Raw genomic sequence first — 56,168 nt, 5'->3', positions numbered from 1 at the left:
GGCGCTGTAGGCGGAGGTGTCGGCCTTCGAGGAGGCGGCGATAAGGCTCGGGTCGGCCTTCAGGTAGATCTCCTCGGCCTGGGGTGTGCCCAGGAAATCGAGGAGTTTGACAGAACCGGCGTGGTTCTTGGGCTTCTTGCTCAGCATGATGCCGTCGGTCGGCGCCTCCACGGTGTCCTGGCCGTACGCCGGGTCGATCTCGGGGAAGGCGAAGAAGTCGAGGTCGTCCAGGTCCGCCTTGTTGGTGAACTGCTGCGCCACGAACATGCCGAGCATATACATGCCCGCCTTCTTCGACACCAGCGTCTGGGCGGCGTCCTGCCAGGTACGACCGACCGCGCCCTCCTGATGGTAGGGAAGGGTCTCGGCCCAGGTGTCGAAGACCTTGCGGACCTTCGCGTCGGTCCACGAAGCCTTGCCCGCCATCAACTCGACGTGGAAGTCGTAGCCGTTGACGCGGAAGTTGATCTGGTCGAAGGACCCCATCGCCGGCCAGGCGTCCTTGTCGCCGTACGCGATCGGGACGAGGCCGTCCTTCTTCATCTGCCTGCACAGGGCGACGTACGCGTCCCACGTGGTGGGGACCTCGTAGCCGTACTTCTGGAAGACGCTCTTGCGGTAGAAGACCGCCCACGGGGACGTGGTCAGCGGCACCAGGTAGTACTTGCCGTCCTGACCCTTGCTCAGGTCGTGCATGGCACTGGGGAAGTTGCCACCGATCGTCTTCCACACGTCGTCGATGGGGGTGGCCAGGCCCTTGGCCGCGAAGAACTGCATCCGGTAGCCGGCGAACCACTGGAACACGTCGTCCGGCGTGCCTTGCAGGTAGGAGTTGATCTGCTCCTGGAAGGTGTTGTGGTCCTTGGTGTTGAGGGCGACCTTGATCCCGGACTGCTTCGTGAAGGCCGCGTAGACGTCGCCGTACGCCTTCTTCGGGACGGCGTCGGACGCGTTGGAGCCGACGGTGACGGTCTTGGTGTCCGACGAGGCGGAACTGCCGGCGCAGGCACTCAGCAGGGGGATACCGGCACCCAGTGCCGCGGCTCCGCCGAGTCCGCGGAGCACGGTGCGGCGGCTGGTGCCAGGCATGGGCTGACCGAGGGAGGAACGGTGCATTTCGGCTCCTACGGGGCTGGTGGTGCCCAGGGATGGCACGTCAGCCGAACGGGGGTATGACGGAGAGCGGGTCGTCGAGGGACCATGCGAAGGTCAGTCGAGAGCCAGAATCCAACACGATCGAACAAAGGCGATCGCCGGACGCCAGGAAGCGTGAACGCTCTGTGGATGCGCTGTCAAGCCCTCCGTGCGGGTAATTCATGATGGGCCAGGTCCGGCCAGAAGCCCCACGTGTCGGCAGCCGGACCCGACGGACAGGGCTGACGCGGCTGGCCATCGAACCGTCCCGGGCTGAGTACTTGCCGCTTGAGCTGCGGGAACGCATGCCGGTCACGCCTGTCTCGGAAGTCCTCGGCACCTCGCTCCGCTGGGCCACGGGCCTCGGCGCCGGTCATGTCGTAGGCAAATGCGTTGAGAGAACTCTTGACGTGCGCTCGGCGGGTGCGTACACATTGACCGCGCGGTCAGACCGCGCGGTCATGTCACTGACCTCGTTCGATGGAGAAAACACGGCTGGGGAGACTTCATGACAACTGGGCTGGAGCACGGTGCCGGCTCCTCAGTGCCGCGCAGCGAGGACGTGGCCAGGCTGGCCGGCGTCTCACGCAAGACGGTCTCCCGGGTCCTCAACAACGAGCCGTACGTCTCCGACGAGTCCCGCCGACGCGTCCTGGCGGCCGCCGAGGAGCTCGGTTACCGGCTGAACCACGCGGCCAGGGCACTGGCCTCTGGCCGTACCCGGTCCATCGGTGTGGTCGCTCTGGGAACAGCCGGGTACGGAACCGCCTCCCTGCTCGTGGGCATCGAACAAGCCGTACGGGACGCCGGTTACGCGCTTCGCGTGGTCAACACACCGGACGGCGATCCGCAAGGCATCGCCGGCGCGCTGGAATCACTCCTGGAGCAGGGCGTCGACGGCATCGTCGTCTCCGAACCCATTGTCGAGGGTGAAGTCCCGCTCGGCGTCGACGTGCCGGTGCTCTTCCTCGGAGCCCCACCCGCCTTCACCGCCGCCCGGACGCTGACCGTCGGCGTGGGCGCCCATCAGCTGGCGCGCGCGGCCACGGATCACCTCCTGGACCTGGGGCATCGGACTGTCCATCACCTCGCCGGGCCACGGCGGTGGTACGCCACCAAGGACCGCATCGAGGGATGGCGGGCGGCGCTGGCGGCCCGGGACGCACATGAACCGCCCGTGCTGAACGGCGACTGGTCGGCGGCCTCCGGGTATGCCGCGGGTCGTGAGCTGGCCTCGGACAGCTCGGTGACCGCGGTGTTCGTCGCGGGCGACGAGATGGCCATCGGTCTGATCCACGGCCTGCGGGAGGCCGGGCGCCAGGTGCCGGAGGACGTCAGCGTCGTCGGTTTCGACGGAAACCCGGTCTTCGCCTACGTCTCCCCGCCTCTGACCACCGTCCGTCAGCCTTTCGAGGCCGCGTCGAGCGAAGGAATCAGGCTTCTCCTCCATGCCATCGAGAAGCCGGACACTGAACTGCCGCCGGCGAACGACCCACCCGTCGAACTGATCGTCCGCGGTTCCACCGCGTCTCCGCCCTCCCTCTGAACCACCCCACCCCCGTGCCGCTGCTCCGGCGCACCCACGCGCCGGGGCGCCCCCCACCTCCGCCATTCCGCGCTTGTCGCGCCGCGCTCCTGCGAGCCGCGTCCAACGAACTCCGCTGCACGCTCTGGGCGTTCCAGGGCAGCGGACACCGAAACACACCTTCCTCTGGGAGCCGCAATGTCCCCTGCGCAGACAGACGCCAGACCCGGCGCCGCTCCGCGTTCCCGTCCCGTCTCCTTCTTGTCCCTGGCCTTCATCCTGCTCGTCGCGATGATGACCATGGTCCTGCCCGCCGGCCGGGCGGACGCCCTGGCCCGTCCCTCGCAGACGATGTACACGCCGCCGTCGGATGCGCCCTCGCCCGGATCGCTCTATCCGCGAGCGCTGACTCTTCAGCACAACGGCTCGGCCAACGGCACGATTCTGTCGACGTTCGAGCAGTACACATCCGGCACGCCGGTCTTCCCGATCTACCGCAGCACCGACAACGGCAACTCCTGGACGAAGATCTCGGACATCGCCGACTCCCAGAACGGCTGGGGCATGCGCTGGGAGCCCGAACTGTTCGAACTGCCCACGGCGATGGGCGACTTCCCGGCCGGCACCATCCTGGCCGCCGGTGACTCCGTGCCCGGCGACCGGTCCGCAACCAAGATCGACCTGTACGCCAGTACCGACCGTGGACAGACCTGGAGCTTCGTCACCAACATCGCCACCGGTGGACGGGCGATATCCAGCAACGGCTACACCCCAGTCTGGGAGCCGTTCTTCCTCTACGCCAACGGCAAGCTGATCGTCTACTACTCGGACCAGCGCGACACCGCGCACGGGCAGAAGATCGTGCACCAGGTGTCCACCGACATCCGCACCTGGGGGTCGGTCGTGGACGACGTGGCCATGCCGAAATACGCGGACCGTCCCGGCATGCCGGTGGTCACCCGGCTGCCCAACGGCAACTACGTCATGACCCACGAGTACTGCGGCGCGCCCGAGGGCGGCTGCTCCGTGTACTACCACATCTCCGCCGACCCCGAGGCGTTCCTCTCCGCCCCTGGCCAGGTGCTCAGGGCGACCGACGGCACCATCCCCAGCGGGGCGCCGTACATCACCTGGCTGCCCACCGGAGGCGTCAACGGCACGCTCGTCGTCAGCAGCGACAACCAGAACGACCTGTTCGTCAACACGGCGAACGGCGCGGCCAACGCCTGGACCCACATCCGCTCCAACGTCGCCAGCGGTTACAGCCGGGGCATGCTCCCGCTGCCCGACGGCCACAGCCTGTTGGTGCTGAGCGGAGGGCGTGGACGCAGCACCGGCCTCAACCCGGTCACCTACAGCACCATCGACCTCGGCGGCGGCATCTCGGACGGCGCCACCTACACGGTGTCCAACGCGGGCAGTGGTCTGAAACTCGCCATCGCGGGCGGCTCCACCGCCAACGGCACGTCCGCCACCCAGCAGAACACGGACAACGCCACCGACCAGCAGTGGAAGTTCGTCCAGCAGACCTCCGGGTTCTTCAAGATCTTCAACGTCGCCTCGGGCAAGGTCCTCGGCGTGGAGAACCAGTCCCCTTCCGACGGCGCCAAGATCGTGCAGTGGGACGACAACGGCACCCTCGACCACGAGTGGGCCGTCGCCCCGAGCCCGGCCGGCGGCTACACGCTCACCAGCCGCGTCACCGGCAAGTACCTCGAGATCCCCGGCGCCTCCACCGCCACCGGCACCACCGCCGGTCAGTGGAGCGGCACCGGCTGCGCCTGCCAGCGCTGGAACTTCGTCCAGACGGCCCTGCCGCCGCTGGGCACCGGACAGTACGTCCTCGTCAACAAGAACAGCGGCAAGTACATCGACATCCCCGCCGCCTCCACTGCCACGGGTACGGCCGTCCAGCAGTACCAGAACTCCGCCTGCTTCTGTCAGCTGTTCACCTTCCAGTCGGCGGCCGGCGGAGCCTGGACCATCAACAACGTCAACAGCAACCTCAACCTCGACATCAGCGGCAGCTCCACCACCGCGGGAGCCAAGGTCGTCCAGAACACACCCTCCAGCGCGGACTCGCAGAAGTGGACCCTCACGGATGCGGGCAACGGCTACTACCGGCTCAAGAACCTGGGCAGCAACCTCAGCGTCGGTGTCGCCCAATCCTCCACCAGCAACGGCGCAGCCGTCATCCAGTGGAACGACCTGAACTTCGACGACCAGCTCTGGCAGATCGTTCGCATCAACTGAGCGGCTGAGCCCGGCGATCAGCGACTGGAGCGGGCGTGTACCTGCGCCCGCTCTCCGCTCATCCCGGCGACCGGCGCGGTCGGCTGGCGCGCCTGGTGGGCCGAGCGGACCGGCAAGAACACTGCCCAGCCGCAACGGGACGGGGCGGGCGAACAAGATCCCCCACACGTAGGCAGAGACAAGGAATGATCATGTCCGCCACGCCTGCGAACCTGCCGCTCGCCTTCGTCGTCGGCGCCTCCAACGGCGCTGCGGCGTCCGTCCCACGACAGCCGGAACGCCTCAGATGGTGAGGTACTCCTCGACGGTGGTCGGCCGGATCAAGGGGGTGGCGGTCGTTCGCCGGCGCATCGAGCCTGCCTTCGCCCGCCAGGTTCGCCCGGAGGTACGTCAGCTTGAGGAAGTCGAGGAAGTGAGGCCGCGACGAAACCGTGGAAGCCGATTCGGTCACCGGCCACCGGGATGACTCGGCCGATCGGATGTCGTCGACGGCCGCCGCGGCGGTGTATCGCGCGGTGTCGTCCCAGGTGGTGTAGTCGACCGGCTGTTCGCCGTCGCCCCGGACGTACGCCGTCTGCTCCGCGGGGTCGATGATGCGGTGGAAGTCGAACAGCACGTCGCGGGCGAGGAAGTGGCCGTTGAGCACGTGAACCACGTCGACCTCGCCACGCTCTACAGCGCCGCACACCCCACGCGACCGTGTGACGAAGCGCCGGTGACAGCCGGTCTCAGCGGCGCGTGCTGCCGCCGTCCGCGACGATGATCTGCCCCGTGATGAACGCGGCGTCGTCGGAGGCGAGGAACGCCACGACGCCCGACACGTCGGCCGGCATCTGCACGCGCTTGATGTTCTGGATCTGCACGGCCTGCTCGAAGAAGGCCTCGTTCGTGTTCTCCACGGACGCGGCAGTCCGTACCAGACCCGCCGCGACGCCGTTGACGGTGATGTCGTGAGCGGCGAGGTTGGCGGCCAGGACAGAGGTGAATCCGTTCAGCGCGCCCTTGGCGGAGACATAGGAGACGAACGGAGGCGGCGCGGTCCAGTAGCTCGACGAGGTGATGTTGACGATCCGTCCCGACCCGGACGCCTTGAGATCCGGGAGGAACGCCTTGGAAGCCAGGAAGGCGCCGTCCACGTTGACGGCGAAGGTGCGACGCCACTGGTCGAGGGTCACGTGCTCGATGTCGGCCAGGAGAACGACGGCCGCGTTGTTCACCAGGATGTCGGTGGCGCCGAGTTCGCTCCGGACGCGCGCGGCGAATCCGTGGATCGCGTCCTCATCCGAGATGTCGACCTTGTCGCTGAAGAATCGCCGGCCGGTTTCCGCCACAAGTTCCCTGGTCTCGTTGGCCGGACCGACGTCCGCGACCGCGATGTCAGCTCCCTCAGACGCGAGCCTGCGAGCGATCTCCTGCCCGATGCCGGTGCTGCCCCCCGTCACGACGGCCGTCTTGCCGGTCAGTCTTCCAGTCATGACTCGTTTCTCCTGTCGGCGCTCGAACGGAACCGGGGCGGTGCGCGGCTTCATGCGGCGACCTGCCCCGCTGAGTCGGTCACTCATGAATGGTGCGCACTGAAGCCGCCGCCGACTGGTGGTCTGTTCGTCTGATGAACATGTCCATTGAGCGTGACGGGGGTCACTTCCTACCTTGTCGCTGCTCGGCGGGTCGGTCAGCAGGCCGAGCGTCCTGCATCAGGTTGGTCGAAGAGCCACGCGGAGGCGGTCCGCGAAGGCCCCCGGGGCGGTTCGGCAGCGGTGTCGCCGCATGGCCGGACAGAAGCACCCCCAGCAAGGTCCGGCGGTGAACGTCGGTTCCGACAGCAGCGCGCTCCGCGCGCGAGGAGTCATCCATGGTCCAGATCGATTCACCCACCGAGGCAAACGGAGAGAGTGCCAGATACACCCTGAGGCCGGGCACGCTGGCCGCGGTGGTTCTCGCCGTGTGCCTTTCTCAGATGGCCCTTTCCGTGCCCTCGCTCATCACCGGGCTGATCCAGCAGGATCTCGCACCGTCCTCGGCGCAGCTGACATGGATCGTCGACGCCTTCTTCATTCCCGTCGCCGCGCTGGAGCTGGGCTTCGGCGTGTTCGGTGACCTGTTCGGCCGCAAACGCCTGCTCGTCGGGGGCGCCGCGCTCATCGTCGTGGGCTCGGCTGTCGCGGTCCTGGTGCCGGGTGAGGGATCCTCGACCGACACACGGGTGACCTTGCTGATCGTTGCCCAAATCCTCAGCGGCATCGGGGCCGCTGCCATCTTCCCGACGAGCCTCGCCATGGTGGCGGCCGGCACACACACCACCGCCACCCGCGCGCGTGGCGTGGCGGTCTGGGCCGCCGCGCTCTCGATCGGTGGGTTCCTCGGACCGCTGCTGGCGGGCGTCGCCGCCAAGATCCACAGCGGCTGGGACGGGAACGGGAACTGGCGGTGGGCCTACGTCGGTGTTCTGGTCATCGCCGCGGTGAGCGTGCTCCTGTCGCTGGCCTTCGCCCAGAACTCCGCCTCGCCCGAGGGCCGGTCCCTCGACTGGCCGGGGCAGATCACGGCCGCGCTCGGTCTGTTCGCTCTGCTGTACGCCGTGATCCAGGGCCCCGAGAGTGGCTGGGGGAGCCCACAGATCGTCATCGCGTTCATCGCCGCCGGTGTCTTCCTCGTGCTGTTCGTCGTCGCGGAGGGCCGCGTCGCCCAGCCGCTGCTCCTCCTGAGCGCGTTCAGGAACCGGGCGTTCGCCGTGAACTCGGTGGTCACCCTGATCGGTATGTTCGGCTTCCTCGCGATCATGTACTCCACCAGCATCCGCCTCACCACCATCCAGGGATTCAGCCCACTGAAGAGCTCCGTCGCCTACCTCTTCTTCGGAGGCATCGGCTTCGTGCTGTTGCCCCTCACCTCCAAGCTGCTGGAGCACTACAACCCCCGGTGGGTTCTCTTCGCGGGCCTGGGTCTCATCGGCGTCGCGGGACTGTGGTTCGCCGGCGTTCCGGCGAGCGACCGGGCGCTGGGCCCCATCGTCGGGCCGCTGATCCTCGCCGGTGTCGGCTCGGGGCTCGCCTTCGCCGCCATGAGCGCGGTCGCGGTCAACTCGCTGCCCAACCACCTCGCCGGGATGGCAAGCGGTGCCACGAGCACGTTCAGGGACCTCGGGTTCGCCTTCGGCCCGGCGATCGCGGGCGCCGTCGCGCTGGGCCAGGCCGCCAAGGAGATGGCCCGCGAGGTGGCCGGAAATCCTGCCCTGAGCAAGGCGTACGAGGCTTTCCAGGCCGCTCCGGCCCATGCTCCCGCGGACCAGAAACCTCAGCTGGAGGCGGCGGTTCACGCCGTGGCCTCGGGCCCGCTCGGCGCCAACTCGGTGCCGGCCACCATCACGTCGCCGGACGGTCAGGTCATCCCCTTCAACCCCCTCAAGGACGTCGCCTTCGACGCCCTCAGCAACAGTTACTCCCACGCGTACGTCCTCGGCGGCGTGGCCGCTCTCGTGGCGGCGGCACTCACCCTCGTGGGCGGGCGCGGTGGCCCTGGCGAGACCCATCTCGACGACGACCCGCACACCCTCGACGACTGACCGCCCGACGAACCTGCGGGCGCCGGACACGGGCAGCAGGCCGGACAGAACAGCCGCAGCGCCCGCCGCGACTCCTCATCGGGAGCAGCCACCGCGGCGGGCCACGGCGTACACCGCACATCGATCACGTGACCCACTCGGACAGGAGTCGGACCATGACCAGCACACAGTCGGCACCGAACAGTAGGGACGACCTCCGCATGCCGGACACGGTCCGCCAGGCGGAGGCGGCGTGGCTCGTCGCGATCACGAAGGGAGACGAGGAGCAGCGCGCACTCATGCTCCCCGACTGCGTGATCGTCCACGGCCCGGTCGGGAACGTCCATGACCGCGAGCGCTTCCTCGGTTACAACGCGTCGATGGGAGCCACCCTCGAAGCCGAGACCAGCGAGGTGACGTGCGGGGAGCGAGGGGGGCGGGCCATCGTGACGTGCTTTCAGAAGATGCGCATCCGGCGCGTGCCCGACCTGCCGCCGTTCCTGGTTCAGGCAGTGGCCACCCGGGTGTGGTTCTCGACCGACGAGGGATGGCGGCTCGGGCACATGCAGCTCTCCCGGCGGCAACCGCCCGTATGACGCGCCGGTCTCCGCGCCCGGGGAAAGGTCACGACGTGCGAATGGGGATGCCCGGCCGCCAGCCGAGACTCCTCGACAGGCCCAGTCCGCTCGCGACCAGCGAGGGAACGGCCGCCTGCAGTTTGATCGAGCCCGCGGCCACCACGACGGACAGGGCCGCGACGACCTTGCCGCGGCCGTCGACGATGCGCGTCGCGACCGACTCGGCCCCCTCGCTCAGCTCCTCCTTGACGACCACCGTTCCGGTCGAGCGGCAGGACGCCAGTTCGCGGCGGAGTTCGGCCGGGTCCACGATCGTCTTGGGAGTGAAGCTCCGCAGCCTTCCCGCCAGCACCTCGTCGATGAACTCCGGACTGCTGTGGCTCAGCAGCACCTTGCCGACACCGGAGCAGTGCAGGGGCAGGTGGCCGCCCACCTGCGACGTCAGACCGACGGCGTTGACCGCCGAGAGACGTTCGATGATCACGGCCTGGTCGCCCTGGAGGACGGCCAGCTGCACATGCTGGCGAAGAGCCGTGTACAGGTCCTCCACGAACGGCTGGGCGGCGCTGCGCAGCGTCTCGGCGCGCGGTGCGAGCGTGCCGAGACGCCACAGCCGCAAGCCGATCGCGAACCGGTTGTCGCTGGTGCGCTCCAGCGCGCCGGCCTCCACGAGTTCGAGGGTGAGGCGCCGCGCGGTGGCGTGCGGCATGCCGGTTCGCCGGACCAGATCGGCGAGGCTCAGCTCGGTGTGGTCGGGGTCAAAGGCAAACAGCAGATCCCACAGCCGAGAACTGACGGTCCGTCCGGGCTCGTTGGCGCGAGGCATGGGCCTCTCCTTCATCGTTCGTGGCCCCAGTCACTCTACCTTTCCTGTTCGTTGGATGGATAAAGGCGTTCTAACAACGCGCAATCTGCCGGACTCTTGCAGACAGCCAGTCACCACCTCGCTCGAGGTCCACGGGAGTGAAAGAGCATGAGTACTGAGAACGGCCCCAAGATCGCGATCCTCGGTGGCGGCATCGGGGGCCTCGCCGCCGCGGCGTTCCTGCGGGACAAGGGCTTCGGCAGCGACGTCTACGAGCAGGCGCCTGCCCTGACCGAGGTCGGTGCCGGCCTGGTGATCGCGCCCAACGCCGCCCGCCTCCTACGACGTCTCGGCGTCCTGGACCGGTTCATCAAGCGCGCGGTCCGGATGGAGATCGGCTGGGAGTTCCGGCGCTGGGAGAACGGCGCGGTCCTCTCCGCGGAGAACCTGGCGGAGGGGTGCATACGCCTGTACGGCGAGCACACCTACACCGCCCACCGCGCCGACCTGCTGGACGCCTTGAGGTCGGCCGTCCCCGAGCACTCGATCCACCTCGGCAGGCGCTGCGTCTCGGTCGAGTTCGAAGGCGACCAGGCCGTTCTCCGGTTCGAGGACGGCGAGACGGTCCGCCCTGACATCCTCATCGGCGCCGACGGAGTCCACTCACGTGTGCGCGGCGCCATGGTCGGCCCGACTCAAGCGAGGGAGTCGGGAATCTGCGCCTTCCGGGCCCTCGTACCGGCGCGGCACGCACCCGACTTCGCCAAACGGCGCGCCCAGACCCTCTGGATCGGCCCCGACCACCACCTCGTGCACTACCCGGTCTCCGGCGAGGACTACGTCAACCTCGTCGCCTTCGCGCCTGCCGGCGCCAACAGCGTGGAGTCGTGGACGGCCACCGCGACGGTCGAGGACCTGCTCGACGAGTTCGCCGGCTGGGATCCACGCCTGGTGGAATTGATCAAGGCGGCCGACACGCCGGGGCGCTGGGCGTTGCTCGACCGCGAGCCCCTCGACCGCTGGAGCCGCGGCAACGCGACCCTGCTGGGCGACGCGGCCCACCCGATGTTCCCGTTCTTCGCCCAGGGCGCCGCCCAGGCCATCGAGGACGGCGCCGTCCTGTCCCTGTGCCTCGCGGCGGACCCGGACAACCCGATCGCGGCACTGAGCCGCTACGAAGAGCTGCGTCGACACCGCACGGCACGCCTGCAGGCGGTGTCGCACGGAAGGTCGCACATCAACCACCTGCCGGACGGTCCCGAGCAGCAGGCACGTGACCTGCAGTACTCGCAGGCCGACCCGCTCAGGGAGAACGGCTGGATCTACGAGTACGACCCGGAGGTCGCCGTCTCATGAAGATCACTGCGGTGGTGTCGCGCGAGGGCCGGACCGTCCCCGAGCTTGAGCAGGTCGACCTCGAGGATCCGAGGCCGGACGAGGTCCTGGTGCGCGTCGTGGCGACCGGCATCTGCCACACCGACATCAATGCGCACAACGGCCATGGGGTTCCCGTACCGCGCCCGATCGTGCTCGGGCACGAGGGCGCGGGCGTCGTGGAGGCGGTCGGTGCCGGAGTGACGCGCCTCGTGCCCGGTGACCACGTGGTGCTCTCGGGCAACTCCTGCGGTGTATGTCCCCGCTGCCTCGACGCGCGGCCCACCTACTGCCGGGAGGCGATGCGTGTGGCCTTCGGTGGCGCGCGACTCGACGGCAGCTCGCCGATCACTCAGGCCGGTGACCGGGTCGCGGCGATGTTCTTCGGGCAGTCCTCCTTCGCGACGTACGCGCTGGCGCCCGCACGGAGCGCGGTCCTCCTGCCGAAGGACGTCCCGCTGCACCTGATGGGACCGCTCGGCTGCGGCGTCATCACGGGGGCGGGCTCGGTCCTGGAGTCGTTCCGGCTTCGCCCCGGACAGTCGATCGCGGTGTTCGGGACCGGAGGCGTGGGACTCGCGGCCGTCATGGCAGCCCGTCTCGCGGGTGCCCGGCACATCGTCGCCGTCGACATCAACCGGCCCCGGCTCGACCTCGCCAGGGAGCTGGGAGCGACCGACACCGTGCTGGGTGGCGCCGGTGCCGAACAGGCGCTGCGAGACATCGAGCCCGACGGCTTCGACTTCGCTTACGTCACCGCTGACGTACCCTCCGTCTACGCGACCGCGACGACGTGCCTGGGTGTCGAAGGAACTCTTGGCTACGTGGTGGCTCCCGCGGGCGAATGGATCCCGGACACCGGATTCCTGCTCGCCGGCGGTCGCAGACTTCAGGGGATCATCGGAGGCTCGGCCAACCCGCACGTGCTGATCCCCCAACTCGTCGACTACTGGCGGGCGGGCCGGTTCCCGTTCGACCGAATGATCGAGGAGTTTCCTTTCACTGACTTCGCCCGGGCGTGGGCGGAGACCAGTTCCGGGCGTGTGATCAAGGCCGTGCTCAGGATGCCGGAAACCTGACATCGCCTGACGTCGCTTCCGCGAACAGCCCGGTTCGGCGGGGCCCCGACCGTTCGCTGTCGATCAAGGCGTTGGCCGTCCAACGAACACAGCCATTGTCGTACCCCAAGGCCCCACCGAGACTGCGGTACGGGCGGCCCGAGACGCGGCCCGGTCACAGCGACCCTTGTCGAAACCCTGAGTACGTCCAGAGAGGCGGACCATCGAATGGCAACCGCAACCGGTAGTGGGCTCGTCGTGCGAACGCTGCGGCGAGCCGGGGTCGACGTGGCCTTCGGCCTGCCCGGAGCGCACATCGACGGCATCCTCCAGGAGGCTTTCGATGCCAAGCTGCGGGTCGTCGACGTACGGCACGAAATGAACGCCGGCCACGCGGCCGAGGGATACGCACGGGTCACCGGGGAGCTGGGCGTCGCCGTCGTCACGGCGGGCGGCGGGTTCACCAATGTCCTGACCTCGGTCGCCAACGCCTACCTGGACCGGACCCCCGTCCTCTACGTCGCGGGCTCCGGCCCGCTGGAGACGGACCAGGTCAACGACCAGCAGGCCGGGTTCGACCAGGTGGCGATGGCGACCCCGGTGACCAAGTTCGCGCACCGCGTCACCCGTACCGAGCTGATCCCGCGGCTGGTCGCCCAGGCGATCCGCATCGCCCAGTCGGAGCCCAAGGGGCCGGTGCTCCTCGACATTCCCTGGGACGTCCTGCGCCAGTCGGTCGACGTCGACGAGGTCGAGGACTACCGCGTCGAGATCGACGGCACCGGCACCGCCCCCGCAAGCGGCGTGGACCGGATCATCGAGGCGCTCGGCACCGCCCAGCGGCCCATCGCACTGGTCGGGAAGTCCTTCGTCACCGTCGAAGCACGGGCCCAGCTGCACGAGTTCGCCGCCCGTACCGGAGTCCCCCTCTTCTCCGACTGGGAGGGTCTCGGCGCGATCGCCGGCTCCGAACAGCACGTCGGCCTCCTCCAGACCCTGGCCACCGTCCTAGAGGACGAGCGGCCCGACCTGGTCCTGCTGCTCGGCCTGCGCTTCGGAATGGCCACCCAGTTCGGCACGGGCCGACTGCTCCCGAAGAGCGCACGAATCGTCCAGGTCGACCCCGACGGCCGTGAACTCGGCCGTCTGCAGGATGTCGAACTCGGCATCCAGGCCGACCCGGTCGGCACGGTCGGACTGCTGAACGAGCGCCTGGGCGACAACCCCGTCCCCGCAGGACGCGACGACTGGCTGAGGACCCTGCGGGACATCTCCGCCACCCGACGGTCCGCGCTCGCCACCGAAACCGAACAGCACGAGGGGGCTATCCACCCCTACCTCGCGGTCCGCACGATCGCCGAGAGCGTTCCCGACCAGGCCATCGTCGTCGTCGACGGCGCCCTGACCGAGTTGTGGCTCTCCGAGACGATCGCGCTCGCCCCGCTGTCCCACTACCTCGGCCACGGCTACCTCAGCTCGATGGGCAGCAACTTCGGAGTGGCCCTGGGAGCGCAGTACGCGGACCCCGACAAGGCGACGATCCTCGTCACCGGCGACGGCGCCGTCGGCTACAGCCTCGCCGAGTTCGACTCCCTCGTCCGGGCAGGGCTCCCCGTTGTCGTGATCGTCCTCAACAACCGAGCCTGGGGCGCCACCCTGCACACCCAGCAGTTCTTCTTCGGAGAGGACCGGGTCACCAACAACCGTCTGGAGAACGGCTCCTACAGCGGCGTGGCGCGAGCGCTCGGCGCGGACGGCGTCGACGTCACCGAGCTGGACCAACTGCGCCCGGCGATCGAAGCGGCCCTCGCGGCCCGCCGGCCGACCTGCATCGACGTACGAGTGAGCCTCGCGCCCATTCCTCCGGAGGAGCGCGTCCTGAACGGCGGAGCTCCGTTCGGCGGCGTCGAGATCGAGGCATGAGCCACCGCTCGGAGCGACCAGAAGGAGCGTCATGAACGACACGACCGACGTGGGACGTCCCGACCCGGCCGTCGAGGACCGGCGGCAGCGCTTCCTAGGGAAGACCTGCCTCGTCACCGGCGGCAGCAGAGGACTGGGCCTGGCAGCCGCACAGGCGTTCGCGCGTGAGGGCGCACGCGTGGTCATCATCGCGCGGGACCCGGACCAGCTGAAGGTCGCGAGCGGTCTCATCGGCGACGGCACGATCACCGTCGCGGCCGACCTCTCCTCGGTGGCCGGCATCAAGGCCGCGATCGCCGAGGTCGCCGTAGAGGTCGACCGTCTGGACGCCGCCTACATCAACGCCGGGCATGCCGGCATCAAGCGCCTCGACGACATGGACGAAGCCACGTGGGACAGGGTGTTCGACACCAACGTCAAGGGCTCGTTCTTCCTCATGCAGGGGCTCAGGCCCCTGCTCGCACCCGGCGGGGCCGTCGTCTTCTGCGGCTCGGCGGCCGGTCGCAGGGCCAGCGCGGGAACCGCCGCGTACGGAGCCAGCAAGGCCGCACTCGAGCACCTGACGCGCATCCTCGCCGCCGAGGTCATCGCCGACGGTATCCGCGTCAACATCGTCATTCCGGCAGGCATGAACACTGATATCGCCTCCCGCACGACGGGCCTTCCGTCCGGGGGAGCCGACGCCTTCCGAGAGCGGATCAGGCTCAGCACGCCCATGCTCCGGGAGGGAGAGCCGGAGGAACTCGCCGACGCCGTGCTCTTCCTGGCCTCGTCCGAAGCCGGCTACATCACCGGTACGGCCCTCTTGGTGGACGGCGGCCTCACCGGTTTCATCCGCCCGCCGGTCTAGAGAGGACGACCGTGGAGTTTCCCTTCGGCCAGCCCACCGACGCCGTCATCCAGTTCGCGTACGCGGTCCCCGACCTCACCGCCGGAATGCGCTGGTGGACCGACCAGCTCGGCGTCGGCCCCTGGTTCGTCAACCAGAGGATCGGCGGCGAGGGCTCCACCTACCGCGGTGAGCCGGGGAAGGCCGAGTTCACCCTCGCACTCGCCTTCTCCGGGCACATGATGATCGAACTCGTCCAGACCCTCGACGACGAGCCCTCCATCTACAGGGACGCCTACGAACGCCACGGTTACGGCTTCCACCACGTCGCCAAGGTCGTGCCGAACGTCAGGGAAGAGGTCGAACGCCGCGAGGCGGCCGGCGCGGTGGTGTGTTTTCACGACGTGGCCCCAGGGGGCGAGGTCTTCTTCCTGGACGGCGGCGAAGACGCCCCGGGGATGATCGAACTCGTCCAGGACAACGAGATCACGCGACACATCTTCACAGCCGTCTGGCGGGCATCGGCCGACTGGGACTCGTCGCGACCTGTGCGCGACTTCACGGAGTTGCTGCCGGCCTGACCCTTGGGTCCTGACCATGCGAGGGGAGACCGGATCGCGCCGCTGATGCCGGCCGATCCGGTCCGTGGACGGCGGCGGGCCGACCACCGCCGCACCCTCTGGCTCCGTCACAGAACGGTCGCACGCGGATGGTCGTGATGGCCTGGGGAGTGGGATCAACACCGCCCTGGTAGCCGACGACGGACAGCACGATGCCGACCAGGAGGATCGCGACCGCCGCCAGGTCGCTCTGGGCGAAGGCTCCAAGTCCGTAGACGGCGAAGGCTCCAAGTCCATAGACGGCGTCTTCGCGGCGGGTGCCGCCGGTGCACAACTGGTCGGCGGCCGTGAGGTCGGCCCGCATCGCCCATCCGGCGACGGCCACGCTCCCGGCCGCGTTGATCAGGATCAGGACCCAGGGCAGGACCAGGTCGACGGCGTCGACAAGGAGGCGCCCGGGTAGGCGGGCTGCTCGGAGGGCCGCTGGGTGAGAGGGCTGCCCTCGACCGGAGCGCGGCGCACGACCTCACCCGGCCCGTCCGGATCATGAAGAGATCGGGAGCAAGCTCGCGGATCTCCGTCACTCGATCACCCATGCTCTGTCTCCTCCTTGTCCCAGGGCCTCATACGCCCGCGGGGGCGAGGACGATGTCGAAGCGGACCCGGCTCCATGTGCCGTCGAGGATGCGGCCGTCGGGCGTCGGTGTTCCGGCGGGCTGGCGCTCGAACCGCTTGACCAGGGAGTCCTTCACGCCGAAGACGGTGTCCTTGCGGCCGATCGGGTCGCCCTCGGGGAAGATGTGGGTCACCAGCGTGCGTGCCCCCTCGTGGGACACCATGAAGTGCAGGTGGGCGGCGCGCAGCGGGGAGCGGCCGACCGCGTCGAGCATCTTGCCGACGGGCCCGTCATTGGGGATGGGGTACGGCGTCGGCGTGAGGCCCCAGAAGCGGTACCCGCCGTCGGCCGCGGAGAACAGGTGCGCCCGGCCGGCGCGCTTGCCGGCGTCGTACTGCACGTCGTACAGCCCGTCCTCGTCGGCCTCCCAGACCTCGATCCGAGCGCCGGCGAGCGGGCGGCCGTCGGTGTCGGTCACGCTGCCTTCGACCCAGCAGGGCTCGCCCGGGGCGCCGAAGGCCATGTCCTCGCCGAGTTCGATCGCGGGGGCGTCCTCGACGAAGAACGGACCGAAGACGGTGGCCTCCGTGGCGCCCTTGTACGCCTGGTTGTTGACGTTGATGGTCTGCATGCTCGCGCCGAGGGTGTCGGACAGCAGGATGAACTCCTGCCGGACGTCGTCGGTGATGTGGCCGGCCCTGGTGAGGAAGGCGATCGCCGTACCCCACTCCTCCTCGGTCAGCCGGACCTCGCGGATGAAGGAGTGCAGGTGCTTGACCAGACCGACCATGAGCTCCTTCAGCCGTGCGTCGTCGCAGGCGTCGAAGGAGGCGATGACGTTGTCGACCAGCCGCTGCTCGACTTCCTGCTGGCCCGGCGACACCTCGCGGTGGATCGTGCCGGAGACGTCGGCCCGGGCCGAGTCGGGGTTGACGTAGGTAGCCATGGCGGGCCTCTTTCAGCTGATCGGTTCGCCGGCCCACGCCGACTTCAGCAGCGCGGTCAGGTTCTCTTCGGTGACGGGCGTGGGATTGCTGGCTGGGATCGCCTTCGTGATCGGGCCCAGCGTTTTGGCGATGCCGTCCTCGGGCATGCCGTAGTCGCGCAGTGCCCGCGGGGCGCCCAGGGTCTGGCGCAGGGCGGCCAGGCCGGTGTTCGCCGTGCGGGTGCGGAAGAACGTGCCGAGGGCCTGGGCGATCCGCGCCTCCGCCTCGGGGGCGTGCGGGGCGTTGAAGGCGAGCACGTACGGCAGTACGACCGCGTGCGTCTGGGCGTGCGGGAGGTTGAACATGCCGCCGAGGACATGGCAGATCTTGTGATGCATACCGGAGCCGGCCGAAGCGAACGCGACAGCGGCGAGGTAGGCGCCGTACAGCGTCTGCTCGATGCCCGCGACGCTCGTCGAGTCCTCGGCCACCGTCGGCAGGCCTGTCGCCAGGGCGCGGATGCCCTCCTGGGCCAGCGCCCGGTCGATCGGGTCGGTGCGCGGCCCCCACATCGAGTCCACGCAGTGCGCCATCGCGTTCAGGCCGCTGGCCACGGTCATCTCGCCGGGGAGCGTGGTCAGCAGACAGGCGTCGTAGACGACCGACGCGGGCAGCACCTTGCTGTCCACACCGGTGGTCTTGGTCTCGCCGTCGGTCAGGCCCCACACGTTGGTCGCCTCGGAGCCGGCGTACGTGGTGGGCACGGCGACGATCGGCAGGCCGGTGGTCAACGCAACCGCCTTGGCGAGGCCCGTGGTCGAGCCGCCGCCGACGCTGACCAGGACGTCGGCGCCCGCGTCGGCCGCCGCCCGACGGGCTCGCTCCGCGACCTCGACGGGTACGTGCATCACGACCTCCTCGTGACGCAGTACGACCGGGATGTCCTTGGCGATCGGGTCGGCCAGCTCCTTCTCGCGGTCCGACGCGATCAGCATGACCTTGCTACCGCCGAGTGCCTCGACCTCCGCCGCCACGGCGACGGGTGACTCCCCGGCCGCGAACACCACCCGTTGGGGGAGGGTCTGGTGGGTGAACCTCATCAAGCTCCCGCCAGCCATTGTGTGCCTTCCGAACAGAGCTGCTCGACTGCTGTGCCGGTCAGGCCGGGAAGCCCGTCCTTCACCGTGAAACCCGCCTTGGTCTGCAGATAGGCCAGGTACCGGTAGCCGCTCGGGAACCGCTTCAGGAGTTCGGGGTCCAACGCCAGTGAGGCAGCGGGGTCGACGACGTCCAGCCGGTCCTTCTCGTAGATCGGCTGCCGGCGTACGAGGGTCCAGCGTCCCTGGTGGCGGGAGAGGAAGTCGTAGAAGCGGCCGGTGCAGACGACATCGACCTCGATGCCGTCGATGCTCGCGCGCTGGCTGATCGTCATCTTCGTCTGGGCGATGGCCCGGTCGCCAGTGATGTCCACGGTGTGGCCACCCAGGAAGTGGAGGATGCTGACGCCGTTCTCGAAACCCTCACGGCTGGCTTTGATGAAGTCTGCGGCGCTGCCCTGGAACCAGGTGGCGTTCATCCAGCCGTCGTGGGGATGCCAGACCGTGGCGAAGCGGTCCCAGTCCCCGGCGTCGCGCCACAGCGCCCAGTTCTCGACGAGCTGCCGGATCTCGTGCCGGTCGTTGTCCGCCTGCGACATTGTTGACTCCTTGGAACGGGAGATCCCTGGTGACGGGATCTCGTCAGACGGACCGGAGGAACTCCTCCAGCTCTCGGTCGAGTTGCTGCGAGGACTCTTTCTCACGGGCATCCGTCAGCCATGCGCCTGCCACCGCCGGGCTGAAGACCGCGGCGAGGCACCACAGCCAGGGCAACAGGGGCCGGGGGCTTGGCGCACGCCCTGTCACGTGCGCCGTGCGGCCTCTTGGCATCGTCAGATGGGGTAGTGGCGGGATCCGGACTGGATGGTGATCCAGCGCAGCTCGGTGAACTCCTCCAGCGCGGCGCGGGAGCCGAACCGCCCCCAGCCGCTGGCGCCGACGCCGCCGAAGGGCATCTGCGGCTCGTCGTGCACGGTGGCACCGTTGATGTGGCAGATGCCGGACCTGATCCGGCGGGCCACGTCCAGTGCGGCGGCCGCGTCCCTGCCGAAGACCGCGGCGGAGAGACCGTACTCGGTGTCGTTGGCGACGGCGACGGCCTCGTCGGTCGAATCCACCTCGATGATCGAGACGACCGGTCCGAAGGACTCCTCGCGGTAGATGCGCATGTCGGGTGTCACACCGCGCAGCACGGTGGGCTTGACGAACAGGCCGTCGGCCGTGCCGCCGGTCAGGACCTGCGCCCCCTTGTCACGGGCGTCCTCGATCAGCGCGATCACGTGGTCCCGGGCGGCGGAGTGGACCATGGGACCGATCTGTGAGCCGGGGTCGTTCGGGGGGCCGACCACCAGCTTGGCGGCACGCTCGGCCAGCCGGGTGGACAGCTCGTCGGCGACTGCTCTGTCGACGATGACCCGCTCGGTCGACATACAGATCTCGCCCTGGTTCATGAAGGCACCGAAGCTCGCCGCTGCGGCGGCCTCCTCCAGATCCGCGTCGGGAAGCACCAGGAACGGTGCCTTGCCGCCGAGTTCGAGGACCACACGGGTGAGGTGGCGGCCGCCGAGTTCGCCGATGACGCGGCCGACCCGGCTGGATCCCGTGAAGTTCACACGGGTCACGGCGGGGTGGGCGATCAGCGCCTCGACGACGCCGGGACCGTCCTCGGGCGCGTTGCTGATGAGGTTGACGGCCCCGGCGGGCACGCCGGCGTCGTGCAGCACCTGGACGATGGCGGCCTGGGTGAGCGGTGTCTGCTCGGAGGACTTCAGCACCACGGTGTTGCCCCACACCAGGGGCCACACGATGGCGCGCACACCGAGGATCAGCGGGGCGTTCCACGGTGCGATGCCGACGACGACGCCGACCGGCTGACGTACGCCGAGGGCGGTGAGGCCGGGCACGTCCGACGGGATGACCTCGCCCACAGCCGCGTAGGCCTGGGCCGCAGCCTCGACGAGCATGCCCTTCGCGACGTGCACGTTGAAGCCACACCAAGGAAGGGTGGCACCCATCTCGCGGCTCATCGTGGCGACTATCTCGTCGGCGCGCTCGCCGAGCAGGACGGCCGCACGCTCCAGAACCGACCGCCGTGCGGCCGGCGGAAGGCCCGACCACTCCTCGAGGGCGGCCGCCGCGGCGTCCACCGCGAGGTTGACGTCCTCGACGGAGGCCGCGGCGACCCGCGCGATGGGCTCGCCGGTCAGGGCCTCGGTCGTCTCGAAACAGCGGCCGTCCCTGGCCGCGACGCGCTCGCCCGCGATGAGGAGGTCGCTGGTCCGGACCGCGCCGGACGTGGGTGCCTCGGTCTCAGTGGCTGACATGTGTTGCCTCATCTCCACGACAGCGGCGCACCGCCGCACGAACCCTGCATGTCGAACTCTCTTCGGCCGACCGCCTGCTCTGAAGCCCCTTGTCCGTTCATCGAACAGCGAGTGCCGGACGGTGACAGGGCGAGGCGGTCGGCTCTTCGGGGGCGTCAGACCGGCGGCATGCGCTTGGCCTGGTGCAGGTGGGCCAGGCGCCAGCCCTCCCCGGTCTCCTCCCACACGCGGGTCACCGTCTCCTGGACCGGGAACGGCGGGAGGTTCTCGTCGAAGACGATGTGCATCTCCTGGAGGCATGTAGTGATCGCGGTTTTGCCGCGCACCGTGATGCCGAGCCCCTCGGCCTTCGCGAAGACGTGACGGCGGCGGGTCCAGGTGAAGTGGGCGAACGTCTCCCGGTCGTCGATCTTCCCGACCGGGCCGTGGATGGCCTGGCTGTCCTCGAGCATGAGGGCGGTCATGGCTTCCTCACCCTCGGTGAGCGCCGCGAGCCAGGCGGCCTCCGCCTGCTCGATCGCCTGGACGGTGGTGGATGTGGGGGATGTCGTGGTCATAGGTCCAGCTCCAGAATCGGTGAGAGTGCGCGCGACGAGCACGTGGTGAACATGCCCTCGGCGCGCTCACGGTCGGTCAGGATGTCGTCGCGGTGGTCGGGCTCTCCGGCGAGTACGCGCACGATGCACTCGCCGCAGATCCCCTGCCGGCAGGAGTAGGGGGCGTCGACGCCGCTCGCGAGCAGGACGTCGAGGACGCTCTCGCCTTCCTCGATCTCGTACTCGCCGCCGGTCTTGGCGAGCCGCACCGTGAAGTTCCCGCCCGCCTTGTGCGCCTCGGCGCTCTCCACCGGCGCGAAGCGTTCCTTGTGGATGGCTTCGGCGAGCCAGCCCGCGCCGAGGGCCGAGGAGATCACGTAGTCCATGAAGCCCCCGGGCCCGCAGACGTATAGCGCCGTGTCGGGGTCGGGCGGGCCGAGGTCGGCGGCGATGCTCAGTCGCTGGTCGTCCGGGCCGTCGTCGAAGTGGAGCCGGACGCGGGGGTCGCGTTCCAGCTCGTCCAGGAACGCCGCGTCCGCGCGGCTTCGGGCGCAGTAGTGCAACTCGTACTCGGCGCCCGTGACGTGGAGCGCGTGCGCCATGGCGAGCAGGGGAGTGACGCCGATACCGCCGGCCACCAGCAGATGGCGACGAGCCCGGTCCGAGACTCCGAACCTGTTGCGCGGACGGGAGATCCGCAGCCTGTCACCCGCGCGGAGTCGGTGCATCCCGAGTGAGCCGCCACGCGACGCCGTCTCGGCCAGCACGGCCAGCCGGTACCGGGTGCGATCGTACGGCGGCCCGCACAGGGAGTACTGGCGGACCAGCCCGGCGGCGCTGTCCACGAGTACGTCGACATGGGCGCCCGCGGCGAACTCCGGGAGGTGGGCGCCCTCGGGACTGATCAGGTCGACCACCATGATCCGGGCCGTCGCGTCGTACCGGGCGACCACGATGGTGTCGAGCCACTCGTTGCTCATGCTGCTCGCTCAGATTCCCGCGGTGGCAGAGACGTCGGCGGTCTCGCCCGCCGGGCGTTTGCCGATGGTGAACAGGCCGGACTGGGTGTGGTGGACCTCCGACGCGTCACGGATGATGTTGATCGGGTCGCGCCCGGCCTCGACGTCGTCGGCCATCGTCAGAAGCATCCGACGCAGCATGACGACGCCGCGGTCTCCGGTGGCCAGGGTCTCCTCGGAGTCCAGGGTGATCGCTCCCTGCGAGCCCTGGGCCTCCGTGTCGCCGGGGAACCGGTGACGTTCCTCGTCGGTCAGCTCGTGGTTCTGCTTGCCGTTCTGCGTGATGCCGATGACGAAGCGGACCATGCGCTCGGGATCGTTGGTGCGGATGGAGAAGAAGAGCCGGTGGCTGGTGTCGTCGGAGGGCACGACCCACAGCAACTGGTCCGGCCGCGCGTCGGGGGTCACCTTCACGTAGTCGGGCAGGCCGAAGACGTTGGGAAGCTGCTGCTCGACCGCGAAGCCGTACTCCGTGACCTCGCCGTCCTCACCCTCGATCTCGAACCGTTGGGTGTACATCACGCCGTGGTCGGTGCGCTCGTACGTCAGGCGCTCGGCGATGGTGGCCGGGTCGAAGAAGTTCTCGGGGTAGCCGAAGGTGCCGGTGCCCAGCATCTGGTAGCCGCTGTGCGTGGAGTGCAGCCAGGTGACGTGGGTCGGGTCGGCGGAGTTCTCGTAGATGTTGAGCCAGCTGAAGTCGGCCGGCATGCCGAGGACCGCGGCGTGGGGAACCGGCCAGCTCGCGAAGTACTTCTCATCCTCCGCGGGGTCCTCCAGCGCGTCGTAGCGGGGGAGTTCGGGCTTGAGCTCGGGCGGGCCCATGTAGACGAAGACCAGGCCGTAGCGCTCCGCCACGGGATACCAGGGCTGACGGGCGGCGTCGCGCCTGCGGCCCAGGGCCGGCTCGCAGGCCTGCTCGATGCAGCGGCCCCGCACGTCGAACTTCCAGCCGTGGTAGCAGCAGCGGATGCCGTCGTCCTCGACGCGGCCGTAGAAGAGGCTGGCGCCGCGGTGGGTGCAGCGCTCGATCACGACACCGGGGTTGCCCTGCCCGTCCCGGAACACGACCAGGTCCTCGCCCAGCACACGGGTCTTCTGCGGCAGGGCACCGGCGACGAGCGCTTCCGAGCTGGCGATCGGGTGCCAGTAGCGGCGCAGCGCCTCGCCCATGGGCGTGCCGGGCCCGACCTCGCGCAGGCGGGCGTTGTACGAGGGCTTCGGGCGGCCGTAGCCCGTGCCGGTGTCGGTCTCTGAAGTGGTGGTCATCGTTCTGTCTCCCGTGCGGCTCGGGCGCACAGCCGGTGTCCCGTGCAGGGCTGTGGGGGATCCCCTGCGAGGGCACCGTGATGTGCGCCCCTCGAATAGGATTGTGGATTCACATTCGCATTTGGCTGCGGGTGCGTCAAGGGTCACGGTCAGGTGCCGCTCGATCGGGGGGCGGTCAGTCGGTACGCCGTCCCGGCCGGCAGTCGGTCGAGCATGGTGTCGACGGCATGCGCCGGTCGCGGGTCGGCCTTGGTCGCGCCGTTGTTCACGGCCCGGCGGCGCCAGTTGCGACTTCCGGAGCGGATGCCGGCTCCGTATACGCTGGGGCGGATGACTACCGAACCGTCGCTCGATCTGCCGCCGGCGCAGCAGGCGCGCAGCCGGCTCACCCAGCAGCGGATCCTGGAAGCGGGCACGGCCCTTCTCGAAGAGGGCGGCACCGAGGCGCTCACTGTCGCGGCCGTCGCCTCTCGGGCGGGCGTCTCCGTGGGGAGCGTCTATCGGCGGTTCGGCGACAAGGACCGACTGACCGCGGCGCTGCAGCACGCCATGATCGACCAGTTTCGCGCCGACATCATCCGCCGTTTCGCTCCGCTGCGCGCGGATCCGGCCGCGATGGTCGCCTCGGCGGTCGCCGGGCTCACGGAGACGTTTGAAACGCACGCGCGCCTGATGCGCGTCTTCATCACCGCGGGCACCACGGATCCCGCGGTGGCCCGAGTGGGGTCCGAGGCCAGCATCGACGCCGGCCGGGTCTTCCGGCAGTTTCTGGAGCCGGTCCTGCCGGCGATGGCCGGTGCGCCGGAGCCGGAGCTGCGCCTGGATGTCGTCTTCCGCTTGGTCTACGGGGCGTGCATGAACCGTGTGCTGCACGGTGAACTCTTCGAGTCCGAGCGGCCGCTGACGTGGCGTCAACTCACCGAGGAGCTGGTGAACATCGCCTGCCCGTACCTCCTCGGTGTGCCGGGGCAGTGAGCTCCTGACCCCGGAATGTGAATGTGATCCCCCCTTCACATTCATGCCGGGGCGGCGACATACTGAGCGGACTCCACGAAAGACGGCCGGTAGGTCGTTCGGTCGACAAGGGAAGGATCCGCTCCATGCGAGAGCCGCTCAGCTACGAGATCGCACACGGCGCCGCACTCGCCGCTCTGGAAGCAGGAAGGGCCGAGGGGCACAAGGTGTGCGCTGTCGTGGTCAACCGCAGTGGCGTGACCAAGGTCCTTCTCAGTGACGACGGCGTCGGCCTTCTCGGTGTGGAGACCGCGCGGCGCAAGGCGTACACCTCGGCCGTGAGCGGTGTCCCGACGGCCAGGTTCGCGGTCTTCGCCGCGTCCTCCCAGATGCAGGTGGCGCCTCCCCACCTGGTCGATTCCAACCTGCTGCCGGTCGCCGGCGGCGTTCCGATCGTGACGGCCGACGGAGAGGTCATCGGCGCCATCGGGGTGGGCGGGGCGGACGACACCAGCGACGACCGCATCGCCCGACGGGCTCGCGATTCCGTCGCGAAGATTGTTGCGTAGGCCCCCTTCCTGGTAAGTCACGTGGCGGCGTGGGGCGTTGCTGGAGTACCACCGCCCCTGGTTCTCAGATCGCCGCCCGGATGAGCCCCACGGTGCGTGCCAGATGTGGCTCGGAGCGGTCGGCGCGGTGGGCGACGGCCAGTTCCACACGTGCGTCGACCCCGGTCAGCGGCAGGTAGGCGACGCCGTCGAGTGTGAGAGCGGTCACCGGTTCCGGTACGACCGCGACGCCGAGGCCGCCGGCCACCAGCGTGACCAGCGTCGAGGTCTCGCCGACCTCGTGGCGGATGCGCGGCTCGATGCCGGCGTCGTGCAGAAGGCCCAGGACGACGCCGTACATCACCGAGCGGCGGTCGGCGGAGTGCACGATCAGGTCGGCGCCGGCGAGGTCCGCGGCGCGGAGCCGTTTCCGGCGGGCGAGGGAGTGGTCGGCCGGTACGGCGACGACGAGCTTGTCTCGGCGCAGGGTGCGCACGGTGAGGGAGAGGTCGGCCGCCACAGGGCGCAGCAGTGCGACGTCGATCGCGCCGGTGCGCAGCGCCTCGACCTGGTCGGGCGCGAGCATCTCGCCGCGGAAGGAGAAGTCGATGCCGGGGAGTTCCTCCGACAGTCGCCGCGACAGGGCGGGCAGGAGGCTGTACGTCGCTGAGCCCACGCACCCGATCGCGAGGTGTCCCACCGTGCCGGCGGCGACGCGCCGTGTGTGGTGGGCGGCCTCGTCGACGTCGGCGAGGATCGCGCGCGCCCGCTCCAGGTAGGCCCGCCCGGCCTCGGTGAGGTCGACGCGACGTGTGGTGCGGTGGAGCAGCTCGACGCCGAGCTCGGCCTCCAGCTGGCGGATCTGCGTGGACAGCGGCGGCTGGGCCATGTGGAGCCGCTCGGCGGCGCGACCGAAATGGCGTTCCTCGGCCACCGCCACGAAGTATCGGAGGTGACGCAGATCCATATGTCGTCCATATCAATCAGTTCGTATATGAGTACTTCAGGATATCGTGGCCTGGGCTTAGCGTCGCTGCCATGAGTGCTTTCCTCTACGCCGCGACGCGCACGCCGTTCGGACGCTTCGACGGCGCGCTGGCGGGCGTCCGCCCCGACGACCTCGCCGCCGCCGCGATCGCCTCGACGCTCACCAGGGTGCCGGGCCTCGACCCCGCCGCGATAGACGACGTGGTGTGGGGCAACGCCAACGGCGCCGGCGAGGAGAACCGCAACGTCGGCCGTATGGTGGCGCTGCTCGCCGGGCTTCCGGTGAGCGTGCCCGGCACCACGGTCAATCGGCTGTGCGGCTCGAGCCTCGACGCGGCGATGATCGCCAGCCGGACCATCGAGTCCGGCGATGCCGAGGTCGTGCTGACCGGTGGCGTCGAGTCGATGACCCGGGCGCCGTGGGTGCTGCCCAAGCCGGCGAAACCGTTCCCGGCCGGCGACGTCACCGCGGTCTCGACCACGCTCGGCTGGCGGCTGGTCAACCCGCGGATGCCGAGGGAGTGGACGGTCAGCCTCGGCGAGGCCAACGAGCAGCTCCAGGAACGGTTCGGAATCTCCCGCGAGCGTCAGGACCAGTTCGCCGCCCGCTCCCACCAACTCGCCCACGCAGCTTGGGAGTCGGGCTTCTACGACGACCTGGTGGCGCCGGTGGAAGGCGTCGAGCTGACCCGCGACGAGGGCATCCGGGCCGGATCCACCCCGGAGGTACTGGCGGGGCTGCGGCCGGTCTTCCGCACACCGGAGCAGGGCGGCACCATCACCGCGGGCAACGCCAGCCCGCTCAACGACGGTGCCTCCGCGGTGCTGCTGGGCAGCGAGAAGGCCACGGACACGATCGGGGCCGACCCGATCGCCCGCATCGCCGGCCGCGGCGTGATGGCGCTGGAGCCGCAGGCCTTCGGCTACGCCCCGGTCGAGGCCGCGAACCGTGCGCTGGCCCGGGCCGGGATCGGCTGGGACCAGGTGGGCGCGGTCGAGCTCAACGAGGCCTTCGCCGTGCAGTCGCTCGCCTGCCTGGACTCGTGGAAGGTCGATCCCGCCATCGTCAACCAGAAGGGCGGCGCCATCGCGATCGGCCACCCACTGGGTGCCTCGGGCGGTCGCGTCCTCGCCACGCTGGCCAAGGTGCTGCGCGAGACGGGGCAGCGCTACGGCGTCGCCGCGATCTGCATCGGCGTCGGTCAGGGCCTGGCAGTCGTACTCGAGAACTGCGACGTCACGGAGCCGGTCCGATGAGCCGGGCGGAGATCGTCGAGAGCGCCGACGCCGCTGTCGTCGGGATCGAGGACGGGTCCACTGTCCTCATCGGCGGCTTCGGGTTGGCCGGGATGCCGTTCGACCTGATCGACGCGCTCATCCGGCAGGGTGCGAAGGACCTCACGATCGTGTCCAACAACGCCGGCAACGGCGACGTCGGACTGGCCGCGCTGCTGGCCGCCGGCCGGGTGCGCAAGGTGCTCTGCTCCTTCCCCCGTCAGGCCGACTCCTGGGTCTTCGACGGCCTCTACCGCGCGGGGAAGATCGAGCTGGAGGTCGTGCCGCAGGGCAACCTCGCCGAGCGGATGCGCGCGGCCGGTGCCGGCATCGGCGCCTTCTACTGCCCGACCGCGGTCGGCACGCCGCTGGCCGAGGGCAAGGAGGAGCGGGAGATCGACGGCCGGACGTACCTGCTGGAGTACCCGATCAAGGGCGACTACGCGCTGATCGCCGCGCATGCCGCGGACACGCTGGGCAACCTCGTCTACCGCAAGACGGCCCGCAACTTCGGACCGGTCATGGCCACGGCCGCGACGACGACCATCGTCCAGGTCGGCCAGGTCGTCGAACCAGGGATGCTCGACCCCGAGGCCGTTGTCACCCCGTCCGTCTACGTCGACCGGGTCGTCCAGGTGAAGACCCGTCACTACACCGTTCAGGGGGCACGATGACCACGACCTGCTCCGGGGCACCGACGGGCGCCGACCACCGGCTCTCGATGGACGAACTGGCCGCCGTCATCGCACGCGACATCCCGGCCGGCGCCTTCGTCAACCTCGGGATCGGGCAGCCCACCAGGATCGCCGACCATCTGCCGGCCGGCTCCGGGGTGGTGCTGCACACCGAGAACGGCATGCTCAACATGGGTCCGAAGGCCGAGGGCGACGCGGTCGACCCCGACCTGACCAACGCCGGCAAGGTCCCGGTGACCGAGTTGCCGGGCGCGGCGTACTTCCACCACGCCGACTCCTTCGCGATGATGCGTGGCGGGCACCTCGATGTCTGCGTTCTCGGGGCGTACCAGGCCGCTTTCAACGGTGATCTCGCCAACTGGCACACCGGTAGGCCCAACGACATCCCCGCCGTGGGCGGCGCCATGGACCTCGCCATCGGCGCCAAGGAGGTCTACGTGATGATGACGCTCTTCACCCGCTCCGGCGAGCCGAAGCTCGTACCGCAGTGCACCTACCCCCTCACCGGCATCGGCTGCGTCAGCCGCGTCTACACGGACTGCGGCGTGTTCGACGTCGGCCCCGACGGCGTACGGATCCGGGAGACGTACGGCGTCAGCGCCCACGAGCTCGCGGAGCGACTCGGCATCACGCTGTCTTAACACTGCAACGGTGCTTGCCGTGACTGCCGTCCAGCTCGGTTGGTGGAGTGATTATGGGTGTCGAGTGGGACGCCGACGAGGTCACGGACGACGTCCGCGCCCATGTGGTGGAACACCTCGGCGACCGGGATGCCGTGCTGACCGTCGATGACACCGGCTTATTGAATAAGGGTGCCCGGTCGTCCTGGACGGACGACCGGGAACGCTGCCGACGGGCGAACATCGGGCTGCCGAAGTGCTGAAGGTTGGCCTGACCGTGCGCCAGGTGACGTTCCGGCTCGGCGACTCCCTCATGCCGCCGGCCGGGTCATCAGCCCCGAACTCGCCGACAACCAGGCCCTCGGGGCCATGATCGGATGCACCGGCCAGGCACTCCTCGAGCACACGGTCAACGACCACCGCGACGGCCGGATCGTCAACGCCAATCTCGCCGACTACCTCGTGCCGGTCAACGCCGACATTCCCGCGGACCTGAAGGCGATCTTCATCGACGGGGAGGACTACGAGGCCGACCCGATCGGCGTCAAGGGGCTCGGTGAGATCGTCATCGTCGGAGTGGCGCCCGCCATCGCCAACGCGGTCTTCAACGCCACCGGCCGCCGGATCCGGGAACTGCCCATCACCCCCGAAGCCCTGCTCTGAACGCTCGGGTGGGTCGGTCCACCCGCTCGAGCAATCCGTCTCCTGGTGTGAACGCCGGCGCGGCACGCCGGGGCGCGGCTGCGCGCGCAGGGCACGCCGCCCCGGCTCGTGCGGCTGTGGCCTCACCAGGGCAGCGTGCCGGCGGTGTCGAAGTAGCCGCCGGTCGGGCCGTCGGGGCCCACCTGCGCCATGCGCACGATGATCTCGGCGGCTTCCTCGACGGACTGCATGCCCGTGTGGCCGTTGAGGTCCGTCTTCGCGAAACCGGGTGCCACGGCGTTGATCCGCATGGCCGGGAACGCCTTCGCGTAGTGCGCGGTGAGCATGTTGACCGTGGCCTTGGAGGCCGCGTAGGTCATACCCGGGTAGTGGTGGGCCGGGTGCTCCGGGTTGGAGACGTAGCCGATCGAGCCGAGGCCGCTGCTGAGGTTGACCACGACCGGCGCGGCGGAGCGTCGCAACAGCGGGAGGAAGGCGTGGGTGACGCGGACGACGCCCAGGACGTTCGTGTCGAAGACGGCCCGCACCTGGTCGGCGGTGACGTCCGCGGCGCCGGGCACGCTGTTGTCCTCGCCCCGGACCTCGATGCCGGCGTTGTTGACCAGCACGTCGAGCCCGCCGTCGGCCTCGACGGTCTTCGCGGCGGCCTGGACGGAGGCGTCGTCGGTGACGTCGATCTGGACGAACCGGGCGCCCAGCTCGTCGGCGGCGCGGCGGCCGCGCTCCGCGTCCCGGGCTCCGACGTAGACGGTGTGGCCTGCGGCGATGAGACGGCGGGCGGTCTCGAAGCCCAGTCCCTTGTTGGCTCCGGTGATCAGTGTTCTTGTCATGCGTCCACACTGCTGCCCGGGCGGGCGGACAGCCAGGAGACCCTTCTTCCTGGGACTGCCAGTACCAGGTACGCACCCGGCCGACGGTGTTCACTGGGGGCATGACCGCGACGGAACTCGGGCAGGCACTGCGGCGCTGGCGGGACAGGATCTCCCACGACACGGTCGGGCTGCCGGTCGGCGGACAGCGGCGTGCGGCGGGGCTGCGGCGCGAGGAACTGGCCCTGCTGGCCGGGATCTCGGTCGACTACGTCACCCGCCTCGAACAGGGCCGGGCGGCCAACCCCTCCGGTCAGGTCGTCGAGGCCCTGGCGCGGGCGCTGCGGCTCACGGGAGACGAGCGGGCGTATCTGTTCGGGCTGGCCGGGCTGGTGCTCCCGGGGCCCGAGGTGGTGCCGTCGTACATCCCGCCCGGCGTCCTGCGGCTGCTGGACCGGCTGGTGGACACCCCGGTCGCGGTCACCGACGCCGCCTTGACGCTGCTGATGGCCAACCCGATGTACCAGGCGCTGATGGGCGACATGTCCGGCGCCCGCGGCTTTGAGCGCAACGGGGCGTGGGGCGTATTCATGGGGTCGCCCACCCGGGCCCGGCACACGCAGGAGGGGCAGCGCGCCTTGGAGATCGGTATGGTCTCCGAACTGCGTGCCGCCGCCGCCAAGTATCCCGCCGACCGTCAACTACGGCTGCTGATCGCCGAGTTGCGCGCAGGCAGCAAGCGGTTCGCCGAGCTGTGGGAGGCGGGTGTCGTGGGCAGCCTGGAGCTCGCGGGCAAGACGGTCGAGCACCCGCAGGTGGGCCTGCTGACGCTGGACTGCAACGTGCTCCGGGTGGACGGCAGCGGCCTGCGCATCCTCGGCTACTCGGCCGAGCCGGGCACCGAGTCCGCCGAGAAGCTGAAGTTGCTGTCGGTGATCGGCATGCAGAGCCTGGCGGAGTAGGGCCTTCTGAGCTTGGCGTTCATCTCGTCGAGCTGCGCCAGGATCGGACAGCCGCTGATGGTCGGCCCTGGTCCCGCTGGGTGGCCCGCACCACTCGCACGGGCCGCCGATCACCTCGACGGCGGCATTCGAGCGGTGCTCTCCGCGGCGGACCGACGGCCCCGATGCCTCAGCTCTCCAGGACGAAGATCGGCTTGTGGCCGGCCCGGTCGGAGGTCAGCACGCCGGGGATCTCGTCCCAGCCGTAGATTCCGCTGGTGACCAGCTCGGGGTGGAGCGTGCCCGCCGCCACCGCGTCCAGGGTCGGCGTCATGTTCGGCCGCGCGTGCCCCTTGCCGTTGTGGAAGTGGACTCCGCGCTGGTAGAGCGCGAGCAGGGGGAGCTGGACCTCGTCGAAGTAGATGCCGACGCTGTTGACGTGTCCCTCGGGCACGACCGACAGCAGCGCCTTGCGCAGCCGCTCGGGGTTGCAGCTGGCGTCCACGGCCAGGTGGAAGTCCTTCTCCCGCTTGCCGTTGACGTCGTGGACCTCGGCGCCGAGTTGCTGGGCGACCTTCATCCTGACCGGGTCGTCGTCGTAGTAGACGGTGCGGGCGCCGGCGCAGTGGACCGCGACGTCGACGCAGTACAGGCCGATGGAGCCGGTTCCGCCGAAGACCGCGATCTTCGGGTCGGAGATCCCGGCGACGGTCGGCATCACCGTCTCCCAGCCGAGCGCGAGATTGTCGCCGATCGAGGCCAGGTGCACGGGGTCGACCCCGGCGGGCAGCTTGGCGAGGTTGAAGTCCGCATAGGGAACGCGGATGAGTTCGTCGAAGGTCCCGCCCCAGGCCCCGTTCACCGGAAGGCCGTACTGGGCGTCGCCGTGGACGAGACATCGAGCGGTGTGCCCGAGCTCGCACTGCGCGCAGGTGCCGCACGCGATGTGCCACGCGACCCCGACGACGTCGCCGACCGCGACGTCCGTGCAGTCGGGGCCGACCTCGACCACGGTGCCCACGCACTCGTGGCCGAGCGGGAACGGGCCGAATCCGGAGAACGGGGTCTTGCCGCCGATGACATGGTGGTCGAGATCGCAGGTCGTGGCCGCGAGCGGGCGCACGAGCGCGTCCGTGCCCTCGACGATCCTGGGGGCGTCGACCTCGTCGAAGCGCAGCTGTCCGGGCGCGACGAACATCAGGCTCTTCATGGGAAAGCTCCTCGGTTTCGTGGGGTCCCGGGCCGGGCCGACCGGTGTCGCCCGTCGGCCCGGCCCCGTGGTCTGTCAGACGGCGCCGGCGTCCGGGTCGCCGGCGGGGACGGCGTCCAGGAAGACCATGTCCGGCGGTCCGGCCAGTGCCTGTGCCAGGGCGGCGCCGACCTCCCGCATCGCGGCACCCTTCATGTGCGCGCCCAGTGCGTCCTGCGAGGCCCACTTCTCGATCATGACGAACTCGCCGGTGGTTCCCGCCTTGCGGTGCAGCGCGTAGCGCAGGCATCCGGATTCGGCGTGCACCGCGGGCAGCGCCGCCGTCAACGTCTTCTCGACCAGCTCTTCCTGGCCCGGCTTGGCGACCATCGTCGCCACCAGGACCACCGGCTCGGGCCCGGCCGTCACCGTCGGCAACAGCCCGTGCTCGGAGTCCAGATCAGCGGGCGAAACGCCGAACTCGGACAACAGCGCCGCCCCGTCGCCACCAAGGTCGTCGATCAGACGATCGATGCCGCGGATCGCAGCAGCCCGGATCTCCATCTGCATACGTCAACCATCCTCGTCGGCGACACGGCGCGGTCTCCACGAATCCAGCCCGGTCGCGCCTCTCTGTCACGCTTCTTCCGGCAGGCCGGGAAACAGTGCGCGGACGCGGTCGGGGTCGGGCGCGATGAAGACACCGTCCGCCGTGACCAGGTCTGTCGAAGGGGCCGCCTCGGTGGTGATCGCTCCGGTCACGAAGATCTTGCGGTTGTCCGTGCCGGTGACGCGTCCGAGGATGCGCAGTGGTGTCTCCAGCGGGATGGGCTGGTGGTAGCGCATCTGGAGGGAGACGGTGAGGCCGGGAGTTCCAGCGGCGGTGCAGGCTTGGCCCATGAGTTCGTCCAGGAGCATGGCGCTCATGCCGCCGTGGCCGTAGCCGGGCGGGCCTTCGTGGGCGATGCCCAGCGTGCAGTGACCGATCAGGCCGTCGTCGGTGGGCGTGATGCTCACGGGCGGGGCCAGCGGGCTGCCCGCCCCGACGACAGGGCTGTACATCCGCGGACCCCCGGGGAAGCCGTCCACTTCGGGGATCTCCGTTCGTGCGCGCTGTCGCCCGGTCAGTTGGCCGGTGACATGACGGACGCCGTCCGCCACGCGGTGCAGAGTGTCGGGCGAGGCGACGGTGCGGACCGTGGCTTCCACCAGGGCGCGCAGTTCGTGCCCCAGGCGAGTGATGGCCGCCCTCTGGCGCTCCAGGTGCTCGGGTCCCGCTGCTGGGGGCGGCTCGGTCAGGGGGGTGTGCATAGAGTTTCTCCGTGTGGGGGGGGGCGAGGTCCGGGTGGCGCGGTCAGCCATCGGCCCGGACGAAGCCGGGCTTGAGACGCTCTTCGTTCGGTTTCGGCGGCGCAGCAGGCCTATGACAGTCGCCACAGAAGACGATGACGGTAGACTATGACAGTTGTTATAGTCCAGGGATCGGAAGGGGGTCGCGGGTGACCAAGTCCAGTCCGTCAGCGCGTGAGCGGATCGTGGCCGGTGCGGCCGACATGATCAGTCGGCGTGGCCTGAACGCGACGAGCATCCGCGAGACGGCCAAGCACGCCAGGGCTCCGCTCGGGTCGACGTACCACTACTTCCCCGAGGGCAAGCAGCAGTTGGTCACCGAGGCAGTGCGCTACACGGGCGAGTGGACCGCGCGCAGCCTGCGCAAGGAATTGCAGGCGGGTCCGGTCGCCGGTCTGCAAGCCTTCCTTGCTCTGTGGCGCAAGATCGTCGTCGACAGTGACTTCCGGGCCGGCTGCCCCGTCCTCGCGGTCTCCATCGAGGAACCGGCCGCCGGCGAGACGTCCGCCGTGCTGGCAGCGGCTGCCGATGTCTTCGCCACATGGGAGGGACTGCTCGCCGACTCCTTGCGTGAGCACGGCGCCGAGCCTGAGCGGGCGGCGGACCTCGCCACGCTCATCGTCGCGGCCGTCGAGGGAACCGTGGCCATGTGCCGTGCCAAGCGCAGCACCCAGCCCCTCGATCGCACCGCCGAGCAGTTGCGGGCGCTCATCCTTGCCGCGGTCGAGGACTGAGTCCGGATCGCGCTCGGCAACTCGGGCTTCAGGTGCCCAGCGCGGCACGGACCGCCTTGACCCGCTCCTCCGTGAACACTCCGCTCTGAAGCAGTGGCAGGATCGACAGTACGCCGCCGGACGAACCCCAGCTGCCCTCGTCGATCACACGGAAGTTGACCCACCAGGCCGGCGCCGGCTTCTCCAGCCCGCAGGCCGCCGCCAGTGCGGCCAGTACGCGTTCGATCACCTCGGCCCGCACCTCCGGCTGCCAGGCGGCGTCCATGACCGCGAGGTCGATCACCATCACGTCGAGTTCCGGGCCGACGTCCGCCAGCAGTCGGCCGTCGATGGCCATCATGTCCCGCTCGCGCTCGACGAAATGCACCTGGAACCCGGGCCGGGCGGCCGGAGCGAACTGGCCCACCTCGGGCACCAGTACCGCGTCCGTCAGTGTCTCGGCCAGCTCACGGCGCTGCTCCAGGCTCAGGCGCCCCTTGGGTGTGTTCACGGTGATGATGGTCACGACATCCTCCTATGACAGTCGTTATGGGCGGCAGACTACACACCCTTATAACAACTGTCATATCCGGTCGGCTCCCGGGCGCGGTCCAGGACACGCCACGGATCAGAGGGCGCCTCGTGAAGGGCGGCCCGGGCGACGTGCTGATCGGGCCGCGTAAGGGGAGTGGCGCACCGTCCCGAACTGGGCGGCCGCCGCGAGGTGATGGCAAGGCGTCAGTCGGTGATCACGGGGCTGCGCTGGATCCATTCGCTGCCGTGTACCGCCTCGTGCAGGAAGGCGGCCACGTCCGCACGGCTGATCGTCGGGTTGCCCTTCATCGGCAGGTGGTCCCCCGCGCTGTATGCGCCCTTGGCGGGGCCGTGGGTCAGCCGGGTCGGGTAGACCACGGTCCAGTCGAGCCCGCTGGAGCGGATGCGCTCGTCGGCGATCTCCTTGTCGGCGTAGATCGACCGCAGCAGCGTGCGGTAGATCGCCTTCTGGGCGGTGCTCGACTCGTCGAAGGTGTAGCCGACGCCGAACGACGACAGCCACACCAGTCGGGGGACGCCCACTTCCTTGGCGGCACCGATCACGGCCGCCGAGGCGCGCGTGAAGAGGCCGTCGGCGCGCACCGAGTTGCCCCTGCCGAGGGCGGAGACGATCGCGTCGTGACCGACCGCGGCGGCGGCGATGTCGCGGTGTGATGTGGCGTCTCCGGTGGCCACCGTGACCTTGTCGGCCAGGTCACCGAGAGCCGCCGGGTTGCGTACGAAGGTGGTGACCGAGTCGTCGGAGCGCAGGGCCAGGTCGACGAGATGGCGACCGGTGGGACCAGTAGCGCCGAGGATGAGCAGTTTCATGGCAAGGGAATCTTCCGTGAGCGTGTGGGGCGGGGTGCGCGTACGCCTGTCGTGTCAGCGGTCGCATGTGTGCCGCGAAGGCGGAGCCGAAACGGATGGCTGTCCGCTACCCGGAAGGTAGCGGACGGCTGTCCGGTTAGCAAGGCCGGTTCCCGGCATGGCCCGAGCGCGGACGCCGGGCGGTGAGCCCACGGAGACTGGTGCGGGGGGCGCGGCGCGAAGAGGCCGAGCTGGACGTGTTCACCGAGCGGATGCGGAGCGGCAGGCGACAGGGCGGGGAAGTCGCACGGACTCCGCCGACCGCCTCCGCCTCTCGCCGCTGCCGCGGCCCCGGCTGTCCTCAGTGCCGCCCCGGCGCTCCCGCGCGCAGGCCGTCCATGATGAGGTCCAGCAGCCGGGTGGTCTTGGCGTGCCAGTCTCCGCGGATGTCGATCTGCCAGATGCCCGCGATGGCGAGGAGGAAGTCGTCGGCGGTCACCCCCGGGCGGATGGTGCCGGCCTCGTGGTTGGCGTTGAGCAGGGATTCGATCGATCCGACCACCAGCGCGTATCCCGACGACTCCGGGCCTCCCGTCGTGCCGGCGGCCTGACGTAGTGCGTCGGCCAGCCCGGTCTTGGCCATGATGAAGCGGGCGAGGCGGTCCATCCATGTACGCAGGGCCTGGTCGGGCTCCTTTGTCCTCAGCAGTTCGTCAGCACTGTCGGTGAGTTGCTGCACCTCGTGGCGGTACACCTCGAGGACGAGCGCTTCGCGATTGGGGAAGTTGCGGTAGAGCGTGCCCTGTCCGACGCCCGCCTTCTTGGCGATCGTGATCAGCGGGACGTCCGGGGAGCGCGACAGTTCGACCAGCGCCACCTCCAGGATGCGCTCCCGGTTGCGCTGCGCGTCCGACCGCTGAGGCCCGTCAGTCCTCGATTCCACATGCCCTCCTCCCGGGCTTGCATCCGAAGCCCTTGCCTAACCGGACACCAGTCCGCTACGTTCGGCGTGCCGGACTGCTGTCCGTTTGCGTTCCACCATAGAGGGCGAAATCGTTCGGCGTCATTGGCCGGTGGCGTGGGCCACCGGTGTCCGTCCCCCGTATCCCGCCTGCTCACGACCCGGGCCTTGCCCCGTCTTCGGACACGCCTCCTGATTCGTCCTCCTGCCCGATCGTTCCCCACACGTTCCGGATCTGTGACGGAAGGCCGACCCCGGACCACGGGCCAACAGCCGGGCACAACTCTGGAGACAAGCATGAACACCCTCGTGCTCCGCCGCGGTGTCACCTTCCCCAGCGCGGGCATCCTTGCCGCGGCCGCGCTGACCGCATGCACTACAGCCTCCGCCAGCCCCGGCACCCCGCTGCCGGCACCGGCACGCGCACTCGCTGCGGCCATCCCGCACGGCGTACGAGCAAACCAGGAAGTGGTCAACAAGCGCATCGCGATCGCGTTCCTGGACCTCGCCATCAACCACAGGAAGCCCCGGGAGGCCGCCGACCGGTACCTGGGCGCCCCCTACATTCAGCACAACCCCCAGGTCGCGCGGACCGCGACCCGCGGCCCGGCGTGCGTCGGGAGGGGCGCTGGCTGCTGGGCACCGGCACCGCGGCGGCCACCTACCATGTGGCGGCCGCACCGTCCACGTGCGCGGTGACGGCGGAAGCCGACGGCGGCTTCACCGTGCGCATCGCCGCCTCCGACATCGGAACCGGGGCGCGGACCGCACTCACCCAGATCGCCGCCGACGCGCTCCAGGTGGCGCCGGACCAGGTCCGGGTCCGCATCGGGGACAGCGACTTCGGCCCGGCCGCACTCGGTGCCGGCTCGATGGGCACCCGCTCTGGGCCTGGGCCATCAAGGCGGCCTCCGGGGAACTGCTGGAGCGACTCCACCCGGGCGCCACCATCCCGCCGGAAGGCATCACCGTACGGTCCGACACCACCGCGGCCGTCGTCGCCGTCGCACAGCAGGAGCCGAAGGAGCGGCACACCTTCGGGGCACAGTTCGCCGAGGTCGCTGTCGACCCAGTCACCGGCGAGGTCCGGGTGCGGCGCATGCTCGGCGTCTTCGCGGCCGGCCGGATCGTCAACCCACTGACCGCACGGGGTCAGTTCACCGGCGCCATGACCTGGGGCATCTCCATGGCCCTGCACGAGGAAGCCGTGCGGGACGAGGCCACCGGTGGCCTGGTCGGTGCCGATTTCGCGGGCTCATCGCCGCGCACGCCGACGTCCCCGCCATCGAGGCGTACTGGGTGGACGATCCCGACCCCGACGACCCGGTCGGGATCAAGGGCATCGGCGAGATCGGCAACGTGGGCGCCGCGGCGGCCATCGCCAACGCGGTCTGGCACGCCACCGGCGTACGCCACCGCCACCTGCCGATCCGGCCCGACCGGGTGTTGCTGGCGGGTGGGCCAAGTGCTTGACGTCGCTGAGTCGTTGCGCCGTTGGGGCGAAGAAGCCCGGAACTCCGAAAAGGTCCTGGCCGACGGTCCCCCGGAGCTGGACCGGGGAGCGGCAGCCGAGGCACCGACCACGCCCCGCACTGGTTCGGGTGCCTCGGCAGGTTCCTGGGCCACCACGTGACGGCATGCGTCGCCCGCCGGGCCAGACCGGCGCCAAGCCGCACCACATGGCCACAACTTGTTCCCACATGACAGCCCGGAAACCCGATGAAGAAGGCAGAAGAGGATGAACGAAACCACCATGCCCGCCACCGCAGCCGCATCCGACGCGCACACCGACTACGAAACTGGGAAGCTCGGACTTGGAGCACCGGCGTCTCATGCTGCAGGCGCGGATCCTGCGTCCCTCGACGGATCGCTTCCTGCGCCTGGGCGGTCTGAGGCCCGGCATGTCAGTCCTGGACCTCGGTTCGGGGATGGGCGATGTCTCCATGCCGGCCGCCGAGATCGTGGGGCCGAGCGGCCGGGTCCTGGGCATCGACCGCGACTCGGCGACCACGGAGAAGGCCCGCCGCAGGGCAATGAACGAAGGCTACGACGGAAGCCTCGACTTCGCGGTCACCGACCTCGACCACTTCGACACCACTGAGCGCTTCGACGCCGTGGTGGGCCGCTACGTCCTGCTGTACCAGAAGGACCCCGCCGCCACGCTTCGCCGGTTCGCCCGCTTCCTGCGGTCTGGCGGGATCATGGTGTTCCACGAGTTCGACTTCGTCGTGCAGAACCCCACGTGGCCGCCGTGCCCGCTGTGGGACGACAGCTACCGGCTGCTGACCGAGGTGTACCACGCAGTCGGAACGCCGCCTGACTTCGGGCCCCGACTGAACCGCACCTTTCTCGACGCCGGACTGCCCAGCCCGACGGTCGAGTGCCAGGGCCCGGTCGCGGCGGGCGAGGACTCGCCGCTCTTCCCGTGGCTGGCGTACTCGCTGCGTGTCCTCGAACCGGCGCTGGCGAAGGCCGGCCTGTCCCTGCCCGCGGGCCTCGTCGCCGACGACACCCTGCCGGACCAGTTGGCGAAGGCCGTACTGGAACAGGGCAGTCAGGTTCTGGGGGCGTTGCAGTACGGCGCCTGGACCCGAGTTCCGTGAGGCGTGGGCGGTAGGCACAGGGCCGAAGGCGGAGACCTATGGCCGCCTCCGGTGCAGACGGAGAGCGGCCCGCTGTCACCCGGGCCCGGCCTCGCGGTGTTCGCCTGCTGCATCGTCGTACTCCTGGCCGCGCGGCCGTCCTGCTCAAACGGCGCCATGCCTGAGCCCGTGGCCGCCGCCACTTCGCCGACCCCGCCCGTACCCCTCCGGCGCACCGGCGGGTAGCCCTGCTGTCCGTACAACAAGGGGACGATGAAGTCATGATGGGCCCGGCTTCGCTGCGACGGGTGATCAGCCCTCACCCGCGGCTGCTGGATGCCGCCCTTGCCACCCTCCTGGGTACAGGCGGCGTGCTGTACATGCTCCTCCGGAGAGTGCCCGGCGGCGGGTCACTCCGGGGTGTCGACGCCGTAGCGGCTGGGGCCGCCTTCCTGCTGGTGCTGGTGCGCCACCGGGCACCGCTGCCCGTCCTGGCGCTGTCGGTGCTCGGCGAGATCGCCATCACCGCCGTGACTTCCAGTGCGTCGCCCGTGCTCGGTGCCGCCGCGCTGATCTCGGTCTATACCGTGGCCCGTACGGTCCGTCGGCGGGTCGCGCTGATCGCGGCCGCCATCACCGCCGTCGCCCTGTACTTCGTCGTCGCCCATCCGATGGATCCGACATCCAGAACGGAGGGCGCCGGAGTCCTCGCCTGGGTCGGCATGTGCGCCGCGGTCGGGGCACCGTACGCATCTGGCGCGACTACCTGGCCGCGGTGGGGGAGCGGGCACGACGGGCGGAGGCGAGCAAGGAAGAAGAGGCTCGCCGCCGGGTCGCCGAGGAGCGGCTGCGCATAGCCCGGGAACTCCACGACGTGATCGCCCATCACATCGCCCTGATCACCCTTCAGGCGGGCGTCGCCGGACACCTCCTGCGCACCGAACCGGACCAGGCCGACACGGCACTCGGCCACATCCGCGACGCCGGCCGCACCGTCCTGGACGAACTGAGCTCCCTGCTGTACGTGCTACGGCAGCCGGACGACGAGACGGACGGGCCCCAACCGACCGAACCCGTCCCTGGCCTGTCCCGTCTCGGCCGGCTCCTCGAATCCGTGACCGCCGCCGGACTGGGCGTGCGCCACCGGCGGGCCGGGCGCTCGCGTCCCCTGCCGATCGCGGTCGACCTGGCCGCCTACCGCATCATTCAGGAGGGGCTGACCAACGCTCACAAGCATGGCGGCCACGCCGTCGCGGACCTGCTCGTCGACTACCGGACCGACGCCCTGCACATCGAAATCTCCAGCCCGCTACGCACAGGCTCATCTGCGGCCCCGGCCGCCGTGGGTACCGGACACGGGCTGACAGGCATGCGCGAACGCGCCCACGCCGTGGGCGGCAGCATCCACGCCGGAGCGCAAGCCGACGGCCGTTTCCGCCTGGACGCACGGCTACCGCTGCCCGAACCCGAAGAACCGGCGGACGCCAGGCCATCACGTCGGCCCCACCTTGGTGCCAGCGAGGGGCCGCGGTACCACGTGGCACAGGTTGTACATACCGTCCGTGGGCGTCCGGGCAGTCCAAAACGGGCGCGTAATGCCAGGTCAGAGGCTCCTGGTCCGGGGGGGCGATGCAGTTGGTGACAGGCGTGTGAGAGCGGCACTTGATGAGAAGGCCCGCGGGTGCGGCCCGGCGGGGCTTCCGAACATGTGGGTTACAACGCCGGCGCGGGCGCCGTTGCACTCGGTCGTCCTCTTGGGAGCCACCCGAAGCAAGGACACAGCGACGGCACGCGTTATGCGGCCGATGCGCAACACACGACCCAGGGACTTGGTGCGATCAACCAGGACACATCCGCTAGCTGGCGCAAAGTCCAGCATCTCCTGATGCGAGGCCAGCCTGAAGTCGTCCTGCACAGGCTGGCCCTCGCTGCGGCAGGCTCAGGGGAAACAGCGGTTGACCACCCCGTTCTCCGGCTCCTCCGCAGCGGTTCGGGCGTCCCCGTTGCTCGGCGGGCGGTCGATGCGGCGGCAGTGACTTGGTCGGTCGGGGCCTGGGCAGGCGGCTCCCGGGAGCGGTGCAGGAATCCTGCCCGAGTAGCCGACCCACCGCACGGCGGCACGCCCCGGTGCGAAATACTCTCCCGATGAGTTCACGCACTTCCCCGATCAGCCAGCCGATCACGATACGGAGGGCCGTTGCGCGGGATGCCAAACGGCTCACGCGGCTCGTGCGTGGCTCAGGCGCCTATGCGGGTAAGTACGCAGCCGCAGTCGCGGGCTTCCGAGTCGGGCCTGATTACATCGAGGCCCACCGCGCCTTTGTGGCCGTCGGCGCCGACGAGCATGAAGGCCGGGTCCTCGGGTTCTACTCGCTCGTCCTCGCTCCACCGGAGCTCGACCTGCTGTTCGTCGCCGACGAAGTGCAAGGACGGGGTATTGGACGGCTGCTCGTCGCGCACATGCAGTCCGAGGCCCGTGCCGCCGGGCTCGACCGTGTCAGGGTCGTGTCGCATCTTCCCGCCGAGGACTTCTACCACCGCGCAGGTGCAGTGCGGATCGGGACCGCGCTCGCGAACCCGCCCGCCGTGCCGTGGGACCGTCCCGAATTCGAGTTTCGCATGTCTTCGGAATGACCAGGTTTGCCGGTTTGCAGGGCACCCGGCTTCGCTTGCATGGTGGCCGGCATGCAGAGCCGCTGGACGCCGCGCGTTCCGTGTGTCCCGAAGTAATCGACGGCTGTCTCTCGGGCACCGGACTGGCTTTCGCAGCGTGACGGCGGTTCTCCGCCTGGGGCTGGAGGGTCGGCCTGAACGGTGATGGGGCAGGATGCACACGCCAGACCGGCACCAGAGAGAGCGAGACCGGCGATGGCCGAACCAGGCGCGGTGGACCTGATCCACTTGGAGGACGCGGATGGCGACCGCTGCATCGTTCGCGTGACCGGCCGCTACAAGCACGATGTGCTGACGACTCACGACGTTCTCCAGGCTGAGGTCTTGGCGCACGCCAGTTTCGTCGATGCCCGGCTGGAGCTCTGTCTCTTCCAGCGGGACCTCGACGCTTGGCAGCAGGAGCTGGCTGGCCTCGCTCCGGGCAGGGGCGCGAGCATCGGTGGCGATCGCGGGCTGAATCTCGTTCTCCACATGCAAGAGGACCGCTCTCTGGCCATAACGGTCCTCGATCCTGACCGCCTTATGGCGGTGCTATGGATCCGACCGCAGGAGAACTGGACAGACGAGCACCAGGACCGACTGGAGCAGGTCCGGCAGACCTGGCCCAGTGAGGCCCCCATGACCTACGAATGGCGTCCCTCGCAGGGGAGCTGAGCGGTACCGCTTCGCCCCGCGAGACCGACATCACGAGTTCAGGTTCCGTGGCTTCCCTGCATGTATATGCGCAGGAACAGGATGGTCGGCCGAAGACCTTCACCCTGCCCGAACGCCGGGAGATCAAGAAGATCGCCAAGTCGAAGGCGGTCGAACACGGCCTGCCCTTCTCGACCTGGAGCCTGGACAAGCCGGCCGACTTCCTGGTCGCCGAGGGGGTGGTCGACGACATCAGCCACGAGGGCCTTCGGGTCCTGCTCCGCGAGGAGGGCGTCTCGTTTCAACGCATATAAGCCTGGAAGACCTCCCACGACCCGGACTACGCGGCGAAGAAGGCGCGTCGAGCACCTCTACGCCATCGCCGACGGCGAGGTCATACCCGAGGACGGCGAACCCAAGGTCATCTCATGCCTCGACGAGTTCGGCCCGCTCAACCTCCAGCCCCACCCCGGTCGGCAATGGGCCAAGCGCGGCGGACGGCACAAGGAGCCCGACCGGGAACCCCGACCCCGCCGACGGGCGACCTGCACCCGCACGGGGCCGCTACTTGCGCAGCCTTCACGCGCCCGAGACCCGCATCGCGATCGTGCTCGACAACTCCTCCCCGCACCTGACCACGAAGAAGGACACCCGGGTCGGCGACCGGGCCACGGCCAACAACGTCGAGTTCGCCTACACGCCGACAACCAGTTCCTGGCTGAACCGCATTGGGGACCAGCCCACAAGGAATGGGTTCGCCGTGTCCGGGAAAGAGATCGTGAGTACGGTCGGCGCTGGAGATCCCGCAGCAGACGCGCAAGGGGGAGCGGTGGCACCGCGTATCGGCCTGTACTTTCCGTACGTTCATATCCGGGACGCCGCGTGGGTCAAGGCCACCGCGCTGTACTGGCCGGCGCTGGCGCGCGTCGCCGCGGCCGAGTATCCGGTCCACGACTCCGACACCGTCCGTGCTCTCGCGGACGGACTCGACTTCATCCAGCAGCTGCCTCCGGGCCCGGCAGCCGAAGCGGTCGCCCCGCACTTCATCAACGTCATCCGCGAGCGCCACGTCGAGCTGCACCGCTACTTTGGCGTGTCCCCCGAGGACATCGACGAGAGCGACCCGAGCAATCCGCAGTGGCGAGCGGTGAACCGCTACTCTCTCCCGGGGGAGGTCTGGCGGCCGCGTGACGAGCGGACGTCCCTGGTCGAGGTGCACTGGGATGAATTCGCTCCTGACCTGCGCCAGGTGCTGCTCGATTCCCAGCTGGGCCTGAACACCCGCCGCCCCACCCTCATGTCCGGCGACGTGGAGTACGACTGGATGTCGGTGGACCCGAAGCTCGCCTGGGTCTACAAGTTGGCGCTGACGGAGGAGCTGGCCCGGCGGCACGGGCTGACGCCGATCACCGACAACCCCGCCTCCCAACGGCAGGTGCACGACTGGGATGAGGCGCGGATCTTCGCTGAGCTCTTCGATCACCACCCGCACGACTGGCGCCCAGTATCCGTGGTCGGCATGCTGACCGCACAGCTCCCGCTGCCCGAGGGGATCGCGGACGTACCCGTCGGCGACATCATCAAGCTGCGCACCGACTACCGACCCGAGTTCGACCGCTTCGTCGACGCCCTCGACGCGGCCGCCGCCGAGCTGACCAGCTCCCTCCTGGAAGAACAGGATCCGCAGATCGTCGCCCTCCACGTGGCGCATGTCCGCCGGACGCACTTCGAGCAGCCACTCAACGACCTCAAGGCGGCGATCAAAGGGCTCAAGCTCGGCACGGGACTCGGGTTGGTGAACCTGCAGACGCAACTGCCCGCCTTGGGAGCCATCGGCGGCGCGGCAGCGCAGTGGCCGGCCGTCACGGCCACATCGATCGGCTTCGGTCTGGTCGGGCTCTACCACGTCACGGCCAAAGAACGCGACCGCATCCGGTCCGACTCGCCCGTCACCTACCTGCTGCAGGCCGAGAAGGTGGCCGACCCGCCCTCCTTCATCAACCGATGGACGATCGCAGGCGCCCGCGGTCTCGGCATCAACATCTAGTGGGATTCAGTGGCTACTCGTAGCGCCAGGTCTGATGCACCGATACCGCTTCGCGCCTTTCGGGTCACCAACCGTCAACAGCGCCACCAGCAGCGGCTCGTTGTCCGCTGCGTCGCCTTCGACGCGCGCCAGACCCTGGAAGCGCTCGTCTCCATGCAGGACGGGCAGGGCGGAGCCGAGCTGCCGCTGCAACTCATCCCACGATGTCGTGGTCCGCTCTCGCGCCGCCTTCTTCAACGCTCCCCGCACAGCGCCAGCCGCACTGGTGATGGCTGCGTCCGACAGCTGCGGACGCGCCGCCGGCGGCAGCCTTCTCGCCGGCTCCGGATCGTCGCGACGGCCGGACGGCCGGACGGCCGGGATGCGGCTCACGGGAAGTGCGCCGTTTCCGTCGGATGGACGACTTGCGTCGGCCGTCCAACATCAAGCCCCGCAGATACCACTCACCCTGGAGCCGTTCCACTTCCCCAGCCTCATGTCAGCAGGATGCCGCCACCAGGCGAGATCACCCCACGTAACGAAGAACTGCTAGATGTCGAGTACTTCAAGACCAACCGGTGCCAGGAGTGGAAGAAGCGGCTGAGACCCGGCGCCCGACGTCTGTTCCGGAACCAGCAGGGCAACTGTGGCCGCTGCATGCCTTTCTGGCACTCCGAGCGGCTGAACCGGGAGATCAAGCGACACTCCGACGTCGTCCAGGTCTTCCCGAACACCGCCGCCGTCACCCGCCTGGCCACCGCCGTCCTCGTCGAGCTCCACGACGAATGGATCGCCTTCCCTCGCTGCTACCTCTCCATCGAGAGCATGGACAGCCTCTGTCCAGACGACACCACCTACCTGCCCGGCACCGCCGAATGATCAGCTACACCACACCAAGTTCCCCCGCCTCCTGGGTTCCTGGTTCAACTCCGCTGTCCATCGCGTTGGCGAGAGCTGCTTGCATGTCGCGCATCGCGTCTGAGAGCTGCCGTCAGTCTGCGCGTGAGCGTGACGCGGAGCGCCCGGCGACTGAGCCTCATTGCGCAGACCGGCCCCACAGCGTGCGAGCCGTCTGCGATTGCTCGGGGTCCCAGTCGTTGCCGAATGTCGCAATCTGTTCCGCGTCGGTCAGGAGTATGCCGCGCTCGTGCGCCTGGCTCATTCGCGCCAGTCGTTCATCGACCCGCTGCAGCTCGCGAATGCGCTCCGCGAGCTGCGCACGTTGTTCAGGAAGGATGGCACTGACCTCCGGGCTCGCGTCGTCGGGATCGCGGTCCCGCCCCGGGTTCAGTGGCTGCTCAACTTCATGAGGCTGTCCGCCGCGTGCGTCCGCAACGGCAGGCAGGACGAACAGGATGGGCCGCGGCGAGATCGACTTGATGTGGGTGAGGAGTTCGAGGTTCATCATCGACCTGCTGCTCTGCTGCTCTGCTGCTCTGCTGCTCTGCTGCGCCGACGAGATCGCCGCCGCCGTGCTCCGGCTGTGCAGCCCCCGGAGCGTCCTGCGTCACCGGCGTCGCCCTGCCTGTCGACGGCGGATTCACCGCCCGGTGGACAACCGCTTCGGCCCTGTCCGTAACCGGCTCCTGAACCGGAGGAGGAAGTAACTGCCAGCCGGTTTAAGGGGGTTGAGATTATGCCCCCTATAAACACGACCTTCCTGCGGCATGACGATTCCGGTTTTGTGGGACGGACGAAGATCGAAAACGTCGGCGACGGCGGAACTGAGGACGCGTGCCCCAAGACACGGGGCAGTGCAGTGCCCGGCTCTGATTCCACGTCGGCGGAAACCCGGTCAAGTGCCGCCATCGGAGATTGTTATGCGTGCGACTCTCATGTACGGCGCCGGCGACGTCCGCGTCGAGGACGTCCCGGACTCCGTCGTCAAGCAGCCCACCGACGCGCTGGTCCGTGTCACCGCCTCCTGTATCTGCGGCAGTGACCTGTGGCCCTACGGCTCGATGAAGTCGGAAGACGGCCCGGCCCGGATGGGGCACGAGTTCATCGGCGTCGCCCAGGCCGACTTCTGGGACGGCGAGGCGGACGAGCGCGGCCAGGCCGAAGTGGTTTGCCTCCCGCTCGCCGACGGTACCCTCGCCAAACTCCCCGTCGCGGCGGACTCCGCCCTTGTCCCGTCCCTGCTCACGCTGGGCCGAGCAGATCGTCCTGATGGGCCGTCATCAGGCGCGCACCGGTCTCGGCCGGGAGTTCGGCGCCACCGACGTGGTCTCCGCACGTGGCGAAGAAGCCATCGCCCAGGTGCGGGAGCTGACCGGCGGGCACGGAACGCACGTGGTCCTGGAGTGCGTCGGCAACATGCCCGCCTATGAACGGGCCGTCGGTATCGTCCGTCCGGGCGGCGTCATCAGCCGGGTCGGCGTTCCGCAGCACGAGGAAGCACCGATCGGCTTCGGCGGCCTCATCCGCCACACCATCCGGCTGGCCGGCGGACCGGCGCCGGTCCAGGCCTATATCGAGGAACTGCTGCCCGACATCCTCAGCGGCGCCACCGAGCCCGGCAAGGTCTTCGCCACCACCACCCTCGATGGCGTCCCGGCCGGCTACCAGGACATGGCCGACCGCAAGAGGCTCAAGGTCCTCGTCAACAGCTGACCCCGGGCGCGGCCCGGAGAGGGGGCGGCCCCATCCGCGCCCCTGTTTCCGGGGGGCTGCCACTACCCCGACCGATCGGGACACACAAAACACCTGCGAACCACGACCCCTCATGACCTGCCGCGGTTGCGGCTGATCCGCCCAGTGATGCGAAGGCGTACCTATGTCCACTGAACCTGCGTCTGCTGTTCCACCCCCCACCGAACCGGGCGAGTCCTCCTCGGTCCCCACTCGGCGAACTTTCATGGCCACCACCACCGCGGTCGGTGGTGTCGCCGTCGCGGGTGGCGTGATCGGAGGGTCCTTCCTTGCCGGCTCGGAGGACGCGGCAGCTGCCGCGCCGCCCGCCAGCCGTGTGTCCCTGACGGTGAACGGCACCCGGCGGACGGTGACGGTGGACAACCGCACCTCGCTGCTGGACCTGTTGCGAGAGCACTTCGGTCTCACCGGTTCCAAGAAGGGCTGCAACGCCGGTGCTTGCGGTGCGTGCACGGTGCTGGTCGACGGACAGCGGCACAACGCCTGCCTGACCCTCGTGGTGCGCCTGGAGGGCGCCGAGATCACCACGATCGAGGGCCTGGCCGACGGTGACGAACTGCACCCGCTGCAGCAGGCGTTCATCGACGAGGACGCCTTCCAGTGCGGCTACTGCACCCCCGGCCAGATCATGTCCGGCGTCGGCTGCATCAAGGAGGGCCACACCGGCTCCCCGGAGGAGATCCGGGAGTGGATGAGCGGCAACATCTGCCGCTGCGGCTGTTACGTGAAAATCGCGCGCGCGGTCGAGAAGACCGCCGGCCGGAAGTAGAGGTGCGGCCGTCATGTTTCCCTTCTCCTATACCCGTGTCTCCGGCACGCGTGAGGCTCTCGACGCCGGTCGCCGCGGCGGCCGTTACATCGCAGGGGGCACCACCCTGGTCGACCTGATGCGCGAGACCGTGGAGCGCCCCGAGAGCCTGGTCGACATCAGTGGCCTGCCGTTGCGCGAGGTCAGGGCCACCGAGGGTGGCGGTCTGCGGATCGGTGCGCTGGTGACGATGGCCGAGACCGCCGCCCACCCCAAGGTGCGCGCCCTGTTTCCCGTCATCTCCCAGTCGCTGGAACTGAGCGCCTCCGCCCAGCTGCGCAACATGGCGACCATCGGCGGCAACATCATGCAGCGCACTCGCTGCACGTACTTCCGTGACGTGACCGCCGTCTGCAACAAGCGTGACCCCGGCTCGGGTTGTGCCGCGCTGAAGGGCCACAACCGCAGCCACGCGATCCTCGGCACCTCCGACGCCTGCGTGGCCACGCACCCCTCCGACGTCGCCGTGGCGTTCACCGCCCTGGAGGCGACCGTGCACCTGGAGGGCCCGGACGGGGAGCGCCGTGTGCGCTTCGGCGACTTCCTGCTGCGGCCAGGCAACACCCCCAACCGTGAACAGTCCATCCGGCAGGGTGAGTTGATCACCGCGGTCGAGATCCCCGCGCTCCCGCGTCCGCTGAGGTCGGGCTACCTGAAGGTGCGTGACCGGCAGTCCTACGAGTTCGCTCTGACGTCTGCGGCCGTCGCGCTGCACGTGCGCGGCGGGGTGATCCGCGAGGCGAAGGTCGCCGCCGGAGGGGTGGGTACCGTGCCCTGGAAGCTGCCCGCAGTGGAGCGGCACCTGGTCGGCGAACGCCCCTCAGCAGCCTTGTGGGCGGCGGCCGCGGAGAAGGCGGCGGACGGGGCCCGTCCCCTTCGGCACAACCGGTTCAAGCCCGAGTTGCTCAAGCGGACCGTCGAGCGTCAGCTGCAGGTCGTGGGAGGTACGAAGTGAGTCCCCAACCCCAGGCCGCCGTCGGCGCCCCGCTGTCCCGGGTGGACGGACGGCTGAAGGTCACCGGTCAGGCCCTGTACGCCGCCGAGCACGACGTCGAGGGCGTCCTGCACGCGGTCATCGTCGACAGCAGTGTCGGCCTCGGCCGCATCACGTCCATCGACGCGGACGCCGCGCTGGCCCACCCCGGTGTGCTGAGAGTGATCAGTCACCGCGATGCGCCGAAGCTGCCGTACCTCGACAACTCCGGGTCGAACAACCCGGAGGGCCGGCGGCTGCGGGTCTTCCAGGACGACAGGGTCCTCTTCCACGGTCAGCCGGTCGCCGTCGTCATCGCCACCACCCTGGAGGCCGCCCAGCACGGCGCGAGCCTGGTCGAGGTCCGTTACGACGCGAAGAAGCCCTCGACCGACATGGCAGAGGCGAAGCCGGACGAGCCGACCAAGTACGCGCGCGGTGATGCCGCCGCCGGGCTGCGCGACGCGGCGGTGCGCATGGACCTGGACTACCGCATGGCGCGCAACCACCAGAACCCGATGGAGCCGCACGCCACCATCGCCCGCTGGAACGGCGACAAGCTGACCGTGTGGGACAAGACCCAGTGGGTGGTGGGCACCCAGACCGAACTCTCCAAGGTGTTCGACCTGCCCATGAAATCGGTGCGGGTCATCTCACCGTTCGTCGGGGGCGGCTTCGGCAGCGGGCTGCGCTGCTGGCCGCACACCGTGGTGGCCGCGCTCGCCGCCCGCGAGATGAAACGTCCCGTGAAAGTCGTCCTGAGCCGCAGGCAGATGTACTTCGGCACCGGCTTCCGGCCCTCCTACGACTACCGAGTGCGCTTGGGCAGTGACCGGCGGGGGCGCCTGGCCGCCATGGTGCACGAAATGGACGCGGAGACCTCGTCGTACGAGAAGTTCGAAGAGGCCATCATGCTCGCCGGCCAGATGTTCTACAGCACGCCCCACGTCAGCCAGGCGTACCGCAAGGTGCCGCTGGACGTGAACACCCCGATCTGGATGCGCGGTCCGGGCTTCGCCAACGCGTCCTTCGCCATCGAGTCGGCCATGGACGAACTCGCGAACCGGCTCGGTGTCGACCCGATCGAGCTGCGCCTGCGCAACGAGCCGGCCGAGGACGAGTCGAACGGACTGCCCTGGTCCACCCGCAGGCTGCGCGAGTGCTACACCGTGGGCGCCCGGGAGTTCGGCTGGAACCGGCGCAACCCGAAGCCCCGCTCGACGCGTGACGGCGACTGGCTGATCGGTCTGGGCATGGCCGCGGCCGTGTACGACCCCGGGCGTTTTCCGGCGCAGGCCCGGGTCCGTCTGGACGTCGACGGCACCGCGGTGGCCGAGGCCGCCACCAGCGACATGGGCCCGGGTACCTACACCTCCCAGACCCAGGTCGCCGCGGACGCGCTCGGGCTGGCCATGCGCGCGGTGACGTTCCGGCTCGGCGACTCCCTCTACCCGCCGACCCCGCCGCACGGCGGCTCGCAGACCATGACCGTCGTCGGCTCCGCAGTCCTCGACGCCTGCAACAAGGTGCGCGGCCAGGCGATCAAGCTGGCCGTCGAGGACGAGGAGTCGCCGCTGTACGGCGTCAAGGCCGACGACATCGTCGTACGCGGCGGCCGGCTGCACGTACAGGGCAACCCGGTCCGCGGCGAGACCTACCAGCGGCTGCTGACCCGCAACAAGCTCACCCACCTCGAAGCCGACGGCGCGTACGCGGGGGCGCCGGAGCCCGCGCGGCACTCGTACTTCTCCTACGGCGCGGTCTTCACCGAGGTGGCCGTGGACGCCACCCTCGGTCTGGTACGCGTGCGGCGGATGCTCGGTGTGTACGACGTGGGCCGCATCGTCAGCCCCAAGCTGGCGGACAGCCAGGCGCTGGGCGGCATGGTCGGCGGCATCGGCCAGGCACTGCTGGAACACACCGTCACCGACCACCGCGACGGCCGGATCGTGAACGCCGGCCTCGCCGACTACCTCGTCCCGGTCAACGCCGACATCCCCGACCTCAAGGCCATCTACCTGGAGGGCGAGGACCCCGACGCAGACCCGCTCGGCGTCAAGGGCATCGGAGAGATCGTCCAGGTCGGGGTGGCACCCGCCATCGCCAACGCGGTCTACAACGCCACCGGCCGCCGCATCCGCGAACTGCCCATCACCGCGGAGGCGTTGAACTGAGCCGGGGTGCTCCGGGCCGCGGAGGAGAAGCCCAGTCGCCCGGGGCACCCCATGCCCGTCCGGCTGGGGGTCCCCCACGCCTTCAAGGCAGTGGGGGAGTCCCCGCGTACGGCTGCCGGACCTAGCAGGGTCGACTACGCGTTCCCGCCCCCGCAGAGCACGACGGCGGCCCTTTCCCACACCCACGGAGACAGGTTCATGTGGAACATCGCGGACACACTGCACCGTTGGTGCCGCGAGGCACTCCCCTTCGCCCTGGCCACCGTCGTCGACGTCCACGGCAGCGCACCCCTGCCGGCCGGTACGTCGGTCGCGGTGGACATGGACGGCAACGCGGCCGGCAGCATCTCCGGCGGCTGCGTCGAGGGCGCCGTCTACGAGCTGTGCCAACAGGTACTCAAGGACGGGGGCGCGCCCCAGCGCGCCTGGTTCGGCTACTCCGACGACGACGCCTTCGCCGTCGGGCTGACCTGCGGCGGCGAACTCGACGTCCTCGTCCAGCGCATCGACCCCGCAGCGCAGCCCCACCTGGCCGCCGCCCTCGCGGAAGGCCTGCGGGGCAGGCCCACGGCGGTGGCACAGGTCGTCGACGGTCCCGAGGATCTCCTCGGCCGCACGTTGTGCGTCCTCGGTGACGGGGACGCGGCCCACGGAACGCTGGACGACGGCGAGGTGGACCGGGCGGTGACGGTTGAGGCCGGTGCCCTCCTACGGGCGGGACGTACCGCCCGCGTCGAGGTCGGAGGCGACGGGGACACCTGCCCCGAGAAGCTGTCCGTCCTCGTCCACGTCCACGCGTCCCGGCCGCGCATGCTGATCTTCGGTGCCGTCGACTTCGCCGCCGCCCTCAGCCGGATCGGGCACTTCCTGGGCTACCGGGTCACCGTGTGCGACGCGCGACCGGTCTTCGCCAACACGGCCCGGTTCCCAGAGGCGGACGAGGTCGTGGTCGACTGGCCGCACCGGTACCTGGAACGCACCGAGGTCGACGCCCGCACCGCGATCTGTGTCCTCACCCACGACGCCAAGTTCGACATCCCCCTGCTGCGCCTGGCGTTCGATCTGCCCGTCGGCTACGTCGGCGCGATGGGATCCCGGCGCACCCACGACGAACGGCTGCACCGCCTGCGCGAGGCCGGTGTGCCCGAGGAGAAACTGGCCCGGCTGCGCTCGCCGATCGGGCTCGACCTCGGCGCCCGCACACCTGAGGAGACAGCCATCTCCATCACCGCGGAGATCCTTTCCTACACCAACCATGCCACCGGTCTGCCGCTGTCCCACGGCACGGGACCGATTCACGGCCCCCTGGTCCGGAGCCAGGCCGGCGGTCGGACCGCCTCCTACGATGCGCCCGCACCCGCCGGCATGGGCCGCTGAGGGCAACCGGTCGGCCTGCGTGCAACGGGGCCGGAATCCTGTCTTGATGAGGGGCCTACGCGCTCATCGACACCTACGGCCGGCAGGCCACCGACCTGAGAGCCTCGCTGACCGACGTAGCGGTCTGTTGCGGAGCCCCCTGGACCGGGCGAGAAGTCCTTCCATGCCCGAGTCGACCGGTGGGTCAAACCTCGCGGCAACAACCTATTGACATGACATTTGGCTGGGCGGCATGGTTCTCGACTTAGAGGTGCGTTTAAAGCGCTCTAAATCCATCCATCATCCATTGCCATCTGCGCCGGCCTCCTCGACGGGGCTCCGGAGCGAAGGGAAGCCAGCCCGATGTCATTCGAAGTGCTGACCATGGGTCGTGGGGGAGTGGATGTGTATCCGCTCCTGGCAGGCGTGGGGCTGGCGGACGTCACCTCGTTCGGCATGTACCTGGGTGGCAGCCCCACGAACGTCGCGGTGGCGGCGGCGCGGTACGAGCGTTCGACTTCCGAGGACGAGGAAACCCCATGACCGTACGCGTAGGAGTGATCGGGGCCGGCTGGATCGGTCAGGAACACATTCGCAGACTCACCGAGACCGCGACCGGTGCCCAGGTCACCGCCGTCACCGACATCGACGCCGCCCGCGCCGAGGCGGCGGCGGCCAAGGTCGGCGCCCGCGTCCTGCCCGAGGGCGCCGCCGTGGTCGCGGCGGACGACGTCGACGCCGTCCTCGTCACGTCCTGGGGTCCCACGCACGCCGAGCACGTACTGAACGCGATAGCCGCCGGCAAGCCGGTCTTCTGCGAGAAGCCCCTCGCGACGACCGCGGAGGACTGTCTGCGCATCGTCGAGGCCGAGCGTGCCCACGGCCGCCGCTTGGTCCAGGTCGGCTTCATGCGCCGCTACGACGCCGGTTACCGCCAGATGAAGCAGGTCATCGACTCCGGCCGTATCGGCGAGCCGCTCGTGGTGCACTGTGCCCACCGCAACCCGACCGTGCCGGAGTCGTACCACACCGATATGGCCGCGCTCGACTCGGCGGTCCACGAGATCGACGTACTGCGCTGGCTCCTCGACGACGAGATCGTCTCCGCCCAGGTCGTTCTGCCGCGCTCCACGAGCAAGCGGTTCGAGCACCTGAAGGACCCTCAGATCATGCTCTTCGAGACCGCCAAGGGCGTCCGTATCGACCTGGAGGTCTTCGTCAACTGCCAGTACGGCTACGACATCCAGTGCGAGACCGTCGGCGAGGAGGGCCTCGTGCGGCTGCCCGACCCGGCCGCGGTGGGCGTGCGCACCGCCGGCCGGCACAGCACCGAGGTGCTCACGGACTGGGTGGGCCGCTTCGTGGACGCCTTCGACACCGAGTTCCGCGAGTGGATCGCCGATGTCGCCGTCGGCGACGAGCCCACCGGACCGTCCGCCTGGGACGGCTACGCCGCCACCGTCATCTCCAACGCGACCGTCGAGGCACGGAAGTCGGGCCGCATCGTCACCACGGACATGAAGCCCCGGCCCGCCTTCTACGGCGGCACCGAGTGAGGACCGCCCTCGGCTCCGGCGTCGTGCACGCCTGACACGAACGACACCCGGTCGGCCGTCCGCTCCTGAGTGCGGACGGCCGGCATTTCTTTGCGGGGCGAGGTGCCTCTCGCAGGTGACCAGAGCGAAGGGCATCCGCGGTGCGCCGCCGGGCAGCGTCGCTGCGTCCCCACACGAGTTTGTCCCTGCCCCCTCCAATTGCCCGCACGCCACAACACACGAGCGAGCTGCTCAGGGCGACTCAGCCCTGAGCGGCTCGCTCGGCAAGGGACTCCCGTGACGCTCCGTCAAGGGGCCTCACACGCTCATAGGTCGGCGCCGGCCTGGAGCTGGGCCAGTTCGGCTTCGAGGTGGGCCATGGCCTCGCCGCCGGCCATCAGATCGGTGATCTCCTCGCGGGTGCGCTCGCCCTTGTGGAAGTCGTCGGCCTTCTGGCCGCGGATGAGGACGGCGAAGTGGTCGCCGACCATCATCGCGTGCCGCACGTTGTGGGTGACCAGGATGACGGCGACGCCCTTGGCCCGCGCCTGCATGACGATGCGCAGTACGTGCGCGGCCTCCTTCACCCCGAGCGCGGCCGTCGGCTCGTCGAGGATCAGGACGTTGGCGCCGAAGTAGACCGCCCGCGCGATCGCGAGCGCCTGACGTTCACCGCCCGAGAGGCTGCCGACGAGGCGGTTGCCGTCGGTGACGCGGGTGATGCCGAGGGACTGCATCTCGCGTACGGCGATCTCCCCGGCCAGTTTCTTGTCGAAGAGCTTGAACGGGCCGAAGCCCTTGGTGGGTTCGGCGCCGACGAAGAAGCATCGGCCGACGCCCATCAGCGGGAAGGTGCCGCCGAACTGGTGCACGGTGGCGATGCCCTGGGTGCTCGCGTCCCGCGGGCTGTCGAATTCGACCGGCTTGCCGTTGACCTCGATGGTGCCGGAGGTCGGTTTGTGGAACCCGGAGAGGATCTTGATGAGGGTGGACTTGCCGGCGCCGTTGTCGCCCAGCAGGCACAGCACCTTTCCGGCGTCCACCTCCAGGGAGATGTCCTGCAGAGCGTGGGTGCCGAGGAACGACTTGTTGATGTCGGTCAGGCGCAGAAGGGGTGCGGTCATGGTCATGCCTTCTTCGCGGTGCGGGGCTTGTAGGACAGGGCGAGGCGGCGGAAGGTGTTGTTCATCAGCACCGCGGCCAGGATGAGGATGCCGAGGATCAGGCTGGCCCAGTCGGAGTTCCAGCCCGTGTAGTAGATCCCCTGGTTGACGATGGCGAACGTCAGCGTGCCCAGGACGACGCCGAAGACCGAGCCGTAGCCGCCGGTCAGCAGCACACCGCCGACGACCACCGCGATGATGGAGTTGAAGACGAAGGACTGCCCGTTGGCGACCTGGGCGCCGTTGTAGAGGATCGTCTGGATCACGCCGACGAGGGCGGCGCCGAAGCCGCTGGCCATGTAGAGGGCGATCTTCACCCGGTCGACGGGGATGCCGGTGGCGCGGGCACTCTCCTTGTCGCCGCCGATCGCGAAGATCCAGTTGCCGTACTTCATCAGCTGCAGCAGCACCGTGACCACGACGGCGATGCCCAGCCACCAGAAGATCGCGACCTCGAACTGACCGGCGATGAGTGTGCCGAACAGCGCCTTGGACAGCGGGTCGGGACTGATCGGAACGCTGGTGGTGCCGGTCGTGACCCGGGACAGGCCCAAGGTCAGACCCGCCATGCCGGACAGCGTCGCCAGCGTGATGACCAGGGACGGCACGTTGGTGCGGGTGACCAGGATCCCGTTGAGGAGACCGACCAGCAGCCCGAGCCCGAGCGCGAGCACGATACCCACGATCATCGGGGCGCCCCAGTACCCGGAGACGATCGCCAGGGTCATCGAGCTGCCCGCCAGCACCGACCCCACGGACACGTCGAGTTCACCGGCGATCATCAGCAGGCCGACCGGGATGGCGATGATGCCGAGCTCGGCCGCGATGTTCAGCCAGCTCGCCGCGCCCGCGGGGGCGAGGAACTTCTCACCGCCGAAGATCGCGAAGAAGACGAAGACGGTGATCGTTCCGATGAGCGCGCCCGCCTCGGGACGGTGTCGCAGCTGCCCCAGCACACTCTCGGACTGCTTTGGTGGGGCGGCGGCGTTCTCTCTCTCGGCTGTCGTGTCAGGAAGTGAGGTTGTCATCGGAGTGGTGTCACCTTCGTGGATCCGGATGCGGTGCGAGGGAAAGCCGGGGGAGGAGACCCGGACCGGGCGAGGAAGACGTCGTCCTTGGGCTCGCCGAACTTCACCTCCTCGCGGCAGCACGCGTGGTCGCTGACGACCCAGTCGACGGT

General features: G+C 69.4%; 50 protein-coding genes and 7 pseudogenes (1 of these 57 running past the window's edge). 35 read left to right on the top strand and 22 right to left on the bottom strand.

What is annotated here, in order from left to right:
* Positions 1-1,116 carry the 5' portion of an extracellular solute-binding protein gene (locus AB0959_RS46645; RefSeq protein WP_366833011.1) on the bottom strand. Its footprint begins 195 nt before the window's first position, so 1,116 of the gene's 1,311 nt are visible here — the first part of the coding sequence; its start codon is at positions 1,114-1,116; the stop codon falls past the left edge of the window.
* A gap of 526 nt (positions 1,117-1,642) precedes the next feature.
* On the opposite strand from AB0959_RS46645, the gene AB0959_RS46640 reads away from it, so the two are divergent.
* Positions 1,643-2,680: a LacI family DNA-binding transcriptional regulator gene (locus AB0959_RS46640; RefSeq protein ID WP_366833010.1), complete on the top strand. Its 1,038-nt coding sequence runs from the start codon at positions 1,643-1,645 to the stop codon at positions 2,678-2,680.
* A gap of 177 nt (positions 2,681-2,857) precedes the next feature.
* Positions 2,858-4,912, top strand: coding sequence for an RICIN domain-containing protein (locus tag AB0959_RS46635; RefSeq protein WP_366833009.1), 2,055 nt, complete (start codon positions 2,858-2,860; stop codon positions 4,910-4,912).
* Positions 4,913-5,640: 728 nt separating this feature from the next.
* On the opposite strand, the gene AB0959_RS46630 is transcribed toward AB0959_RS46635, so the two are convergent.
* The gene (locus AB0959_RS46630; protein ID WP_366833008.1) at positions 5,641-6,387 is read right to left on the bottom strand and encodes an SDR family oxidoreductase; all 747 of its coding nucleotides are present in this window, start codon (positions 6,385-6,387) and stop codon (positions 5,641-5,643) included.
* A 377-nt stretch (positions 6,388-6,764) separates the two neighbouring features.
* On the opposite strand from AB0959_RS46630, the gene AB0959_RS46625 reads away from it, so the two are divergent.
* Together AB0959_RS46625 and AB0959_RS46620 are read left to right on the top strand one after the other, a co-directional pair.
* Positions 6,765-8,474 carry an MFS transporter gene (locus tag AB0959_RS46625; RefSeq protein WP_366833007.1) on the top strand — a complete coding sequence of 570 codons (1,710 nt, stop codon included), beginning with the start codon at positions 6,765-6,767 and terminating at the stop codon, positions 8,472-8,474.
* A 155-nt stretch (positions 8,475-8,629) separates the two neighbouring features.
* Complete coding sequence (locus AB0959_RS46620) at positions 8,630-9,049, top strand: nuclear transport factor 2 family protein (protein WP_366833006.1); 420 nt, start codon at positions 8,630-8,632, stop codon at positions 9,047-9,049.
* 28 nt (positions 9,050-9,077) lie between these two features.
* On the opposite strand, the gene AB0959_RS46615 is transcribed toward AB0959_RS46620, so the two are convergent.
* Entirely contained in the window at positions 9,078-9,857 is a 780-nt protein-coding gene (locus tag AB0959_RS46615) for an IclR family transcriptional regulator (protein WP_366833005.1), read from the bottom strand.
* Between the two features lie 147 nt (positions 9,858-10,004).
* Between AB0959_RS46615 and AB0959_RS46610 the strand changes: the two genes are divergently transcribed.
* The 6 genes from AB0959_RS46610 to AB0959_RS46585 all read left to right on the top strand — a co-directional run bounded on the left by AB0959_RS46610 (position 10,005) and on the right by AB0959_RS46585 (position 16,043).
* Positions 10,005-11,192: an FAD-dependent monooxygenase gene (locus AB0959_RS46610; protein WP_366833004.1), complete on the top strand. Its 1,188-nt coding sequence runs from the start codon at positions 10,005-10,007 to the stop codon at positions 11,190-11,192.
* Positions 11,189-12,289 (top strand): NAD(P)-dependent alcohol dehydrogenase, encoded by a 1,101-nt coding sequence (locus tag AB0959_RS46605; protein WP_366833003.1) that lies wholly within the window; start codon positions 11,189-11,191, stop codon positions 12,287-12,289. Before AB0959_RS46610 ends, AB0959_RS46605 begins: the two co-directional genes overlap by 4 nt.
* Positions 12,290-12,496: 207 nt before the next feature.
* Positions 12,497-14,191: a thiamine pyrophosphate-binding protein gene (locus tag AB0959_RS46600; RefSeq protein ID WP_366833002.1), complete on the top strand. Its 1,695-nt coding sequence runs from the start codon at positions 12,497-12,499 to the stop codon at positions 14,189-14,191.
* A 31-nt stretch (positions 14,192-14,222) separates the two neighbouring features.
* Positions 14,223-15,041 (top strand): SDR family oxidoreductase, encoded by an 819-nt coding sequence (locus tag AB0959_RS46595; RefSeq protein ID WP_366833001.1) that lies wholly within the window; start codon positions 14,223-14,225, stop codon positions 15,039-15,041.
* An 11-nt stretch (positions 15,042-15,052) separates the two neighbouring features.
* Positions 15,053-15,601 carry a VOC family protein gene (locus AB0959_RS46590; protein WP_366833000.1) on the top strand — a complete coding sequence of 183 codons (549 nt, stop codon included), beginning with the start codon at positions 15,053-15,055 and terminating at the stop codon, positions 15,599-15,601.
* Positions 15,602-15,665: 64 nt separating this feature from the next.
* Positions 15,666-16,043 (top strand): hypothetical protein, encoded by a 378-nt coding sequence (locus AB0959_RS46585; protein WP_366833014.1) that lies wholly within the window; start codon positions 15,666-15,668, stop codon positions 16,041-16,043.
* Between the two features lie 160 nt (positions 16,044-16,203).
* On the opposite strand, the gene AB0959_RS46580 is transcribed toward AB0959_RS46585, so the two are convergent.
* The 7 genes from AB0959_RS46580 to AB0959_RS46550 all read right to left on the bottom strand — a co-directional run bounded on the left by AB0959_RS46580 (position 16,204) and on the right by AB0959_RS46550 (position 23,364).
* Positions 16,204-17,142: a dioxygenase gene (locus AB0959_RS46580; RefSeq protein ID WP_366832999.1), complete on the bottom strand. Its 939-nt coding sequence runs from the start codon at positions 17,140-17,142 to the stop codon at positions 16,204-16,206.
* A 12-nt stretch (positions 17,143-17,154) separates the two neighbouring features.
* Positions 17,155-18,222, bottom strand: a complete 1,068-nt coding sequence (locus AB0959_RS46575; RefSeq protein WP_366832998.1) for a maleylacetate reductase — start codon at positions 18,220-18,222, stop codon at positions 17,155-17,157.
* Complete coding sequence (locus AB0959_RS46570) at positions 18,222-18,818, bottom strand: nuclear transport factor 2 family protein (protein WP_366832997.1); 597 nt, start codon at positions 18,816-18,818, stop codon at positions 18,222-18,224. The genes AB0959_RS46575 and AB0959_RS46570 overlap by 1 nt, the downstream gene beginning before the upstream one ends.
* Positions 18,819-19,052: 234 nt before the next feature.
* Entirely contained in the window at positions 19,053-20,543 is a 1,491-nt protein-coding gene (locus AB0959_RS46565) for an aldehyde dehydrogenase (protein WP_366832996.1), read from the bottom strand.
* A gap of 155 nt (positions 20,544-20,698) precedes the next feature.
* Positions 20,699-21,100, bottom strand: a complete 402-nt coding sequence (locus AB0959_RS46560) for a nuclear transport factor 2 family protein (protein ID WP_366832995.1) — start codon at positions 21,098-21,100, stop codon at positions 20,699-20,701.
* Entirely contained in the window at positions 21,097-22,059 is a 963-nt protein-coding gene (locus AB0959_RS46555) for a PDR/VanB family oxidoreductase (protein ID WP_366832994.1), read from the bottom strand. The genes AB0959_RS46560 and AB0959_RS46555 overlap by 4 nt, the downstream gene beginning before the upstream one ends.
* 9 nt (positions 22,060-22,068) lie before the next feature.
* Positions 22,069-23,364 carry a Rieske 2Fe-2S domain-containing protein gene (locus tag AB0959_RS46550; protein WP_366832993.1) on the bottom strand — a complete coding sequence of 432 codons (1,296 nt, stop codon included), beginning with the start codon at positions 23,362-23,364 and terminating at the stop codon, positions 22,069-22,071.
* Between the two features lie 330 nt (positions 23,365-23,694).
* Here AB0959_RS46550 and AB0959_RS46545 point away from each other — a divergent pair, with 330 nt between their 5' ends.
* Entirely contained in the window at positions 23,695-24,339 is a 645-nt protein-coding gene (locus AB0959_RS46545; RefSeq protein WP_366832991.1) for a TetR/AcrR family transcriptional regulator, read from the top strand.
* Positions 24,340-24,464: 125 nt separating this feature from the next.
* Positions 24,465-24,887 (top strand): heme-binding protein, encoded by a 423-nt coding sequence (locus AB0959_RS46540; RefSeq protein WP_366832990.1) that lies wholly within the window; start codon positions 24,465-24,467, stop codon positions 24,885-24,887.
* 64 nt (positions 24,888-24,951) lie between these two features.
* Here the strand turns inward: AB0959_RS46540 and AB0959_RS46535 are convergent, their stop codons facing one another.
* Positions 24,952-25,833 carry a LysR substrate-binding domain-containing protein gene (locus tag AB0959_RS46535; protein WP_366832989.1) on the bottom strand — a complete coding sequence of 294 codons (882 nt, stop codon included), beginning with the start codon at positions 25,831-25,833 and terminating at the stop codon, positions 24,952-24,954.
* A gap of 71 nt (positions 25,834-25,904) precedes the next feature.
* Between AB0959_RS46535 and AB0959_RS46530 the strand changes: the two genes are divergently transcribed.
* The 5 genes and pseudogenes from AB0959_RS46530 to AB0959_RS46510 form a co-directional block, all read left to right on the top strand.
* On the top strand, positions 25,905-27,110 hold the full coding sequence (locus AB0959_RS46530) for a thiolase family protein (RefSeq protein ID WP_366832988.1): 1,206 nt from the start codon (positions 25,905-25,907) through the stop codon (positions 27,108-27,110).
* On the top strand, positions 27,107-27,802 hold the full coding sequence (locus tag AB0959_RS46525) for a 3-oxoacid CoA-transferase subunit A (RefSeq protein WP_366832987.1): 696 nt from the start codon (positions 27,107-27,109) through the stop codon (positions 27,800-27,802). Before AB0959_RS46530 ends, AB0959_RS46525 begins: the two co-directional genes overlap by 4 nt.
* Positions 27,799-28,464, top strand: a complete 666-nt coding sequence (locus AB0959_RS46520; RefSeq protein WP_366832986.1) for a 3-oxoacid CoA-transferase subunit B — start codon at positions 27,799-27,801, stop codon at positions 28,462-28,464. Before AB0959_RS46525 ends, AB0959_RS46520 begins: the two co-directional genes overlap by 4 nt.
* A gap of 62 nt (positions 28,465-28,526) precedes the next feature.
* Positions 28,527-28,688: pseudogene (locus AB0959_RS46515) on the top strand (IS701 family transposase); the annotation flags it as partial.
* Between the two features lie 55 nt (positions 28,689-28,743).
* Positions 28,744-29,106, top strand: a pseudogene (locus tag AB0959_RS46510) (molybdopterin cofactor-binding domain-containing protein); the annotation flags it as partial.
* Positions 29,107-29,228: 122 nt separating this feature from the next.
* Here AB0959_RS46510 and AB0959_RS46505 read toward each other — a convergent pair.
* Positions 29,229-29,936 carry an SDR family NAD(P)-dependent oxidoreductase gene (locus AB0959_RS46505; RefSeq protein ID WP_366832985.1) on the bottom strand — a complete coding sequence of 236 codons (708 nt, stop codon included), beginning with the start codon at positions 29,934-29,936 and terminating at the stop codon, positions 29,229-29,231.
* A 101-nt stretch (positions 29,937-30,037) separates the two neighbouring features.
* Between AB0959_RS46505 and AB0959_RS46500 the strand changes: the two genes are divergently transcribed.
* The gene (locus AB0959_RS46500; RefSeq protein ID WP_366832984.1) at positions 30,038-30,877 is read left to right on the top strand and encodes a helix-turn-helix transcriptional regulator; all 840 of its coding nucleotides are present in this window, start codon (positions 30,038-30,040) and stop codon (positions 30,875-30,877) included.
* Positions 30,878-31,046: 169 nt separating this feature from the next.
* Here the strand turns inward: AB0959_RS46500 and AB0959_RS46495 are convergent, their stop codons facing one another.
* The 3 genes from AB0959_RS46495 to AB0959_RS46485 form a co-directional block, all read right to left on the bottom strand.
* Entirely contained in the window at positions 31,047-32,066 is a 1,020-nt protein-coding gene (locus AB0959_RS46495; RefSeq protein WP_366832983.1) for an alcohol dehydrogenase catalytic domain-containing protein, read from the bottom strand.
* A gap of 75 nt (positions 32,067-32,141) precedes the next feature.
* Complete coding sequence (locus AB0959_RS46490; RefSeq protein ID WP_366832982.1) at positions 32,142-32,615, bottom strand: antibiotic biosynthesis monooxygenase family protein; 474 nt, start codon at positions 32,613-32,615, stop codon at positions 32,142-32,144.
* Between the two features lie 66 nt (positions 32,616-32,681).
* Positions 32,682-33,356 (bottom strand): PaaI family thioesterase, encoded by a 675-nt coding sequence (locus AB0959_RS46485; protein WP_366832981.1) that lies wholly within the window; start codon positions 33,354-33,356, stop codon positions 32,682-32,684.
* A 188-nt stretch (positions 33,357-33,544) separates the two neighbouring features.
* Between AB0959_RS46485 and AB0959_RS46480 the strand changes: the two genes are divergently transcribed.
* Entirely contained in the window at positions 33,545-34,129 is a 585-nt protein-coding gene (locus tag AB0959_RS46480; protein ID WP_366832980.1) for a TetR/AcrR family transcriptional regulator, read from the top strand.
* A gap of 28 nt (positions 34,130-34,157) precedes the next feature.
* On the opposite strand, the gene AB0959_RS46475 is transcribed toward AB0959_RS46480, so the two are convergent.
* The 3 genes from AB0959_RS46475 to AB0959_RS46465 all read right to left on the bottom strand — a co-directional run bounded on the left by AB0959_RS46475 (position 34,158) and on the right by AB0959_RS46465 (position 36,395).
* Positions 34,158-34,634 (bottom strand): tautomerase enzyme, encoded by a 477-nt coding sequence (locus AB0959_RS46475; RefSeq protein WP_366832978.1) that lies wholly within the window; start codon positions 34,632-34,634, stop codon positions 34,158-34,160.
* 212 nt (positions 34,635-34,846) lie between these two features.
* Positions 34,847-35,473: an NAD(P)-binding oxidoreductase gene (locus AB0959_RS46470; RefSeq protein WP_366832976.1), complete on the bottom strand. Its 627-nt coding sequence runs from the start codon at positions 35,471-35,473 to the stop codon at positions 34,847-34,849.
* A 340-nt stretch (positions 35,474-35,813) separates the two neighbouring features.
* Positions 35,814-36,395 carry a TetR/AcrR family transcriptional regulator gene (locus tag AB0959_RS46465; RefSeq protein ID WP_366832975.1) on the bottom strand — a complete coding sequence of 194 codons (582 nt, stop codon included), beginning with the start codon at positions 36,393-36,395 and terminating at the stop codon, positions 35,814-35,816.
* Between the two features lie 587 nt (positions 36,396-36,982).
* Here AB0959_RS46465 and AB0959_RS46460 point away from each other — a divergent pair.
* The 8 genes and pseudogenes from AB0959_RS46460 to AB0959_RS46425 form a co-directional block, all read left to right on the top strand.
* Positions 36,983-37,886 (top strand): annotated as a pseudogene (locus AB0959_RS46460) (molybdopterin cofactor-binding domain-containing protein); the annotation flags it as partial.
* Positions 37,887-38,245: 359 nt separating this feature from the next.
* Entirely contained in the window at positions 38,246-39,016 is a 771-nt protein-coding gene (locus AB0959_RS46455) for a class I SAM-dependent methyltransferase (protein WP_366832974.1), read from the top strand.
* 260 nt (positions 39,017-39,276) lie between these two features.
* On the top strand, positions 39,277-39,852 hold the full coding sequence (locus tag AB0959_RS46450; protein WP_366832973.1) for a hypothetical protein: 576 nt from the start codon (positions 39,277-39,279) through the stop codon (positions 39,850-39,852).
* Positions 39,771-40,637, top strand: a complete 867-nt coding sequence (locus AB0959_RS46445; RefSeq protein WP_366832972.1) for a histidine kinase — start codon at positions 39,771-39,773, stop codon at positions 40,635-40,637. Before AB0959_RS46450 ends, AB0959_RS46445 begins: the two co-directional genes overlap by 82 nt.
* Before the next feature lie 503 nt (positions 40,638-41,140).
* A complete protein-coding gene (locus AB0959_RS46440) occupies positions 41,141-41,629 on the top strand; it encodes a GNAT family N-acetyltransferase (protein WP_366832971.1) in 489 nt (162 codons plus the stop codon).
* A gap of 183 nt (positions 41,630-41,812) precedes the next feature.
* Positions 41,813-42,322: a DUF5959 family protein gene (locus AB0959_RS46435; protein ID WP_366832970.1), complete on the top strand. Its 510-nt coding sequence runs from the start codon at positions 41,813-41,815 to the stop codon at positions 42,320-42,322.
* Positions 42,292-43,031: pseudogene (locus AB0959_RS46430) on the top strand (IS630 family transposase); the annotation flags it as partial. The gene AB0959_RS46435 and the pseudogene AB0959_RS46430, both read left to right, overlap by 31 nt.
* Positions 43,032-43,061: 30 nt before the next feature.
* Entirely contained in the window at positions 43,062-44,348 is a 1,287-nt protein-coding gene (locus AB0959_RS46425; RefSeq protein ID WP_366833013.1) for a DUF6236 family protein, read from the top strand.
* Positions 44,349-44,354: 6 nt separating this feature from the next.
* Here the strand turns inward: AB0959_RS46425 and AB0959_RS46420 are convergent, their stop codons facing one another.
* Positions 44,355-44,720, bottom strand: a complete 366-nt coding sequence (locus AB0959_RS46420) for a hypothetical protein (protein WP_366832969.1) — start codon at positions 44,718-44,720, stop codon at positions 44,355-44,357.
* 282 nt (positions 44,721-45,002) lie between these two features.
* Between AB0959_RS46420 and AB0959_RS46415 the strand changes: the two are divergent.
* Positions 45,003-45,206, top strand: a pseudogene (locus AB0959_RS46415) (transposase); the annotation flags it as partial.
* A gap of 157 nt (positions 45,207-45,363) precedes the next feature.
* Here the strand turns inward: AB0959_RS46415 and AB0959_RS46410 are convergent.
* Entirely contained in the window at positions 45,364-45,735 is a 372-nt protein-coding gene (locus tag AB0959_RS46410; RefSeq protein WP_366832968.1) for a hypothetical protein, read from the bottom strand.
* Positions 45,736-46,147: 412 nt separating this feature from the next.
* Here AB0959_RS46410 and AB0959_RS46405 point away from each other — a divergent pair.
* The 7 genes and pseudogenes from AB0959_RS46405 (at position 46,148) to AB0959_RS46375 (ending at position 53,846) form a co-directional block, all read left to right on the top strand.
* Positions 46,148-46,940, top strand: a pseudogene (locus AB0959_RS46405) (zinc-binding dehydrogenase).
* A gap of 163 nt (positions 46,941-47,103) precedes the next feature.
* On the top strand, positions 47,104-47,748 hold the full coding sequence (locus AB0959_RS46400) for a (2Fe-2S)-binding protein (RefSeq protein ID WP_366832967.1): 645 nt from the start codon (positions 47,104-47,106) through the stop codon (positions 47,746-47,748).
* A gap of 13 nt (positions 47,749-47,761) precedes the next feature.
* Complete coding sequence (locus AB0959_RS46395; RefSeq protein WP_366832966.1) at positions 47,762-48,742, top strand: xanthine dehydrogenase family protein subunit M; 981 nt, start codon at positions 47,762-47,764, stop codon at positions 48,740-48,742.
* Positions 48,739-50,934 carry a xanthine dehydrogenase family protein molybdopterin-binding subunit gene (locus AB0959_RS46390; protein WP_366832965.1) on the top strand — a complete coding sequence of 732 codons (2,196 nt, stop codon included), beginning with the start codon at positions 48,739-48,741 and terminating at the stop codon, positions 50,932-50,934. Before AB0959_RS46395 ends, AB0959_RS46390 begins: the two co-directional genes overlap by 4 nt.
* A 198-nt stretch (positions 50,935-51,132) precedes the next feature.
* Entirely contained in the window at positions 51,133-52,311 is a 1,179-nt protein-coding gene (locus AB0959_RS46385) for an XdhC/CoxI family protein (RefSeq protein WP_366833012.1), read from the top strand.
* Positions 52,312-52,653: 342 nt separating this feature from the next.
* Positions 52,654-52,803 (top strand): annotated as a pseudogene (locus tag AB0959_RS46380) (5-dehydro-2-deoxygluconokinase); the annotation flags it as partial.
* A 26-nt stretch (positions 52,804-52,829) separates the two neighbouring features.
* Positions 52,830-53,846, top strand: a complete 1,017-nt coding sequence (locus AB0959_RS46375) for a Gfo/Idh/MocA family oxidoreductase (protein ID WP_366832964.1) — start codon at positions 52,830-52,832, stop codon at positions 53,844-53,846.
* A gap of 305 nt (positions 53,847-54,151) precedes the next feature.
* On the opposite strand, the gene AB0959_RS46370 is transcribed toward AB0959_RS46375, so the two are convergent.
* Together AB0959_RS46370 and AB0959_RS46365 are read right to left on the bottom strand one after the other, a co-directional pair.
* Positions 54,152-54,949 (bottom strand): ATP-binding cassette domain-containing protein, encoded by a 798-nt coding sequence (locus tag AB0959_RS46370; protein ID WP_366832963.1) that lies wholly within the window; start codon positions 54,947-54,949, stop codon positions 54,152-54,154.
* A gap of 2 nt (positions 54,950-54,951) precedes the next feature.
* Positions 54,952-56,016, bottom strand: coding sequence for an ABC transporter permease (locus AB0959_RS46365; protein ID WP_366832962.1), 1,065 nt, complete (start codon positions 56,014-56,016; stop codon positions 54,952-54,954).
* Positions 56,017-56,168 lie beyond the last annotated feature (152 nt).

The sequence above is a fragment of the Streptomyces sp. NPDC046862 genome (genome assembly GCF_040704615.1).
Lineage (GTDB): Bacteria > Actinomycetota > Actinomycetes > Streptomycetales > Streptomycetaceae > Streptomyces.
The sequence above is the reverse complement of the archived record's forward strand: the minus strand, read 5'-3'. Positions and strand labels throughout refer to the sequence as shown.

Coding starts and splice junctions, on each gene's coding strand:
- AB0959_RS46500 (WP_366832984.1), top strand. CDS start 30,038: ATGACCGCGACGGAACTCGGGCAGGCACTGCGGCGCTGGCGGGACAGG.
- AB0959_RS46525 (WP_366832987.1), top strand. CDS start 27,107: ATGAGCCGGGCGGAGATCGTCGAGAGCGCCGACGCCGCTGTCGTCGGG.
- AB0959_RS46575 (WP_366832998.1), bottom strand. CDS start 18,222: ATGAGGTTCACCCACCAGACCCTCCCCCAACGGGTGGTGTTCGCGGCC.
- AB0959_RS46490 (WP_366832982.1), bottom strand. CDS start 32,615: ATGCAGATGGAGATCCGGGCTGCTGCGATCCGCGGCATCGATCGTCTG.
- AB0959_RS46385 (WP_366833012.1), top strand. CDS start 51,133: ATGTGGAACATCGCGGACACACTGCACCGTTGGTGCCGCGAGGCACTC.
- AB0959_RS46410 (WP_366832968.1), bottom strand. CDS start 45,735: ATGATGAACCTCGAACTCCTCACCCACATCAAGTCGATCTCGCCGCGG.
- AB0959_RS46545 (WP_366832991.1), top strand. CDS start 23,695: ATGACTACCGAACCGTCGCTCGATCTGCCGCCGGCGCAGCAGGCGCGC.
- AB0959_RS46365 (WP_366832962.1), bottom strand. CDS start 56,016: ATGACAACCTCACTTCCTGACACGACAGCCGAGAGAGAGAACGCCGCC.
- AB0959_RS46470 (WP_366832976.1), bottom strand. CDS start 35,473: ATGAAACTGCTCATCCTCGGCGCTACTGGTCCCACCGGTCGCCATCTC.
- AB0959_RS46375 (WP_366832964.1), top strand. CDS start 52,830: ATGACCGTACGCGTAGGAGTGATCGGGGCCGGCTGGATCGGTCAGGAA.
- AB0959_RS46370 (WP_366832963.1), bottom strand. CDS start 54,949: ATGACCGCACCCCTTCTGCGCCTGACCGACATCAACAAGTCGTTCCTC.
- AB0959_RS46610 (WP_366833004.1), top strand. CDS start 10,005: ATGAGTACTGAGAACGGCCCCAAGATCGCGATCCTCGGTGGCGGCATC.
- AB0959_RS46580 (WP_366832999.1), bottom strand. CDS start 17,142: ATGGCTACCTACGTCAACCCCGACTCGGCCCGGGCCGACGTCTCCGGC.
- AB0959_RS46605 (WP_366833003.1), top strand. CDS start 11,189: ATGAAGATCACTGCGGTGGTGTCGCGCGAGGGCCGGACCGTCCCCGAG.
- AB0959_RS46595 (WP_366833001.1), top strand. CDS start 14,223: ATGAACGACACGACCGACGTGGGACGTCCCGACCCGGCCGTCGAGGAC.
- AB0959_RS46395 (WP_366832966.1), top strand. CDS start 47,762: ATGTTTCCCTTCTCCTATACCCGTGTCTCCGGCACGCGTGAGGCTCTC.
- AB0959_RS46640 (WP_366833010.1), top strand. CDS start 1,643: ATGACAACTGGGCTGGAGCACGGTGCCGGCTCCTCAGTGCCGCGCAGC.
- AB0959_RS46505 (WP_366832985.1), bottom strand. CDS start 29,936: ATGACAAGAACACTGATCACCGGAGCCAACAAGGGACTGGGCTTCGAG.
- AB0959_RS46600 (WP_366833002.1), top strand. CDS start 12,497: ATGGCAACCGCAACCGGTAGTGGGCTCGTCGTGCGAACGCTGCGGCGA.
- AB0959_RS46530 (WP_366832988.1), top strand. CDS start 25,905: ATGAGTGCTTTCCTCTACGCCGCGACGCGCACGCCGTTCGGACGCTTC.
- AB0959_RS46555 (WP_366832994.1), bottom strand. CDS start 22,059: ATGAGCAACGAGTGGCTCGACACCATCGTGGTCGCCCGGTACGACGCG.
- AB0959_RS46535 (WP_366832989.1), bottom strand. CDS start 25,833: ATGGATCTGCGTCACCTCCGATACTTCGTGGCGGTGGCCGAGGAACGC.
- AB0959_RS46625 (WP_366833007.1), top strand. CDS start 6,765: ATGGTCCAGATCGATTCACCCACCGAGGCAAACGGAGAGAGTGCCAGA.
- AB0959_RS46485 (WP_366832981.1), bottom strand. CDS start 33,356: ATGCACACCCCCCTGACCGAGCCGCCCCCAGCAGCGGGACCCGAGCAC.
- AB0959_RS46615 (WP_366833005.1), bottom strand. CDS start 9,857: ATGCCTCGCGCCAACGAGCCCGGACGGACCGTCAGTTCTCGGCTGTGG.
- AB0959_RS46440 (WP_366832971.1), top strand. CDS start 41,141: ATGAGTTCACGCACTTCCCCGATCAGCCAGCCGATCACGATACGGAGG.
- AB0959_RS46540 (WP_366832990.1), top strand. CDS start 24,465: ATGCGAGAGCCGCTCAGCTACGAGATCGCACACGGCGCCGCACTCGCC.
- AB0959_RS46520 (WP_366832986.1), top strand. CDS start 27,799: ATGACCACGACCTGCTCCGGGGCACCGACGGGCGCCGACCACCGGCTC.
- AB0959_RS46570 (WP_366832997.1), bottom strand. CDS start 18,818: ATGTCGCAGGCGGACAACGACCGGCACGAGATCCGGCAGCTCGTCGAG.
- AB0959_RS46495 (WP_366832983.1), bottom strand. CDS start 32,066: ATGAAGAGCCTGATGTTCGTCGCGCCCGGACAGCTGCGCTTCGACGAG.
- AB0959_RS46560 (WP_366832995.1), bottom strand. CDS start 21,100: ATGACCACGACATCCCCCACATCCACCACCGTCCAGGCGATCGAGCAG.
- AB0959_RS46400 (WP_366832967.1), top strand. CDS start 47,104: ATGTCCACTGAACCTGCGTCTGCTGTTCCACCCCCCACCGAACCGGGC.
- AB0959_RS46565 (WP_366832996.1), bottom strand. CDS start 20,543: ATGTCAGCCACTGAGACCGAGGCACCCACGTCCGGCGCGGTCCGGACC.
- AB0959_RS46455 (WP_366832974.1), top strand. CDS start 38,246: ATGCTGCAGGCGCGGATCCTGCGTCCCTCGACGGATCGCTTCCTGCGC.
- AB0959_RS46630 (WP_366833008.1), bottom strand. CDS start 6,387: ATGACTGGAAGACTGACCGGCAAGACGGCCGTCGTGACGGGGGGCAGC.
- AB0959_RS46620 (WP_366833006.1), top strand. CDS start 8,630: ATGACCAGCACACAGTCGGCACCGAACAGTAGGGACGACCTCCGCATG.
- AB0959_RS46550 (WP_366832993.1), bottom strand. CDS start 23,364: ATGACCACCACTTCAGAGACCGACACCGGCACGGGCTACGGCCGCCCG.
- AB0959_RS46450 (WP_366832973.1), top strand. CDS start 39,277: ATGATGGGCCCGGCTTCGCTGCGACGGGTGATCAGCCCTCACCCGCGG.
- AB0959_RS46635 (WP_366833009.1), top strand. CDS start 2,858: ATGTCCCCTGCGCAGACAGACGCCAGACCCGGCGCCGCTCCGCGTTCC.
- AB0959_RS46435 (WP_366832970.1), top strand. CDS start 41,813: ATGGGGCAGGATGCACACGCCAGACCGGCACCAGAGAGAGCGAGACCG.